Consider the following 55,785-nt stretch of genomic DNA (forward strand, 5'->3'; position numbering starts at 1 on the left):
TTGACCATGATGGTCTCGTAGCCGTCCTCGCGCATCGCGAGCGCGGCGTGAACGCAGCAGTAGTCGAACTCGATGCCCTGGCCGATGCGGTTCGGGCCACCGCCCAGCACCATGATCTTCTTCTTGTCCGTCGGGTTGGCCTCGCACTCGGCGTCGGCGCCTTCGTAGGTCGAGTACATGTACGCCGTCTGCGTGGCGAACTCGGCCGCGCAGGTGTCCACACGCTTGTAGACCGGGCGCACCTTCAGCGCGTGGCGGCGTTCGCGCACAGCGTGCTGGTGCGTGCCCAGCAACTTGGCCAGGCGCTTGTCCGAGAAGCCCTTGCTCTTGAGCAGGCGCAGCTCTGCCTCTGTGATGGACTCGATCGCCCGGCCCTTCAGCTCGCCTTCGATCTGCACGAGTTGCTCGATCTGCGCGAGGAACCACGGGTCCACCGCAGTCTCTTCATAGATCTCGTCCAGCGTCATGCCGATGCGGAAGGCGTCGGCCAAGAACAGGATGCGCTCGGGGCCGGCTTCGCCGATCTCCTGCACGATCTCTTCACGATCGGCCGAGCGCTCGGTCAGGCCGTCGATGCCGGTCTCCAGGCCGCGCAGCGCCTTCTGGAAGGATTCCTGGAAGGTTCGGCCCATGGCCATCACTTCGCCGACGGACTTCATCTGCGTCGTCAGCCGCGAGTCGGCCATCGGGAACTTTTCGAAGGCGAAGCGCGGGATCTTGGTGACGACGTAATCGATGCTGGGCTCGAACGACGCCGGCGTGATGCCGCCGGTGATGTCGTTTTTCAGCTCGTCCAGCGTGTAGCCGACTGCCAGCTTGGCGGCGATCTTGGCGATGGGGAAACCCGTTGCCTTGGAGGCCAGCGCCGAGGAGCGCGACACGCGCGGGTTCATCTCGATGACGACCATGCGGCCGTCCTTCGGGTTGATGGAGAACTGCACGTTGGAGCCGCCGGTGTCCACGCCAATCTCGCGCAGGATGGCGATGCTGGCGTTGCGCAGCAGCTGGTATTCCTTGTCCGACAGCGTCTGGCTCGGCGCCACGGTGATGGAGTCGCCGGTGTGGATGCCCATCGGGTCGAGGTTCTCGATGGAGCAGACGATGATGCAGTTGTCCGCCTTGTCGCGGACGACCTCCATCTCGTACTCCTTCCAGCCGATCAGGCTCTCTTCGATGAGCAGTTCGTTGGTCGGCGAGAGGTCCAGGCCACGCTTGCAGATGGTCTCGAACTCTTCCGGGTTGTAGGCGATGCCGCCGCCCGAGCCGCCGAGCGTGAAGCTGGGGCGGATGACCATCGGGAAACCCGCGCCACCGATCTCGGCGTGGATGCGCTTCTGCACGGCCCAGGCTTCTTCCAGCGAGTGCGCGATGCCGGACCGGGCCGAGCCCAGGCCGATCTTGGTCATCGCGTCCTTGAACTTGAGGCGGTCCTCGGCCTTCTCGATGGCATGCTCGTTGGCGCCGATCATCTCGACGTTGTACTTGGCCAGCACGCCGTGCTTGTGCAGGTCCAGCGCGCAGTTCAGCGCGGTCTGGCCGCCCATCGTCGGCAGCACCGCGTCAGGGCGCTCCTTGGCGATGATCTTCTCGACCACCTGCCAGGTGATGGGCTCGATGTAGGTGACGTCCGCCGTGTCCGGGTCCGTCATGATGGTCGCGGGGTTGCTGTTGACCAGGACGACCTTGTAGCCCTCCTCGCGCAACGCCTTGCAGGCCTGGGCGCCCGAGTAGTCGAACTCGCAGGCCTGGCCAATGATGATCGGACCCGCGCCGATGATGAGGATGGTTTTTAGGTCTGTACGTTTCGGCATGGCGGTCTGCTTAGAGAGTGGCCGTGGCCAGCTTGGCCCCGAACCCAACGAAAAGTGCGCCGACGCTGGCGTTGGCAGTGCTGGACAGCCGGCGGCGCGCGCGGAAGGCGGCTGCGAGGCGGGCACCGGCCAAGATCAGCGTCGAGAGATAGACGAAGCTGAGCACCTGGATGATGGAACCCAGGATCAGGAAGGTCAGCGCCGGATGCGGGTAGGCCGCGTCGACGAACTGGATGAAGAAGGACAGCAGGAAGGCGATGGCCTTGGGGTTCAGCAGGCTGACGACCAGGGCCTTGCGGAACGGCTGGCTCGCATCGACGACGCGGGGCGCCTCATTCGTGCTGGCCTCACCGCGCCAGGCGCGCACCGCGCCACGCAACAGCTGGATGCCGATCCAGCCCAGGTAGACCGCGCCGACCATCTTCACGACAAAGAAGATCTGCGGGCTGGCCATCAGCAGCGACGCGCCGCCAGCGGCAGCCGCAGTCATCAGCAGCGTGTCGCCAACGAACACACCGCAGGCCGCCCCATAGCCGGTACGCACGCCGCGCTGAGCAGCAACGGACAGCACGTAGATCGAGTTGGGCCCGGGCAGCAGGATGATGAAGATCGCCGCCGCGAGGAAGGTGCCGAGGTCGGTGATGCCGAACATGGGGGGCTCCTCAGGCTTTGTTCATCAAGCCAATGAAACGGTCGAACAGATAGGCGATGTCGTGCGGGCCGGGGCTGGCTTCAGGGTGGCCCTGGAAGCTGAAGGCCGGCTTGTCGATGCGGGCGATGCCCTGCAGCGTGCCATCGAACAGGCTCACGTGCGTGGCGCGCAGATTGGCCGGCAGCGTGTCGGGGTCGACCGCGAAACCGTGGTTCTGGCTGGTGATGCCGACGCGGCCGCTGTCCAGGTCCTTGACCGGGTGGTTGGCGCCGTGGTGGCCGAACTTCATCTTGAAGGTCTTGGCACCGCTGGCCAGCGCCAGGATCTGGTGGCCCAGGCAGATGCCGAAGACCGGGATGCCGGACTCGATCAGCTGCGCCGTGGCCTTGATGGCGTAGTCGCAAGGCTCCGGGTCGCCGGGTCCGTTGGACAGGAAGACGCCGTCCGGCTCCAGGTCGAACACGGCACTCGCGGGCGTCTGCGCCGGCACGACGGTGACCTTGCAGCCGCGCTCGGCCAGCATGCGCAGGATGTTGAGCTTGACGCCGAAGTCATAGGCGACGACGTGAAACTTCGGTGCGGTCTGCGTGCCGTAGCCGCTGCCAAGCTTCCACTCGGTCTGCGTCCAGGTTTCGCTTTCGGTGCGGCTGACGACCTTGGCCAGGTCGAGGCCGGACATCGACGGCGCTGCCTTGGCGGCGGCGACTGCAGTGTCGATATGGACTTGGGTCAGCGCTTCGCCGGCAGCCAACGCCAGGATGCAGCCGTTCTGGGCGCCCTTGGTGCGCAGCACGCGTGTCAGGCGGCGGGTGTCCAGGCCAGCGATGGCCACGGTACCTTCGTCGCGCAGGTACTGGTCAAGCGTGCGGCCCGAGCGGAAGTTGGAGGCGCGCAGCGGCAGGTCCTTGATGACGAGGCCGGCGGCATGCACCTTGGCGGCCTCGACGTCTTCATCGCTGACGCCGTAGCTGCCGATGTGCGGATACGTCAGCGTGACGATCTGCTTGCAGTAGCTCGGGTCGGTGAGGATTTCCTGGTAGCCGGACAGCGCGGTGTTGAACACCACTTCGCCGACCGTCTGGCCCGTTGCGCCGATGGATTGGCCTCGGAACACCGTCCCATCCGCCAGAGCCAGAATTGCTTGAGGGGGATGAAGCAGGTCGGTCAGCACAAGGGTCTCCGCAAATGGGGCGCGTGCCCAGCATCAACCCGGCCGAAGACGGGTCAATTTGAGGAAACCAACAAGGTTTTCGCCGGGCAGCAAGTGGGTTCAGGTAAACCCATCGAGTATAGCCGACTGGGGTTAGTACGGAGGCTTCGCGACCGCCTTGCGACGGCTTCGTGGCGCCTCGAAGTGCCGCTTCAGAGTGCCGAAATACCAGCCTTGGCGATCTCGGCATCCTCGCTGGACTTCACACCGCTGACGCCGACGGCGCCCACGCACTGCCCGTCAACGAGGATGGGCACGCCGCCCTCCAGCAGGCCGTGCATGCCGGGCACGCTGAGGAAGGACTGCCGCCCGCCGTTGATCATGTCCTCGTAAATCTTGGATTCGCGCCGGCCCAAGGCCGACGTGTGCGCCTTGGCCGGCGCAAACATCGCCGAGCTGGGCGCGGCGCCATCCAGGCGTTGCAGCCACAGCAGGTGGCCGCCGGCGTCGACGATGGCGATGGACACCGCCCAGCCCTTGCTGACTGCATGGGCCTCCGCTGCGGCGGCGATGCGCTTGACGTCTGCGAGTTCGAGTTGAGATTGCTGTTTCATGGTCTTGCTTTCCGGGGGATAGACCCCAATGTAGCGGCCCAGCGGGAGCCTAGAATTCCCTCGGTCCTTTTGCCTCCGGAGCATCGTCATGAACGACAGTCTGCAAACCTCTTACGGCTATGCCGGCAACGGCCTGGCTGTTGACCGGCAACGCGTACTGCGCAACACCTATTGGCTGCTCGCCCTGTCGCTGGTGCCTACGGTGCTGGGTGCCTGGATCGGCGTATCCACCGGCTTCATGGCCAAGATGGGCTTCGGCATCAGCACGCTGGTCTTCTTCATCGGCGCCTTCGGCCTGATGTTCGTCGTCGAAAAGACCAAGAACAGCAGCATGGGCGTCGCAGCCCTGCTGGGCTTCACCTTCTTCATGGGCCTGATGCTGTCGCGGCTGATTGCCCAGGTGCTGGGCTACCGCAACGGTTCCAGCTTGATCATGACGGCCTTCGGCGGCACGGCAGCGATCTTCTTCGCGATGGCCAGCCTGTCCACCATCATCAAGCGCGACCTGTCGTCCATGGGCAAATTCCTGGTCGTTGGCGCGATCGTGCTGATGGTCGCCRGCATCGCCAACATCTTCCTGCAGTCGTCGGCGCTGATGCTGACCATCCTGGTGCTGATGCTGGGCGTGTTCTCGGCCTTCCTGCTGTATGACATCAAGCGCGTCATTGACGGCGGCGAGACCAACTACATCTCCGCCACGCTGGCCATCTACCTGGACCTCTACAACGTGTTCCAGAGCCTGCTGTCGCTGCTCGGCATCTTCGGCGGCGAGCGCGACTGATTGACTCACCCCCGGAGGCGCTTTGCGCCTCCCCCTCAAGGGGGCTGAGCCCGGACAGAAACAGTCCTGAGGACTGTTTGTGCCTGGCGAAGGACAAGGCCTCAGGCCTTGGCAGCCGCCAGTGGCCCGGCAAAGCCGGTTTCACAGCAGCCGCTTGATGAAGGAGCCTGCTGACGCGGCTCCTTTTTTATTGGGCGCCCGGCTTGAAGTTCTTCAACACAAAGGGTGCGCTCACAATGATCGGCTGGCCCACCTGCCCGACGTGCGCCGACAGCATCACCGTGCCTGCAGCTTGGTTTTCTTGGACTGTGCCGTTCAGCACCACGGGCTCCAGCTTGTTGGTCAGCGTGGCCACACTGGACAGCAGGGCCGTGTAGGGCGCTGCATTCAGTTGCAGCGAGATGGGCACGCTGACCTTGGCCTTGGCGTCGTCCGTATCCAGCCGCATCCACATGAGCACCTGCAGCTTGTCGCCCTTGCGGATCTCGCCGGTGATGGGTGTGATCACGCCGTTGTCCCAGACGTTGGCGCGCTTGCCCTGCAGGTCGACGCGCAGGCAGGTCTTGCCCGAGGCCTCGCAAGCCACCTGCTGTGTGGATTGGCCCTCGCCATAGACCGACCAGGCACTGACCTTGGCCGAATTGATCAGGTGATCCAACGCGGGGTCACCGCCGCGCGCCACTTGGGGTGTCGGCGCGCCGGGCGCCGGCACGAGGGCACCCAGAATGGGTCGGACCCAGCCGTCTGCCTGCATGTCCCAGACGACGAAGTCTGAGTCGAACTGCCAATAACTCCAACCGAAGCTGCGCGCCTCGGCAGCTCGGGCGACCGCCGCAGTCCAGGCCACGCGCTGCGCCATGCCCGCCGTCTCCAGGGCACCGAACTCGCCCAGCAGAATCGGCCGGCCCGTGCGCTGCGCCCAAGCCTTCACGCGATCGAAGTCCTGCTTGAGCTTGTCCAGCTCGGCGGCCGTGCCCCAGGTCACGCCGGACAGCTTCTGGAACTGCGGCGTCCATGACGCGCCCTGGTGGGTGAACTCCATGGGCGTGTAGTAATGGAAGGTCACGACCAGGTTGCGGTCGGACTCGGGCAGCTTCAGGGTGTCGAGCTGATCCAGCGAGTTCCAGAACTTCGGCCCGACGACGACGCGGCGCTTCGGGTTGGTCTCGCGGATGATGGCCAGGTTCTCGGCCAGCATGTCGTTCCATACCGCGTCGGCCGCGCCGTTGGGCTCGTTCAGGATCTCGAACAGCACCGCGTCGGGCGCGTCCTTGTAGCGCGGGGCGATTTGGCGCCAGAAGGCCTTGAGGCGCGTCCGGCACTTGTCGATCTCCTTGGCGCAGTCGTTGAAGTTGTGCTGGTCCAGGATGACCTGCAGGCCCGCGCTCAGCGCCGCGGCTGTCATCTCGTCCAGCGTCTTCAGCCAAGCCGTCGACAAGCGGCCTTCGGCGTCCATGTGCTCGAAGGCATGCAAGTTCAGGCGCACATGGTCGAAGCCACCATCGCGGATGGCCTGCATATGGCGCAGCTGGAAGCGCGCCTTGGCCGGCTCGCTCCAGAGCGGGTCATAGCCCAGCGCGTTCACGCCGCGTTTGAGGGCCGGTTGCGGCAGGGCCAGGGTGGTTTGCGCAAGCGCGGACGATGCGAGCCCGAGGGCCAGGCAGGCAGTGCCCAGGACTCGGGGCAACAGATTTCGAATGGGCATGCTGGCTTGTCTCCTGTGGAAGTCATGACGCCGGCCGGGTGGACCCGATGCTCGGCAAAACAACTAAACAATGTTGTTTATTCATTTTGTCTACTTCGCACCGGGACCGAGTCCGGACTAACACGTAGGCCGAAAAGCAAAAAATCCCGGTCGTCGCAATGGGCGAGCCGGGATTTACTTGAGCAACGTGCGCTTCAGCGATCGAAGACTGCGATCGATTCGACGTGCGCCGTGTGCGGGAACATGTTGACCGCGCTGGCCGCCGTGCAGCGATAGCCCGCCACATTGACGAGCAAGCCGGCATCGCGCGCCAGCGTTGCCGGGTTGCAGCTGACGTAGACGATGCGCTTCGGTGCCATCCAGCCCGGCGCCAGCGACGGGTCCTGGGCGATGTCCGCCACCGCCTTGGCCAGCGCAAAGGCGCCTTCGCGCGGCGGGTCGATGAGCCAGCGGTCCGCTGCACCATCCAATGCCAGCAGTTCAGGCGTCATCTCGAACAGGTTGCGCGCAACGAAGCTCGCCTTGTGCGCCAGGCCGTTCAGCGCCGCGTTCTCGCGCGAGCGCTGCACCAGGGTCTCGCTGCCCTCGATGCCCAGCACCTCGCGCGCCTTGGTGGCCAGCGGCAGCGTGAAATTGCCCAGGCCGCAGAACCAGTCGATGACCCGGTCATCCGGCTCGACAGCCAGCAGGCGCAGCGCACGGCCGACCAGGGTGGCGTTGATGTGCGGGTTGACTTGCGTGAAGTCGGTCGGCTTGAACGGCATGGTCACGCCGAACTCGGGCAGGCGGTAGGCCAGTTGCGGCCCGCCTTCGTCGAGCAACTTGACCGTGTCCGGCCCTTTGGGCTGCAGCCACCACTGCACGCCGTGTTTGGCGGCGAACTCGCGCAGCAGCGCGATGTCGCCGTCCGGCAGCGGGTTCAGGTGGCGCAGCACCAGCGCAATGACCTCGTCGCCCATGGCCAGTTCGATCTGGGGTAGGCGGTCGCGCTCGGCCATCGCCATGATCAGCTCGCGCATCGGCATCAGCAGGTCGCTGACGACCTTGGGCACGACCTTGCAGACCTGCATGTCGGCCACATAGCGGCTCTTGCGCTCGTGAAAGCCGATCAGCACGACGCCCTTCTTCTGCACATAGCGCACCGAGAATCGCGCGCGGTAGCGATAGCCCCAGGTCGGGCCCTCGATGGGCCGCAGCAGCACCTCGGCCTTGACCTTGCCGAGATGCCAGAGCTGGTCCTCCACCACGCGCTGTTTCACCGCCACCTGGGCGCCGGCCTGCAGATGCTGCATCTTGCAGCCGCCGCAGGCGCCGGCGTGCAGGCCGAAGTGCGGACAGCCCGGCGTCACGCGCAGCGAGCTTTCCTTCTTGATTTCGGTGAGCTGGCCTTGCTCCCAGTTGTTCTTGCGGCGCGAGATCTGCGCCTTCACGATCTCACCCGGCAAGGCACCGTCGATGAAGACCACCTTGCCCTCGGCGTTGTGCGCCACGCCCTGCGCCTCAAGTTCGATACTTTCGACCTTGAGCCATTCCGTCGTCTGATTCATCCCCGGATTATCCGAGGTGCCGTCGAGGGCTCTAGAAGATCGAGTCCCGATCCACGCCGTGGCGCATCATGTTGCGCTTGAGCTTGGCCAGCGCCTCGATCTGGATCTGGCGGATGCGCTCGCGCGTCAGCTTGAGGCGGATGGCCAGCACGTCCAGCGTCTCCGGTTCGCGGTCCGACAGGCCGTAGCGGCCCGACAGCACCTCGCGCTCACGGTCGTTGAGGCTGGCCAGCCCGTGCTGCAGCAACTCCTCGACCTCGTGCGACAGGCGCAGGCCCATCGGGTCGATAGCCTGGTCGTCGGCCACCAGATCCAGCATGGACTCGCCGCCCTCGCCGTTGCGGTCCACCGGCGAATCCAGCGAACTCGGCAGCTCGGCATAGGCCAACAGCTCGGCCACCTCGTCGACCGGCCGGCCCAGCGCTTGGGCCACGTCCTCGGCACGCACGCGGCCTTCGGAGCCATTGGCGCTCTGCAGGGCCTCCAGCGCGCGGCGCGCCTTCAGCACCTGGTTGAGCTCGCGCACGATGTGCACCGGCAGCCGCACCAAGCGGGCCTGGTGCATCAGCGCGCGCTCGATGCTCTGGCGTATCCACCAGCTCGAGTAGGTGGAGAAACGGAACCCGCGCTCGGGCTCGAACTTGCCGATGGCGTGCATCAAGCCGAGATTGCCTTCCTCGATGAGATCGCTCATCGGCAGGCCACGGCCCAGGTAGTTCTTGGCGATGCTGACGACCAGGCGCAGGTTGTGCTCGATCATGGCCTGGCGCGCATCGAAATCACCCGCGCGCGCCGCAACGGCCGTGTCGAATTCCTGCTGAGGCGTCAGCAGCGGCGTGCGGCGGATGTCGCGCAGATAGGCCTGCAGCGCGTTGCCGAGCTCGACCTCGTCGCCGCCATTGCGCAGTGCCCGGCCGTCTTCTTCGCTGACGTCTGAAACCGGCTCGGCATCACCGCTGCCCCCGTTCAGCGCCGACAAGATGACAGCCGGCTCGCTGCCATTGCCACCATGTCCGTTGAGCTTGGGCGCAGCGCGTTTCATGACGTGATCGCTGGCCCGATGCATGACTGTTGGCTGGCCGGCTTCTCAGCGCGGCGGCAGCAGCTTGGCCGGATCGACAGGCTTGCCGAGCTTGCGCACTTCAAAGTGCAACTTGACGGTATCGCTCTCGGTGGAACCCATCTCGGCAATCCTCTGACCCTTGCGTACGGTTTGGTCCTGCTCGACCAGCATGGCCCGGTTGTGGGCATACGCTGTCAGGTAGGTGCTGTTGTGCTTGATGATGACCAAGTTGCCGTAGCCGCGCAACCCCGAACCAGCGTAAACAACGCGTCCATCGGCGACAGCCAGCACCGGGTCACCCGGCTTGCCTGCAAAGTCCAGACCCTTGTTGCGCTGCTCGTCGAAGCCGGCGCTGATGGATTGGGCGACCGGCCAACCCCAGGCCATGCTGTCGTCTTCCGATGCGGCCGGTGTGGACGTACTGGTGGACGAAGCCGTCGGCGCACTCGCGGCAGCGACCGGCGGCTTGGCGTCCAGCGGCCGCGACTCGACCTTGGCCGTGCTGGCGATGGGCTTGGCCGTCACGGCGCTGGGGTCGACACCTGGGGGCACGACGCGCAGCACCTGCCCCACCTCGATACGGTTGGGGTTCTCCAGGCTGTTCCATTTGGCCACGTCACGCCAGCTCTGGCCATTGTCCAGCGCGATGCGGATCAGCGCGTCACCCGGCTTGACGGTGTAGTAACCGGCTTTGCCGGCGTTCTCAGCACCCGGCAGCGGCGGCTTGGCATCGGGCGCGGAAGCCGCCGACGCGGCGGGCGCCGGCACCACCGCGGCCGTGGCGGGCTGCGGGTTGCGGTCCTCGACCGGTGCGGCACGATGCAACGACGTGCCGCAGGCGCTGAGCAGCAGCGAGGTGGTGATGGCAGTGAATAAAAGGCGCAGGCTTGAGGGCATCGTGTGGCTAGAGCACGTTGGAAGGCCGACCCGATTGTGTGGCGCGGTGCGCCGACGGCCCCGTCAGAGGACGCCGGATTTTAAGGGGACGAACAGCACGGCTTCATGCTCGTTGCGCACCCAGCGGCTGACGCCCGCCTCGACGACATGGTCGAGCACCACCAGCACCTGGCCACGGCCGCCGGCCGCCGTCGGGGCGATGAGACGCCCGCCAGGGGCGAGTTGCTCGGTCCAGGCGGCGGGAATGTCCTCGCCGCCCGCCGCAGCGATGATGCAGTCGAAAGGCCCGCTGGCTGCGTGGCCCAGGCGGCCATCGCCCCAGATGAGGCGCGGCACGCGCGGCAGCCCCACGCGCTGCAGATTGACTTTGGCCTTGTCGTGCAGACCCTGCAGGCGCTCGATGGAGGTGAGCTGTCGCGCCAGCAGCGCGATGACGGCTGCTTGGTAGCCGCAACCCGTGCCGATTTCCAGCACACGGCCCAGCGACCCGCGCTGACGCGCACCAGCGCCGGCCATCAGCAGGCCCAGCATGTGGGCGACCACCGAGGGCTTGGAAATGGTCTGGCCATGGCCGATGGGCAGGGCCGTGTCCTCATAGGCCTGGGCGGCCAGCGCGCTGTCGACGAACTCGTGGCGCGGCACGGTGGCCATCGCGGCGAGCACATGCTCGTCGAACTTCCCCTCGGCGCGCAGCCGGTCGACCATGCGCTGGCGCACGGCGCCGCTGTCCAATCCCGTACCGCTGGGGCGCGCTAGCCGGGCCGCGTCCCGCGTGGCCTGATGCAGATGGCGCTGCGGCATCAGCAGTTCACGCTGCGGTGACGTGGCCGACTTCAGGCTGGCCGGGAAGCGCTTGGGTGTAGACATTCAGAGACCGAGGCGCTGCGCCCAGGCACCGAGAGACGAATGTTCGGTCAGGTCCACCTGCAGCGGCGTGATCGACACCTGGCCGTTGGCGGTGGCGTGGAAGTCCGTGCCCTCGCCGGCGTCCCGGGCGTCCCCGGCCGGGCCGATCCAGTAGATGGTCTCGCCGCGCGGGTTGATCTGCTCGATGATGCCTTCGCTGGCATGGCGCCGGCCCAGGCGCGTGATCTTGCGCGGCAGGGTGTCGGCATCGGCCCGGTTGGGGATGTTGACGTTGAGCAGGAAGCCCTGGCTTAAGCCCCCGGCAATGACCTGCTCGACGACGCTGCGCGCCACGCGGGCCGCGGCCTCCAGTTCAACCCAGCCCTTTTCGGCCTGCGAGAAGGCGATGGACGGGATGCCGAACAGATAGCCCTCGGTGGCGGCGGCGACGGTGCCGGAATACAGCGTGTCGTCGCCCATGTTGGCGCCGTTGTTGATGCCCGAGAGCACCAGGTCGGGCCGGTAGCCGAGCAGGCCGGTCAGGGCGAGATGGACACCGTCGGATGGCGTGCCGCTGACATAGCGGAACCCGTTGGCGGCGCGGTGGACATTCAGCGGCCGGTTCAGCGTCAGCGAGTTGGACGTGCCGCTGGCGTTCTGCTCGGGGGCGATGACTTCGATCTCGCCCAGGCCTTCGCAGGCTTTTACCAGGGCAGCGAGGCCCGGTGCGAGGTAACCGTCGTCGTTGGAAATCAGGATGCGCATGGGGCCAATTGTAGGGAGAGCGTCACCTGCGAGACCGGGTGTAACCCAGCGGATTTCTATCATCATCGCTTCACCAAAGAGGAGACGACGATGAAGGCATGGCTCTGCGAGAACCCGGTGGGCGTCGAGGCGCTGCAATGGCGTGAACTGCCCGCTCCCGCTCTGCCAGCGGGCCAGATCCGCGTGAGTATCCGCGCCGCCAGCCTGAACTTTCCTGACCTGCTCATCGTGCAGAACAAGTACCAGATGAAGCCGCCCCTGCCCTTTGTGCCAGGCACGGAGTTCTCGGGCGTGGTCACCGAGGTGGGCGAAGGCGTCAAGGGCTTTGCCGTGGGCCAGCGCGTCGCGGCCTTTGGCGGCCTGGGTGGCTTTGCCACCGAGGTCTGCATCCCGGCCGTGCTGGCCATGCCGCTGCCCGAAGCTTTCAGTTTCGAGGACGCCGCGGCCTTCATCTGTACCTATGCCACGAGCCACCACGCGCTGGTGGACCGCGCAGCTCTGAAGCCCGGCGAGACCGTGCTCATCCTGGGCGCGGCTGGTGGCGTCGGCACGGCCGCCATCCAGATCGCCAAGGCCGCTGGCGCCCGCGTCATCGCCGCGGCGGGCAGCGATGCCAAATGCCAGGCCTGCAAGGCCCTTGGCGCCGACGCGACCATCAACTACGCGACGCAGAACCTGCGTGATGAATTGAAGGCCCTGACCGAAGGCAAGGGGCCCGACGTCATCTACGACCCCGTTGGCGGCGACCTGGCCGAAGCGGCCTTCCGCTCCATCGCCTGGCGCGGCCGCTACCTCGTCATCGGTTTTGCGCAGGGCCAGATTCCGGCGCTGCCGCTGAACCTGGCGCTGCTCAAGGGCGCGTCCCTGGTCGGCGTGTTCTGGGGCGAATTCGCCAAACGCGAGCCCGGGCATAACGCCACGATGCTGGGAGAGTTGGCGGCCTGGTATGCCGCGGGCAAGATCAAGCCGGTGCTGGACCGGGTGCTGCCGATGGAGGAGTTGCCTGCCGCCTTCGCGCGCATGGCGGCCCGCGAGGTGGTCGGCAAGTTAGTTCTTACCAATTCGTGAAGCCTGAACCGGGGGCTTGGACTAGGGCGATCCACCGGAGCTTCTAGGGGGCGGTGCGCTACATTCTCGACGGTCGAATCGACAGCCGCTGCCCGCCACGCGCCATGACCGTCAAAGTTCTCATCATCGAAGACAACCCCGTTGCCCGCAGTTTCCTGTGCCGCGTGGTGCGAGAGAGCTTCAGCGACGCGATGGAGCTCACCGAAGTCGGTGACCTTGAGAACGCCCGCCGCCAGGTGGCCAAGCTTTCAGGTGGCAACCCGGAGATCAGCTTCAAGCTCATCCTCGTCGACCTGGAACTGCCCGACGGCAACGGCATGGAGTTCCTGACCGAGCTGGCGGGATCTCCGGCCATCAAGATCGTCACGACGCTGTATTCGGACGACGACCACCTCTTTCCGGCCTTGCAGTGCGGTGCCGACGGCTATCTGCTGAAGGAAGACCGCTTCGAGGTGCTGGTGGAGGAGCTGCAGCGCATCGTGCGCGGCCAGCCGCCGCTGTCACCCGCCATCGCGCGCCGCCTGCTGTCTCACTTCCGCCCCGGCTCCAGTGACAGCGGCACCATGCCGCTGAACTCGGGCTTCGGCTCACTGTCGTCCTCGCACGCGGGCTTTTCCAACAGCCGCAGCGTCGCCCTGGACCCGCCGCCCGAATGGGAACGCCTGACGCCGCGCGAGAGCGAAGTGCTGACCTATCTGAGCAAGGGCTTCACGATCAAGGAGATCGCGAACCTGATGGGCATCAAGTGGTTCACCGTCAACGACCACATCAAGAGCATCTACAAGAAGCTCAACGTCTCCAGCCGCGCGGAAGCGGCGGTGCTGGCATCAAAGCAGGGCCTGGTCTAACCAGCGGTCCATCAGCCGCTTCAGGGCGGCTCGCAATCCTTCAGATTCGCGCGACATCGCGGCGCGAAGTTCATTCGGCGTGATGCCGGCCTGCGCCAGTTCGTCGATATGGCCGATCAGCCATTGCTCGAAGCGCTCGGGCGCGACCTCGGGGTGGAACTGCAGGCCCAGGGCCCGGTTGTGCGGCGCGAACGCCTGGTGAGGGCAGACGGTCGTCGCCGCCAGTGACACCATCCCGGCCGGCAACTCGAACTGATCGCCGTGCCAGTGCAACATGGGTTGATCGCCCAGCTCGACCAACGCCGTGCCCTGCCCCGCCGCCGTCATGGTCAGCGGCGCAAAGCCGATCTCCTTGACGCCCATGGGCTTCACGCGCGCGCCCAGGGCTCGGGCCATCAGCTGCGCGCCCAGGCAGATGCCGAGCAGCGGCAGGCGTGAGTCCAGTCGTTGGCGGATCAGCCCGACCTCGTCGACCAGCCAGGGGAAACGTTCCTCGTCTTCCACGCTGATCGGCCCGCCAAGCACGACGAGCAGATCGATTGCATCAAGATCAACGGCAGCGAAGTCGTCGACGCCGGCCTCGTGATAGCGGACATCGAAACCGCGTGAAAGCAGCACGGGCTCGATGAGACCGAGGTCCTCGAAGGCGAGATGGCRCAGGGCCAGGGCGGTTTTCATCTGCGCCATCATCGCCTCTCGATCAGACAGCCGAGCGCAGCTTCACGCTCGGGAAATCCACCGGCACCGCAAACGCGACGTTCACGTAGTTGGTGAACAGGTTCAGCGCCACGTGAGCCAGGATCTCGACGATCTGGCCGTCGCCAAACCCCGCCGCGCGCACGGCTGCCACATCGGCATCACCCACCTGGCCGCGCTGCTCGACGAGTTGGAGCGCGAAGCGCAGCGCCACCGCCGTCGCCGGGTCGGCCGACTCACCAGCCTGGGCCGCGTTCATCTCGGCAGGCGTCGCGCCGGCCTTGCGGCCCAGGGCGGTATGCGCGGCCAGGCAGTACTCGCAGGCATTGCGGTCGGCCACGGCGACAGCGATCTGCTCACCAAGCTTGGCCGGGATGGCCCCGCCACCAAGAGCGCCAAAGAAGGACCACATGGCCTGCAGCGCCGCAGGCGAATTCGCCGCCGCGCGGAACATGTTCGGCGTCGCGCCAAAGGCGCCATGGATCGCGTCCAGCGTCACGCGGGCTGCGGCGGGGGTGTCGGTGGCAGAGACAAGGGGAACGCGGGAGGTCATGGTGTTGCCTTTCGAGGGCAGTGGATGAAGGTCTCCACTGTCGTTGCCGGGCAGGAACGATAGGTATCATTTCATCCAACAATTCAACCCATTCGTACCGTGACTGACAGCCCGCCACTGGACCGCCTGAGCCCACTGTTCGAGCGCTTTCGCGTGCGCGCCAGCCTTTTCCACGCCGGGCCGCTGTGCGGCGTGACCCACTTCGATGCCCGGCCCGGCCGCGGTTTCCTGCATGTGATGCGCAATGGCGAGATGGAGGTGAGGCATGCCCGTGCGACCGGCCTCATCGAACGCCTGTGGGTGCGCGAACCCAGCCTGGTCTTCTACCCGCGCCCGCTGGCGCACGACTTCCACAACGCGCCGACTGAGGGCTCGGACTTCGTCTGCGCAACCCTGGACTTCGAGGCCGGCCACCCACTCGTGCAGGCGCTGCCGCCGCTGGTCGTGCTCCCGCTGGCGCAGGTGGAGGGCATTGACGCGACGCTGAAGCTGCTGTTCGGCGAATCGGAGCACGTGCGCTGTGGTCAACGCCTGCTGGCAGACCGGTTGTTCGAGGTGCTGCTGCTGCAACTGCTGCGCTGGATGCTGGACCAGCGCGACGCGGCCCTGCCCTTGGGCCTGATGCGCGGCCTGGCGGACGCGCGCCTGGCCCGGGCGCTAACGGCCCTGCATGCCCGGCCGGGCGAGGCCTGGAGCCTGGCAGCCATGGCGACCGAGGCTGGCATGTCGCGCAGCCGCTTTGCCGAGGCGTTTCGCGACGCCCTGGGCCAGACGCCCGCCGGCTATCTCGCCGACTGGCGCCTGGCCATCGTCCGCGCCGAACTGCGCGCCGGCAAGTCCTTGAAGACGCTGGCGGCCGAGCTGGGCTATGCGAATGCCTCGGCCCTGAGCCGGCTGTTCGCGCAGCGGCATGCGGGCACGTCGCCGCGGGCCTGGCTTCAGCAGCACGGGTAGTAAAGTGCCGCAGATGCATCGCGTCGGTCGCTTCGTCCTGCTCTGCCTGCTGCTCGTGCTGCTGCCCCTGCGCAGCCTGCTCGCGGCCGGCCAACTGGGCTGTGAGCCGGCACCGGTGCCCATGCAAGAGCAACACGCCGGCCATGACCACCAGAGCATGCATGGCGATGCCCACAACCACGCGGCCAAGCCCTGCAAGCTCTGCGCGCCCTGTTGCCTGGCGGCCGCGCCGCCGCCCGTGCTGACGCTGGACACGCCGCCTGCCGCACCGGCCCTGCGCGTCGCCCAGGCGCCGGCCGAGCGTTGGGCTGGCGTCGTGCCGCCACTGCCCGACCCGCCTCCCAGGGGCTGAGCTTCTCTTCTCCGCTGTTACTGCCGCTGTTCCCGCCGCTGCCAAGCGCGGCGGGCGTCTTCGCACCGCCCCGAGAGGCCCTGCATGCATCCCCTTCCCTTCGCCCGCACCTGCGGGCTCGCGCTGCTGACCGCGCTGACTGGCTGCGCCACCGCGCCCCCCGACAGCATCGCCCCCGTCTCCAGGCTGACCGAGCCACACACCGCCCAGCCACTGTCGGCCACCCTGCCCTCTGCTGACCAGATTGACGAGCGACTGCGAGAACCACTGACGGCGGATGCCGCCGTGCAGCTCGCGCTGCAGAACAATCGCGGGTTGCAGGCCCGGCTGGCACGCCTTGGTGTCACCGCTGCCGACGTCGATGCGGCCGGCCGCCTGCCCAACCCAGGCTTTCGCTTCAGCCGCCTGACGCGTGGCAGCGAGGTGGAACTGGAGCACGGCTGGCATATCGACCTTGCGCGCCTGCTGACCCTGCCGCTGGTGCGCGCCGCCGAGCAGCGCCGCCTGCAGGCTGAGCAGCAGCAGGCCGCCGCCGACACGCTGGCCCTGGCCGCCGACACGCGCCGCGCCTGGGTACGCGCCGTCGCGGCCGAGGAGGCCCTGGCCTACCGCCGCCAGGTGCGGGAAGCCGCCGAGGCCGGCGCGGAACTCGCACGCCGCATGCAGGTCGCCGGCAACTTCAATGCTTTGGCGCGGGCCCGCGAACAAGGCTTCGAGGCCGACGCCCGACTCGCCTTGGCACGCACCGAGGCCCAGCGGCTCGCCGCACGCGAACGCCTCGTACGCCTGCTGAGCCTGGAGGACGGCAGCGCACTGCGCCTGCCGGAGCGCCTGCCCGACCTACCAACCACGCCGCGAGAGCAAGCCGGCATCGAAGCGCAGGCCCTGGCCCAGCGCCTGGACGTGCAGGCGGCGCGGCTGACTCTGGAGCAATCCGCGCGGCAGCTTGATCTTGCTCGAATGACGCGCTGGGTGTCGATGCTGGAGCTGGGCACGGTACGCAATTCGTCCAACGAACAGCCCACCCAGCGCGGCTGGGAGGTGGCGCTGGAGCTGCCACTCTTCGGCCCCGGCCCCCAACCGAAGGCTGAGGCGCTGGCCCGCGAAGCCGCACATGTGGCCGCGGATACAGCCATCCAGGCCCGCTCCGAAGCCCGCGAGGCGTACGGCCTCTACCGCAGCGCTTTCGATGTCGCCCGCCAGCACCGGGACGAACTGCTGCCGCTGGCCCAGCGCGTCTCCAGCGAACAGCTGCTGCGCTACAACGCCATGCTGATCGGCGTCTTCGAGCTGCTGGCCGATGCCCGCGCCCAGGTCGCCGCCGTCAGCGCCACGCAGGAGGCGCTGCGCGATTTCTGGGTCGCCCAGGCCGACCTCGACCAGGCCCTTGTCGGTCGTGTCGCGCCAGCCCTGCCCCAGGCCGCTGCCGCCGCCCCCACCGCGGCAACCCACTGAATCCCGAGGATCCCATGCTCAATCGACGCTCCCTGCTCGCTGGCACCTCGCTGGCCGCGGTGTCCACCGTGGCGCTCGCGGCCCTGCCAGAACCCGTCATCCAGACCTCGCCCGACACGCAAGCGCCGCTGGTTCCACGCAATGGCCGCCCCTACAACCCCGTCGTCACGCTGAACGGCTGGACGGCGCCATGGCGCATGAACGCCGGCGTCAAGGAATTCCATCTCGTCGCCGAACCCGTCGTGCGCGAGATGGCGCCGGGCTTCACCGCACGCCTGTGGGGCTACAACGGCCAGAGCCCCGGCCCGACCATCGAGGTCGTCGAGGGCGACCGCGTGCGCATCTACGTGACCAACCGCCTGCCCGAGGCCACCAGCATGCACTGGCACGGCCAGCGCCTGCCCAACGGCATGGACGGTGTCACGGGCCTCACGCAGCCTCCCATCCCACCCGGCAAGACCTGGGTCTACGAGTTCATCGCCCGCCGCCCCGGCACCTTCATGTACCACCCGCATGCCGACGAGATGGTGCAGATGGCCATGGGCATGATGGGCCTGTGGATCACGCATCCCAAGGCGAAGCACCCGCAGATCGACGACGTGGACCGCGACTACGCCTTCCTGCTCAATGCCTATGACATCGAGCCCGGCAGCGCCACGCCCAAGGTCATGACCATGCTGGACTTCAACCTGTGGAGCTGGAACAGCCGCATCTTTCCGGGTATCGCGCCGCTGGTAGCGCGCCAGGGCGACCGCGTGCGCATCCGCATCGGCAACTTGACGATGACCAACCATCCCATGCACATCCATGGCCATGAGTTCGAGGTCACCGGCACCGACGGCGGCCCGGTGCCACGCACGGCGCGCTGGCCCGAAGTGACAACCGACATCGCGGTCGGCCAGATGCGCCAGATCGAGTTCATCGCCGACGAGGAAGGCGACTGGGCCTTCCACTGCCACAAGGCTCACCACACGATGAACGCGATGGGACATGACGTGCCAACCATGCTGGGTGTGGATGCGAGCGACCTGGAGGCCAAGATCCGCAAGCTGGTGCCGGGCTATATGGCCATGGGCCACAGCGGCATGCACGAGATGACGGAGATGAGCATGCCGGGGCCGGAGAACACCGCGCCCATGATGGCCGGGGACGGGCCTTTCGGATCGATAGCGATGGGTGGCATGTTCAGCGTGCTCAAGGTCAGGCGCGGACTGAAGCGGGGCGACTACAGCGACCCGGGCTGGTTCCCGCACCCCGCCGGCACGCTGGCGCGCGAAGTGGGTGACGCGCCGCCAGCGGCCACGGCGCCCGGTGCGGCTCCCCAGGATGCCCAGGTGCAGGTGCGCAAGCCCGGAGGGCACCACCAACATTGACGGCGGGCCGCATTGGCGGGTTTTTACAAGCTCTCGGCGGGGCAGATCGAGACACTGACTCCATCGATCCACCCCACCCAGGAGCCTGTCATGAGCACCACCATCCGCCCCTTCCGCATCGACATCCCGCAAGCCCAGATCGACGACCTGAAGCAGCGCCTGCGCCAGACCCGCTGGCCCCAGACCACCGTTCAGGACTGGAGCCGCGGCCAGCCCACCGGCTTCGTTCGCGAACTCGCCGAGCAATGGCTGGACGGCTACGACTGGCGCCCGCACGAAGCCGAGCTGAACCGCCATCCGCAGTTCCTGACCGAGATCGACGGCCAGACCATCCACTTCCTGCATGTGCGCTCGCCCGAGCCGCATGCGCTGCCGCTGATCCTCACGCATGGCTGGCCCAGCACGGTGGCCGAGTTCCTCGATGTGATCGGCCCCTTGAGCAACCCACGCGCCCATGGGCTGGACCCGGCGATGGCCTTTCACCTCGTCATCCCGTCTCTGCCCGGCTTTGCCTTCTCGTCGCCGCTGGCCGACCCTGGCTGGGAGGCCGCGCACACTGCCGCCGCCTGGGACACGCTGATGAAGCGCCTGGGCTACGAGCGCTATGGTGCCCAGGGGGGCGACGGCGGCGCGCTCGTCGGCCGCGAGCTGGGCATCCTGAATCCGCGGGGCTTGGTGGGCGTGCACCTGCAGCAGATCTTCGCCTTCCCGAGCGGCGCGCCGGGCGAGATGGAGAAGCTGTCCCCGTTCGAGAGGGCCGGGTTCGCCAACCTCGAGCGCTTCCAGAAGTACAACGGCTATGCCGAGATCCAGTCCAAGCGGCCGGCCACGCTGGGCTTCGGCCTGGTGGATTCGCCGGTGGCGCAGCTGGCCTGGAATGCCGAACTCTTCTTCGGCTTCGAGGGCGAGGCCGCCCAGACCATGGACCGCGAGCGCTTCCTGACCCATGTCTCGCTGTACTGGTTCACCGCCACCGGCGGTCAGGCGGCGGAGTTCTATTTCGAGAACGCCCAGACCGGCGCCGGCTACCGTGAACTGCCCAATCCGGTGCCCACGGCCGTGGCCTCCTTCCCGAACGACTTCCGCTCGGTGCGTGCCTTTGCCGAGCGCTCGCACAGCAACATCGTGCAGTGGACCGAAATGCCGCATGGCGGGCATTTCGCGGCGACGGACGCGCCCGAGCTGCTGGTGCGGGACATGCGCCGCTTCTTCGCCCAGTTGCAGTAAGTCGTCGCTACCATGCGTGCATGCCTTCTCCTCGCATGCACGTGGCGTGACGGGCCACAACCCAGGCATCCAGCGTGAAACGCGCGCGGCCGATTCGCCATCGGCCGCGCGTTTCATCACGCACATCGACCGGGTGAGCTACACGGCAGCGACGCAGGATCTGGTACGGCCCGATGGCAGCTGGGACCTCGTCTTCCGGCAGACCCGGAGCGGCCTGATGGTGCTACAGACCGGCCAGACCGACCGCGTCGTGGAACTGGGCAGCGAGGCCGGTGACAGCTATCTCAGCATCGCTTTCCGACCCGAGATCTACATGCCCGCCCGACCAGGCCAGCGCATGATGAACCAGGGCCATGTGCATGGGTTCGCGGGGCGGCGTGACTTCCTGATCGGCGACGAGCGCCTGGAACTGCCCAGCTTCGAGAACGCCGAGCAGCTCGTCATGCAACTTGCGCGGCGCGGCCTCATCGAGGTGGACCTGCTGGTGCAGCGCGCTGCTGCCGGCGGCTGGGAGCGCGTGGACGACCGCAGCCTGCAGCGCCACAGCAGCCATGTGACCGGCATGAGCCCGAAGAAGCTGCAGCAGATCCTGCGGGCAGACGCCGCCGCAGGCCTGCTGCAACAAGGTCAGCGCCCCGCCGATGTGGCGGCCGAACTGGGCTACACCGACCAGGCCCATCTCACGCATTCGCTGCGCAGGATTCTGGGGCTCACACCGGGGCAGTTGCAGCCACGCGCACCCAACCTGCCCTGATTGACGCCCCGCACAAAGCAAAAAGGCCAGTCCTGGTGGACTGGCCTTGTGCTGGAGGAGAGGGGGGGATTCGAACCCCCGAGACGTTACCGTCCGCCTGATTTCGAGTCAGGTACATTCAACCACTCTGCCACCTCTCCGAATCTGGTGCGAGCTGAGCCCAGCATTATAGCCAGGCTTTTTGAGCTCAACCTCGCAACGTGTCAGCGCCGCCCAGATAGGGCCGCAGCGCCTCAGGCACCGTGATGCTGCCATCCGCGTTCTGGTAATTCTCGAGAACCGCAACCAACGTCCGGCCGACCGCCAGGCCTGAGCCATTGAGCGTGTGTACGAACTCGTTCTTGCCCTGCGCGTTCTTGAAGCGCGCCTGCATGCGGCGGGCCTGGAAGGCGCCCATGTTCGAGCAGGAGCTGATCTCGCGGAAGGTGTTCTGCGCCGGCAGCCAGACCTCGAGGTCATAGGTCTTGGTCGAGCCAAAGCCCATGTCGCCGCTGCACAGCAGCACCGTGCGGTAGGGCAGACCGAGCTTTTGCAGCACAGCTTCGGCGTGGCCAGTCATCTCTTCCAGCGCGGCCATGCTGTTTTCAGGCAGCTCGATGCGCACCATCTCGACCTTGTCGAATTGATGCTGGCGGATCAGGCCCCGCGTGTCGCGCCCGGCCGAGCCGGCTTCCGAGCGGAAACAGGGGCTGTGCGCCGTCAGCTTGACGGGCAGGTCCTCGGGCTTGAGCACGCTCTCGCGCACGGTGTTGGTCAGCGAGATTTCCGAGGTCGAGATCAGGTACTGCTCGACCTGTTCCTCATCGCCGCCACGCAGCACCCAGAACATGTCTTCCTTGAACTTGGGCAACTGGCCGGTGCCCTCCAGGATCTCGCGGTTGACGATGTAGGGCGTGTAGCACTCGGTGTAGCCGTGCTCGGTCGTCTGCACGTCGAGCATGAACTGGGCAAGCGCGCGGTGCAGGCGAGCGGCCGGGCCCTTCAGGAAGGCGAAGCGCGATCCGGAGAGCTTGGCGCCCATCTCGAAATCCAGGCCCAGCGGGGCACCCAGGTCGACGTGGTCCTTGACCTCGAAGTCGAATGTGCGGGGCGTACCCCAGCGGCGCACTTCGACATTGCCGGCTTCGTCCACGCCCGCAGGTACGCTGGCGTCGGGCAGATTGGGCACGCCCATCAGCATCTGGTTCAGCTCGACCTGGATGGCGTCCAGGCGTTCGGCGCCGGCTTTCAGCTCGTCGGCAATGCTGCCGACTTCTGCCATCAGCGCCGAGGCATCTTCGCCCTTGCCCTTGGCCATGCCGATCTGCTTGGACAGCGCATTGCGGCGGGCCTGCAGTTCCTCGGTGCGCACCTGCACCGAGCGGCGCTCGCCTTCGAGCGACTTGAAGCGCTCCACGTCGAGGAAGGTCTGGGGGGTCTTGCGCGCGTTCAGGCGCTCGATGACAGCATCGAGGTCCTTGCGCAGCTGGGTGATGTCGAGCATGGGAATACCTTCAGGATTCGAATAGACAAGCGGCGCCAATGTGAGGCGCCGCCGGAAGCTGGAAGCACCGGCGTCAAGATCGCGAGGAACTGACCTCGGCCATGGACTTGTCGCCCAGCCCCATCGGCAACGGGAAGCGAACATGCTCCTCCACGCCCGGCAGGCTACGCACCGTGGTGGCGCCCAGCGCGCGCAGGCGGTCGATGACGGCCTGCACCAGCACGTCGGGCGCCGAGGCACCGGCGGTCAGCCCCACGCGGGCGCGGCCATCCAGCCACTCGGCCTTCAGGTCTTCGGCGGAGTCGACCATATAGCCCGGCGTGCCCAGGCGTTCGGCCAGTTCGCGCAGACGGTTGCTGTTGGAACTGGTGGGGCTGCCAACAACGATGACGACGTCCACCTGGGGCGCCAGCACCTTGACGGCGTCCTGGCGGTTCTGCGTGGCATAGCAGATGTCCTGCTGCTTGGGTTCGCGCACCTGGGGGAAGACGCGCTTCACCTCGGCCAGGATCTCGGCCGCGTCGTCCACGCTCAACGTGGTCTGCGTGACGACGGCGAGCTTGCCCTGATCACGCACCTGCACCTTGGCCACATCCTCGACCTCTTCGACAAGGAAGATGCCTTCGGACAGCTGGCCCATCGTGCCCTCGACCTCGGGATGACCCTTGTGGCCGATCATGATGAATTCATAGCCTTCGCGGTGCAGCTTGGCCACCTCGACGTGGACCTTGGTCACCAGCGGGCAGGTCGCGTCGAACACCTGGAAGCCCCGTGCGGCGGCCTCGCGGCGCACCTCCTGGCTGACGCCATGGGCGCTGAACACCAGCGTCGCGCCGGGCGGCACCTCGGCCAGGTCCTCGATGAAGATGGCGCCGCGCGACTTCAGGTCGTTGACGACGTAGGTGTTGTGGACGATCTCGTGGCGCACGTAGATCGGCGAGCCGAACTTCAACAGCGCGCGCTCGACGATCTCGATGGCGCGGTCCACGCCGGCGCAAAAGCCGCGCGGTTCGGCCAGCACCACTTCCTGGGGATGCAAAACAGCGTTCATCAAAGCACCCCGATCACTTGGACTTCAAAGCTGACCGGCTGGCCAGCAAGCGGGTGGTTGAAGTCGAACAGCAGGGCTTCGTCGCCAAGTTCGCGAACGACGCCGGCATAGCCGCCCTGCCCGTCCGGGCCGGGGAATTGCACGACGTCACCGACGTTGTAGACCTCGTCCGGGTCGCCCAGCTGCCGCAGCAGTGACAGCTTCACGCGCTGCAACAGCTCGGGGTTGCGCTCGCCGAAGGCTTCGCCGGGCTTCAGCTCGAAGCGCTCATGCGCGCCCTCGGGCAGGCCGATGAGGCGCGCCTCGATGGCGGGCGACAGCTGGCCGGCACCGAGCGACAGCGTGGCGGGCTTGTCGTCAAAGGTGTTGACGATGTCGGCGCCGTCCGGGCCCGAGAGCCGGTAATGCAAGGTCAGGAAGGACCCGGCCTGGATGGGGTTCATGCGAGAAGGGAAAAGAAAAGGGAACGCTTGGCTAGACTGCGGCCGATTTTATGTCGTTGACCCATCTGCCCCCTGAAGCCCGCCCGCGCGAGAAATTGCTTGCCCGCGGCCCGCAGGCGTTGGCGGATGCCGAACTGCTCGCCCTGCTGCTGCGCACCGGCATCCAGGGCCTGCCCGTGCTGCAACTGGCACAGAGCCTGCTGGATCGATTTGGCGGCTGGGCGGGGCTGCTGGCGGCCAGCGTGCAGGACCTCGGCAAGATCAAGGGCCTGGGCCCCGCAAAGCGTGCCGAGATCGCCGCCGTGCTGGAGATTGCACGGCGCTCGCTGAGCCAGCAACTGACCGAGAAGCCAGCGCTGAACGACGTGGACACGGTCAAGACTTATCTGCGCCTGCATCTGGGCGCGCTGGGCCACGAAGTCTTCGCAGTGCTGTTCCTCGACGCGCAGTTGCGCCTGATCGCAATGGAGACGCTGTTCCAGGGCTCGCTGACCCACACGACAGTGCATCCGCGCGAGGTCGTCAAACGTGCTCTCGCCCTGGGCGCCGGCGCTGCCATCCTCGCCCACAACCACCCCAGCGGCGTGGCCGARCCCTCGCGCGCCGATGAACTGCTGACCAAGCATCTCAGCCAGGCGCTGGCCCTGGTGGATGTGCGTGTTGTCGACCATTTCGTCGTCGGTGCGAACGAGGTCGTGTCATTTGCCGAGCGGGGGCTGCTGTGACCGTCAAGACGGTGCGCAGCCTCGCCGACCTGAAACCGCTGGCCCGCGAGTTGGCCGCGGCAAGGCTGGCAGCCGAGCTCGAACGGGAGCGTGTCGCCGCGGCCGTGCGCCTGGCGGAGCAGGAAAGGCGGGTCTTCGAGCTGACCGTCGGCCCGGTGACACCGCTGCGCAGCATGGACCGCTTCATCCACGACCTCGATCAACCGCCACCCGAGCCGCGCCAGCGCGAAGCGGACGAGCGCGCGGTGCTGCTGCAGGCCCTGTCCGACGAGATCGACGTCGACACGCTGCTGGACACCGACGAGACATTGAGCTTTCGCCGCGAAGGCATCAGCCTCGAGGCGGTGCGCAAACTGCGCCGCGGCCACTGGGCGCTGCAGGCCCAGCTCGACCTGCACGGGCTGCGCCGTGATGCGGCCCGCGAGGCCTTGGGGCTGTTCATCCACGACAGCGCGCGGCGCGGCCTGCGCTGCGTGCGCGTCGTGCATGGCAAGGGGCATGGCTCACCGGGCCGCGAGCCCGTTCTCAAGGGCCGCGTGCGGCGCTGGCTGGTGCAGAAGAACGAGGTGCTGGCCTTCGTGCAGGCGCGCGCCAGTGACGGCGGGGCGGGGGCGCTGATCGTGCTGCTCAGCGGAACGGCCTGACGCGCCGCTGACGGTGAATAACACCGGGCTGTCACGTCGCGCGGCCGACACGAGGTGCAACGCCATTGACCGACGCCGTTAGCCCGGAGTAGTCTGGGCTCAAGCCGCCATCAGCGCGACATCCGGTTTCCCAGCCCCAACGAGGAGAGCCCATGTCCCTTACCTTTTCCGATCGTGCGCCCCAGCCCAAGAGCTATCTGGGCATCGGTCTGGTTGTCGCCCTGCATCTGGCCGGGATCTACGCGCTGAGCGCCGGGCTGATCAAGTCTCCGCCCAGGGTCAAGGAAGCCACCATCCTGTTGCCACCCATCCCGGACAAGCAGCCCGAAAGGGAACCTGTGCGAGAGATCAAGAAGGCCGAACAGCCCACGCTGATCAATGTTCCCAAGCCGGACGTGTTGCCTCCACCCACATGGACAGAGGAGACACCGCATGTCGTTGTCGTCGAACAGCGGACCGGAGAACCCACGGTTTCGGCGGGCGGCTCGACAGGCACCGGCACGCCGCCAGTAACGCCCCCTGTGGTGAAACAGGACGCGGGGCTCAGAGCGGCCGGCGCCGTCTGCTCGGTCATGCCGCGCCCCGAAGTCCCCGCCGTCAACTGGAGCGGTGAAGCCGTGCTGCAAGTGGTTGCCACGGTGCGCGGCGGCCGCGTGGTCGGCAGCGATTTCCGCGTGATGCAAGGCGCCCTGGACGGCAAGACCAAGCGCTCGCTGCAACGCTCGGTGGAATCCGCCCTCTCCGGCTACCAGTGCCAGGGCGATGCGACCTTCCAGCAGGATTTCGCTTTCAGGCTGGATTAAACGTTTCTCATCCAGTCGGCCGTGCCCGCAAAGGACTCGGCCAGCCGGGCCTGCAGGGCCGGGTCCACTCCGGTCTCCTGCATGGCCTGGCCCATGCAGGCCAGCCACTCATCACGCTCGGCAATGCCGATGCGAAACGGCATGTGCCGCGCCTTCAGCCGCGGGTGGCCGAAGCGGCTGATGTAGTGGTCCGGACCGCCGAGCCAGCCACACAGGAACCAGAACAGCTTGTCGCGCGCGCTGTCCAGCGAATCGCCATGCGCCGCGCGCAGCCGCGCGTAGGCCGGCTCCAGGTCCATCAGGTCGTAGAAGCGGTCGACGAGCTCGCGCACCCGCGCCTCGCCGCCTGCCCATTCGAAGGCAGTGGTGGGAGTCGATTCAGCCAAGGAGTTTGGAGGCGAGCGCCTTGATGGCCTGGGCCGCGTCGCAGCCGGGATAGTGCTCCAGCATCAGCTGGCGCTTGAGCACAGCTTGCTTGACGGCCACGTCGGCCTTGACCTCGCCGTAGAGCTCAAGCCGGAAGCTCTGACCCGGCGTCGGGCCGACAAAGCGCTGCAGCACCTGCTGCAGTTGTCCGCAGATCAGCTTGCCCTCGCCGACACGGTTGGCCTGGTTGACGAGCAGGCCCACGTGGCGGCGGTCCTGCTGGGTGGCCAGCACCTTGATGGTGGCGTAGGCATCGGTCAGCGACGTGGGCTCGGGCGTGGCCACGACGAGGACGTCGGTGGCCAGCGAGATCGCGAACAGCACGACGTCGGAGATGCCCGCGCCGGTGTCCAGCAGCACCCAGTCGAAGCGCGGCTTGACCAGGTCGATGATGTGCAACAGCTTGTCGCGCACTTCGGGAGTCAGGCGCGAATACTCGACCATGCCCGAGCCGGCCAGCAACACGGAGAAGCCGCCCGGCGCGGGCAGGATGGCCTGCTCCAGCGTGGCCTTTTCGGTGAAGACGTCGTGCAGCGTCAGTTTGGGGTGCAGGTTCAGCACCACGTCGAGATTGGCCAGGCCCAGGTCGGCATCCAGCACCAGCACCTTCTGGCCGCGCGCGGCCAGGGCTGCAGCGAGATTGGCGGTGACGAAGGTCTTGCCGACGCCGCCCTTGCCGCTGGTGACGGCGAGGGTGCGCGCACCGCCGCGCGCCGGGCGCGGCGGCTGAGCAGGAGATGCGGCGGGAGCAGCAGGATCAGAGGTCGTGCTCATGCGGTGTCCTGTTGCGTTTCGAGATTCAGGGAGGCGAACAACATGCCCTTTTCTTCGGCGCTGACCAGGGAGTCGATCTGAGGTTCAAGGCAGGCGCGGTTGCGGCCCTCGGCCTTGGCGCGGTAGAGCTGGCGGTCGGCCCGCTCCGTCCAAAGCAACGGTGATGAGCGCACCCACTGTGGCGCGAAGGCGCCGCCCAGGCTGACGGTGACGCTGAGCATCTGGCCCGGGCCGACCTCGATGGCGAGCTCGGACACGCGCTCGCGCACGCGCTCAGCCACGGCCAAGCCCACATGCGAGGCGCAGTTGGGCAGGATGATGGCGAACTCCTCGCCGCCCACGCGGGCGACGAGATCCATGGGCCTCACGGTCTGCTCGACGGCGCAGGCCACGGCACGGATGACCTGGTCGCCGGCGCCATGGCCGTGGGTGTCGTTGACAGCCTTGAAGTGGTCGATGTCCAGCATCAGCAGCAGGGCCCCCTCACCCGAGCGCGCGACGCGGTCGACCTCGCGGGCCAGCGCCATCTCGAAGCTGCGGCGGTTGACGAGGCCGGTCAGCGCATCCCGGCTGGAGAGGTCGCACAGCGCATCCAGCACGGCCTGCAACCAGGCAGCACTCATCGGCGCCTCGTCTGGAAGCAATGCGCCGGCCTGCTGCAGCAATTGCAGGGCCTGATCCAGAACGAGCGCTTCGGCGTCGATCAGGTGGGTGGCGGGCAGGCGTTGTTCCAAAGGGTTGTGGCTGTGGGGGCGGATGGGTGGATTGTGGTTTCGGGGCAGTCTAGCAGCGGCGTCTGCGCGCCCAGGTCGTGAAACAGGCACGTTCCTGGAGGCTGTTTGCACTATGCTGGACCGGCCCAGGGGCCTTAAAAAGGCCCTGCGGTGCAGAATCGGCGCGCCACGCCAGAACTGCTGCGAGCACCAACAAATCTGAATTTCGACATGCCCGCACCCGACCTCGCCTCCGGCACGGACTCCCTCGACCACGAATTCAGCTTCAGCAAGGCCGACTTCGACCGTGTGCGTGAACTGATCTACAAGCACGCCGGCATCAGCCTGCATGACGGCAAACATGCGATGGTCTACAGCCGGCTGTCTCGGCGCCTGCGCGAGACCGGGCACAAGAGCTTTGGGAGCTATCTGCAGTGGCTGGAGGCCTCGACTGGCCCGTCCGGCGCCGCGGAATGGCAGGAGTTCGTCAACTGCCTGACGACCAACCTGACCTCCTTCTTCCGCGAGGAGCATCACTTCCACGCGCTGAAGGACGACCTCAAGCCTTTTGCAAATGGTTCGGCCGGCAAGCAGGTGCGCATCTGGTGCTGCGCCGCTTCCACCGGTGAAGAGCCCTATTCCATCCTGATGACCTGCAGCGAGGCCCTGGGGCCCAGCGCCTCGGTGCAGCTCGTGTCCAGCGATATCGACACCAACGTGCTGGCCACGGCCAAGCGCGGCGTCTACAACGCCGACGCTCGCGGCCTTGACGCGACGCGGCTGAAGACCTTTTTCATGCGCGGCACCGGCGCCAACTCCGGCAAGATCCGCGTCAAGCCTGAACTGCAGCGCTGGGTCGAGTTCCGCTCGCTGAATCTGATGGACGCGCAGTGGCAGCTGGGCGACCCCTTTCACATGGTGTTCTGCCGCAACGTGATGATCTATTTCGATGCGCCCACCCAGCGCAAGGTGCTGGAGCGCATCCACCGCGTCATGCGGCCGGGAGGGCTGCTTTTCGTCGGGCATTCGGAGAACTTCACCGAAGCCCGCGACTTGTTCAAGCTGCGCGGCAAAACCATTTACGAACGGGTCTGACCATGAGCACCCCATTCGCCTCGCCACCCACGGTCGGCCTCGGCAACCCGGTCGCGGTGGCCAAGGTCAACCACCTCAAGGCCCAGCCGCGCAAGCAGGGTGAAGCCTCGTTCTTCTTCTACGACGCGCATTTCAAGAACGCGGCCGTCAAGATCCTGCCGGGCGAGTACTTCGTCGACCAGGAAGACCTGCTCGTCATGACGACGCTGGGCTCCTGCATCGCCGCCTGCCTGTGGGACCGCGTCGCCAAGGTTGGCGGCATGAACCACTTCATGCTGCCCGAGGGCAATGGCGACTCAGGCCGCTACGGCTCGTTCGCCATGGAACTGCTCATCAACGAGATGATGAAGCGCGGTGCCAGCAAGGCACGCATGGAAGCAAAGATCTTCGGCGGCGGTGCCGTCATCTCGGGCATGAACTCGCTCAACGTCGGCGAGCGCAACACCAACTTCGTCATCGACTTCCTGAAGCTCGAGCGCATCCCCATCGTGTCCAAGGACGTGATGGACGTCTACCCCCGCAAGGTCTGCTTCCTGCCGGCCAGTGGCAAGGCGATGGTGAAGCGCCTGGCACCGACGAATAACGACGCGCTGATCCAGCAGGACAGGGCAGCCATTCAAAAGGTGCAGCCGGTCGCCAGCAGCGGCGGCTCCATCGATTTGTTCTAGGAGGCCACCGATGGCCAAGACCAAAGTCGTGGTGGTGGACGACTCAGCGCTGGTGCGCTCCATCCTCACCGAGATCATCAACCGGCAGTCCGACATGGAATGCATCGGCGCGGCCGCCGACCCGCTGGTCGCGCGCGAGATGATCCGCAACCTCAACCCCGACGTCATCACGCTGGACGTCGAGATGCCGCGCATGGATGGCCTCGATTTCCTTTCGCGGCTGATGCGGCTGCGGCCGATGCCAGTGGTGATGGTGTCCACGCTGACTGAGCGCGGTGCCGAGGTCACGCTGAAGGCGCTGGAACTGGGCGCCATCGACTTCGTCGCCAAACCCAAGATCGGCGTGGCCGACGGCATCCGCCAACTGGCCCAGGACATCACGGACAAAATCCGCATCGCCTCCAAGGCCCACATCCGCCGCGCGCCACCGCCGCCCGCACCGGGTGCAGCCGCGCCGGCCCCGGTCAAGGCCGTCACGATGGCCAGCCTCGGCAGGGCCTCGACCGAAAAGATCATCTTCATCGGCGCCTCCACCGGGGGCACCGAAGCCACCAAGGACGTGTTGATCAACCTGCCGGCCGACAGCCCGGCCGTTGTCATCACCCAGCACATGCCGCCCGGCTTCACCAAGAGCTATGCCGCGCGGCTGGACGGCCTGTGCAAGATCCGCGTCAAGGAAGCCCAGGACGGCGAGCGCATCCTGCCCGGCCACGGCTATATCGCGCCGGGCGGCATGCATCTGAGCGTGGAACGCAGCGGCGCGAACTACATCGCCCGCGTGCAGGACGGCGAACCCATCAACCGCCACAAGCCCTCGGTCGAGGCGCTGTTTCTGTCGGCTGCCAAGGTGGTCGGCCCGAACGCCATCGGCATCATGCTGACCGGCATGGGCGCGGATGGCGCCAGGGCCATGAAGGTCATGAAGGACGCTGGCGCCTACAACTACTGCCAGGACGAGGCCAGCTGCGTCGTCTTCGGCATGCCGCGCGAGGCCATCGCGGCCGGCGCGGCGGACGAGGTGCTGCCGCTGAACCAGATTGCGACCAAAGTGCTGGAGCGGCTGCGCGCCACTTCGGGCATCTCGCTCAACCGCGTCTGACGATTCATTTCAGGCGTTTTGCGGGCCGAGCGCCGGGCCGCTCCCTAGCCGGCCCGCCTTGGGCGACGTGCTTGTCGGTGAATCCGGCAAGCATCGCCGTCCCCTTGGGGGCTGAGGCCGGACACATTGCGCCCAGTGGGCGCGATGTGCCTGCCGAAGCGCTGCGGCCACTGGCCGCAGCGCGGTCCCGGCCAAGGTAATCCTTGGACGAGGGGCTTCAACGTTTACCAGCACTGGCGGGCGCATCGGCCTTGGCCAGCAGCATCGGACGGTGACGCGCGACGACCACAGGATCGGCCGGGAAGACCGGCTTGAAACCGTCCAGCGACTTCGGGGCGGTCGGCACCCAGGCCGTCTGCACGGGCCGTTCGGCCTTGCCGGTCACGACGACGCGGTTGGAGCGCTCCGCGGCCGCTTCCTTCAATTCGGCATTCGAATCCGTGAACGCCCGGGCGCCGGTCGTGGCGAGCACGAGGACAGCGGCAAATGAGGCAAAAGCAATCCAGCGGGGCAGAGTGATCATGGCGGGTCTCCTTCAAGTGCTGGTTATGCTATGCATCCAGAGCCTCGCCACGAAGCGCTTATTTCTTCACTGATTGGTTGGATTGGCTTACCAGATGGCCTCACTCGACCGTTTTCCCCTTCATTACCTGGCTGCCTTTCGTGCCGCGGCCCAGACCGAGAACCTGCGCGCCGCGGCCGAGAGCCTGCACCTGACGCACAGCGCGGTCAGCCAGCAGATCCGCGGCCTGGAGGCCCAGCTCGGCTTTGAGCTGTTCACTCGCCAGGGCCGGCGGCTGACGCTGAACCCGGCTGGGCAGGCGCTGCAGCGCGGCGTGACACAGGTGTTCGCTGCCTTGCAGGCGGGCCTGCTGGCGGCGGCGCAAGCGCATGGGAGCGCCGCGCAGACGCTGCGAGTGACCGCCCTGCCCTCGTTCGCCCAGCGTTGGCTGCTGCCCCGCCTGCCGCGCTGGCAAGCCCTGCAGCCCTGCATCACGCTGGACCTGCATTCATCCCAGCAGGTGGTGGACCTGGAACGCGAGGGATTTCACATCGGCCTGCGCATCGGCCGTGGCGGCTGGCCCGGGCTGATCTGCGAGCCACTCTTTCACTCGCCGCACATCGTCGTTGCCGCGCCGCTGCTCGCGCAGCGCCTGGTGGATGCAACGCCGGAACTCTTGACGCAGCAGCCGCTGATGGGCGACGCGGACCTGTGGCGCCAATGGTTTGCCGAGGTCGGCCACTCCGGCACGGTGCCAACGCCTGTGGCCACCTTCAACGACGCCGCGATGTTGGGACAGGCGGCTGAGCAAGGCATGGGCGTGGCCCTGACCCGCGAACTGTTCGCCGCCGACGCGCTGCTGGACGGGCGGCTCGTGCGGCTGTCGACTCACGCCGTCGACGATGACGCCACGCGTGACTACCAGGTCGTCTACCCCGAGGCCCTGCGCGACGACCCGGCCGTACGTATCTTCTGCGACTGGCTGCATGCCGAGGTCGCGGCGCTGCAGCAGCGACTCAAAGAAACAGCTGCTGCAGATCGCTGAGGAAGTCGAAGCCGCGCTCGGTCGGCTGGATACGAGCCGCATCACTGGTCAGCAAGCCACGGCCACGGGCCACCTCCAAGCCTTTCGCAATCGCYGACACAGGCAGCCCGGTGCGCTCGAGGAACTGCGTGAGCGTGACGCCTTCCTTGAGCCGCAGCGCGTTCAGCATGAATTCGAAGGGCAGGTCCTTGCGCGCCACCTCGTGCTCGTTGCTGACCTTGTTCGCCTGCGCCATGAAGGCCGCCGGCTCGCGCCAGCGCACCTGGCGCAGCACGCGGTTGGGGAAGCTCAGCTTGCTGTGGGCACCGGCACCGATGCCGAGGTAGTCACCGAACTGCCAATAGTTCAGGTTGTGCAGGCAGCGGTGGCCGTCGCGGGCATAGGCCGAGACCTCGTAACGCGACAGCCCCGTGGTGCCGGTACGCGCCGTGATCAGGTCCAGCATGTCGCTGGCCAAGTCAGGGTCGGGCAGGCCGGCCGGCGTGCGCGTCGCGAACACCGTGTTGGGTTCGATGGTCAGGTGGTAGATGGACAGGTGCGGTGGCTTGAAGCTCAGCGCAGCGTCCAGCTCACGCGACAGGTCGTCCAGCGACTGCCCGGGCAACGCATACATCAGGTCGAGGTTGAAGGTCTCGAACGCCGCAGCCGCCTCGGTGAGCGCCTCGCGTGCCTGGCTCGCGCTGTGCACGCGGCCGAGCGTCTTCAGCTGCGCGTCATCGAAGCTCTGTACGCCCACTGACAGGCGCGTGACGCCAGCCTGGCGAAAGCCCTTGAAGCGCTCGCGCTCGAAGGTGCCGGGGTTGGCCTCCAGCGTGATCTCGCAGCCCGGCTCCAGCGGCAGGCGTGCACGGATGTCCGAGATGAGCTGCGCGATCTGCTCGGGGTTGAACAGGCTGGGCGTGCCGCCGCCGATGAAGATGCTGATGACAGGCCGGCCCCAGATCAGCGGCAGCGCCGCTTCGAGGTCGGTGCGCAGCGCGGCGAGATAGGCCTCGGCCGTGTCGACCGCCAACGCGCCATCCTTGACCTCATGCGAGTTGAAGTCGCAGTAGGGGCATTTGCGCAAGCACCAGGGCAGATGAACGTAGAGGGCAAGCGGGGGCAGCGCGGGCAACTGCAGCGTACCCGGCCGCATCAGATGGACGATCTCAGCCAAGCCGCCAGACCTCGCGGAATTGCTGGATCAGATGAACAGCAGCCAGCGCCCGATGGCTGTGCTGGTTCTTGACCGCAGCGCCCAGGCTGGCCACGGTCTGGCCGAGCTCGGGGATGTGCATCAGCGGGTCGTAGCCAAAGCCGCCCTCGCCGCTCGGCGCCTTCAGGATCTCGCCGCTCCAGCGGCCCATGGCGATCAGTGGCTCGGGGTCGTCGGCGCTGCGCACCGCCACCAGGGCGCAGACAAAGCGCGCCCGGCGATCCTCGATGCCGGCCATCTCGCGCAGCAACCGTTCATTGTTGGCTGCGTCGCTTTTCTCGCCGCCGGCATCCAGCGCGTAACGTGCCGAACGCACGCCGGGCGCGCCGCCGAGAGCGTCAACGCTCAAGCCTGAATCGTCGGCCAGCGCTGGCAGGCCGCTGAGCTTGGCGGCGTGGCGGGCTTTGGTCAGCGCGTTCTCGGCAAAGGTTTCAAAGGGCTCCTCGGCCTCCGGGATGCCCAGGCTGCCCTGGTTCACCAGTTCGATACCGAGCGGCGCGAACAACGCCTGCAGCTCGACGAGCTTCTTCGCGTTGTTGGAGGCAAGAACCAGCTTCACTTCAGCGCGGCTTGTTGGACCTCGATCAGCTCGCGGATGCCCTTGTCGGCCAGGTCGAGCAGCGCATTCATCTCGTCACGCGTGAACACCACGCCCTCGGCCGTGCCCTGCAGCTCGACAAAGCCACCCGAGCCCGTCATGACGACGTTCATGTCGGTGTCGCAGGCCACGTCCTCGATGTATTCAAGGTCCAGCAGCGGCACGCCGTCGACGATGCCGACCGAGATGGCGGCCACCGTGTCCTTGATCGGCGAGCGCGACAGCTTGCTGTCGGCCAGCAGCCTGTTGACGGCGTCCTGGGCCGCGACGAAGGCGCCGGTGATGGCCGCCGTGCGCGTGCCGCCGTCGGCCTGCAGCACGTCGCAGTCCAGCGTGATCGTGCGCTCGCCGAGGGCGCTCAGGTCAAACACCGCGCGCAGTGAGCGGCCGATGAGTCGCTGGATCTCCTGCGTGCGGCCGCTCTGCTTGCCGCGGGCGGCCTCGCGGTCGCCGCGGGTGTGGGTGGCGCGCGGCAGCATGCCGTACTCGGCCGTCACCCAGCCTTCACCCGAGCCGCGCTTGTGCGGCGGTACGCGCTCCTCGACCGAGGCCGTGCACAGCACGCGGGTGCCACCGAACTCGATCAGCACCGAGCCCTCGGCATGCACGGTGAAACCGCGGGTGATGCGCACCGGGCGCAATTGATTGGCGGCGCGGCCTGCGCTGCGCGTGAAGGTCTTGGTCATGGGGAAAGAAGAGTTAGCGGCGATTGGCGCCGCGGCCCGATTGGCGGATGACTTCGTTGATCTCGCGTATCGAACGCTCGATCTCCTCGTCGTCCATGCCGGCGACAAGGTCGGCGTCCAGGGCGCCCTGGATGGTGGACGCAAAGCCGGAATTGCCGAGATTCTGCGTGGTCTCGCCGCTGGGCTCGCCCTCGCCTTCCCATTCGACGGCCAGCACGGTGACGTTGTCACTGCGCGCACCGCCGCGGCGCAAGGCCTGCTCGACCAGTTCGGGTACAGCTTCGGTAATGGCCTGGTCAGCCATGTGCTGAACGATCTCGCCGTCCTCCACGCTGCCCCACAGGCCGTCGGAGCACAGCAGGATGCGGTCCGAGGCCTCCATGATGAGCGGCCCCTGGCAGTCCACCATGGGCTTGCCGGGGCTGCCCAGGCAGGTGAAGAGCACGTTGCGATTGAAAGGCTCGCCGCCGCGGGACACGCGGCCCAGGGCTTCCTGCAACTCGGAATAGGAATGGTCGCGGGTGCGGGCAATCAGCTTGCCGGCGCGCACGAGATACAGGCGCGAATCGCCGCAATGCGCCCACCAGGCCTGGTTGCCCTGCAGGATGCAGGCGACGACCGTCGTGCGCGGCGTGTCGTGCAGGCCCTTGCTCTCGGCATAGCGCAGCAGCTGCTGATGGGCAATGACGATGGTTTCCTGCAGGAAGCGCTGTGGGTCTTCGATGACCGGGCGGGCGTCCTGCTGGAACAGCGCGGCCAACGTCTGCAGCGCGATCTGGGCCGCGACTTCACCTTCCGGGTGGCCGCCCATGCCGTCAGCCAGCGCGAACAGTCCCGCCTCCCGCGTGAAGCAATAGCCCATGCGGTCTTCGTTGGTCTCACGGCCACCGCGACGGCTGACCTGGAAGACATTGAATCGCATCAGGCTTTCGCTCCGGACTTCAGGTTTTCAAGCTGGAGTTTGAGGCGTTCACTGAAGCTGAGCTTGGTGTAGCGCCTTTCGGTCTCACGAGCGAGTTCCTTCTGCAGCGCGAACACGCTCTGCGGGCGCGACAGTGCGTCCAGCGACATGCACCACTCGGTCACTTCGAGCAGGTTGTCGGAATAGACATTGCGCAGGCGCGACAGGCTTAAAGACAGGCGGTCCTTCTCCAGGCGCTGCGGCGCGTCATTGGGCGGGTAGCCCTGCATGCAGGCATAGATGCACGCGCCGATGGCGTAGATGTCGGTCCAGGGGCCCAAGCTACCGTCGCGGCGGTACATCTCGGGCGCCGCAAAGCCCGGCGTGTACATCGGGCGGATGAAGTTGCCTTCCTTGCTCAGCACTTCGCGCGCGGCGCCGAAGTCCAGCAGCACGGCCTTGTTGTCATTGGTGATGAAGATATTGGCCGGCTTGATGTCCAGGTGCAGCATCTTGTGCTGATGGACGATGCGCAGGCCGCGCAGGATCTCGTCGAAGAGGCTGCGGATGGTTGACTCGCGGAAGACCTTGTCGCGCTTCATATCGCGCGCGGTCACGATGAAGTCCTGCAGGGTGTCGCCCTGCAGGTAGTTCATGACCATGTAGACGGTTTCGTTCTCGCGCAGGAAGTTCAGCACCGAGACGACGCTGGGGTGCGAGATCTGCGCGAGCGAACGGCCCTCTTCGAAGAAGCTCTTCAGGCCGAGTCGGTATAGCGGTTGCTTCTCGGGCTTGACGCGAGGGGTCAGTTCGCCGGGCGAACGTTCGGCCAGCGACGAGGGCAGATATTCCTTCAATGCGACCAGATGGTGGTCGGGATCCTCGGCGAGATACACCACGCCGAAACCGCCCGCCGCCAGCCGCTTGATGATCTGATAGCCCCCAACCACCGTGCCTGCGGGCAAGGGCGCCGGCTTCGGCTTGGACATAATCGCGTTTTGTCTGTTTTGCGAGATGCGAAATGCCAGTCTACAGCATGACCGGGTACGCCAATTCCCTGGCGCAACCCCCTAAAGCCGAGGACGGCAGCAGTTCAGCGCAAGCGTCGGTCAGCGTCGAATTGCGGTCGGTCAACGGCCGGTTCCTGGACCTGTCCATGCGCATGCCCGAGGAGATGCGCGGCCTTGAACCCCAGTTGCGCGAGTTGATCGCGGCACGTTTCAAGCGCGGCAAGATCGAGTTGCGCATCAACACCCAGCGCGACGCCGATGGCGCCTGGCCGCAACCCCAGCCCGAGCAGCTCAACCGTCTCGCCAGCCTGGAAGCCAAGGTACTCACCTGGCTGCCGCAGGCGGCGCCGCTGTCTGTCCATGAGGCCTTGAACTGGTGCAAGAGCGGCGCGGCGGCACCAGCCCAGTTGGACGCTACGACACTCGAGGCCGCGCAGGTCTGCGTGCAGGGCCTGGCCGAGGCCCGCGAACGCGAGGGCGAGAAGCTGGTGGCCATTCTGAACGAACGCATCGCGCGGCTGCGTGTGCTGGCGGACGAGGCCGAGCCGCTGCTGCCCGCCGTCGTGGCTCGCCAGCAGCAGCGCTTCCTGGAGCGTTGGCAGGAGGCGCTGGCCGCCACCGGCGCTGGCAGCAGCGTGCCGCAGGAAGCTTTGCAGGAGCGCGCGCTGAACGAGGCCGCAGCCTTTGCCATCCGCATCGACGTCGCCGAGGAACTCGGGCGGCTGCGGGCGCACCTCGAAGAGCTGACCCGCCTGTTGAAAAAGGGCGGCGAGCTCGGCAAACGCCTGGATTTTCTGATTCAGGAATTACATCGCGAAGCGAATACTTTGGGCTCCAAATCCGCCGCGCTGGAATTGACGAATATTTCCGTCGAAATGAAAGTCGCCATTGAGCAGATGCGCGAACAGGTGCAGAACATCGAATAGGTTTTGGGCAGGTCATTCAGGCGGCCATCCGCACCTCGGACTGCGCCACGCCAACGGGCCAACGCGCCAGGCTCGGCCGGGACGGCTGGAACAGCTCCACCCACGCCAGATCCTGGGGTTCGAGCGAGCCGACGTCGAGGGCGACGTCCAGCACCGCCTGGGCATCAATCGGGAGCAGGTCGAGGTCTTCTGCGCCTTGCCCCCAAAGCGGCGGCGTGACGAGCAGCGCTTCGTCGAGCAGGCCCAACAGGCCCTGGCAGACCGGATGGGCGCCGAAATACAGCAAGCCTGCGCCGCCAGCCGCCGCAGCAAGGCGGCGCGGCACGCGGTGGGTGCAGCGCAGCAGGAAGGCAGCGGCACCCGCCTCGGCATCCCTGACCGCGCGGAAGGCGCGGTCGTCGATGCGCAGATAAGTGGCCGCCTGGGCGAGGTCGCGGCACAACAGCATGACGGGTTGGCGCTCGTCCACCACGCGCAGCAACCGGGCTGCGGCCGCCTTGTCGTCGAGCCGGCAGGCCATCAGATACCCGGCCGCCGTCGGCAGGGCGGCGATCGCGCCGGCGCGCAGCCTGTCCGCAGTCGCCTGGAGCAGGCGCGCCTGCGGGTTGTCAGGATGGACCTCGTGGCGAAGAAAGCGGCGCATCGTGGGACCTCGTGATGTCACATGGACACGCCACGACGATAAGAAAAGCCATCCGACGCCCGCGTCGGACAAGCCGCTGTGGCGCTGCCGGAGGTCAAGACTTGACGACGCACGGGGTTGTCGGGCACTCGCAATCGGGCCTGCATTGCCAAATAGGGCAGCCATCGCCGCTCCGTGCAGGCGGCGCCGGGCGGCGTCCGAGCTAAAGTTCGCACCCATCACCCACCGGGCGGCGCGAGAAATCCGCAGGGCTGACAGGCACTTAGCCTTCAGCCCCAAGCCGGCCCGGCACGCCAAGCCCACTTCTCCATGGAATATCCCGGCAATCTTTTCGTCGTCGCCGCACCGAGCGGCGCGGGCAAATCCAGCCTTGTGAAGGCGCTGCTGGAGCTGGATGCCAAGCTGGCCGTCTCCATCTCCCACACCTCGCGCGCGCCGCGCGGCCAGGAACAGCATGGCCGCGAATACTGGTTCATCACGCCCGAGGAATTCCGCGCGATGGCCGAACGCGGTGATTTCTTTGAATGGGCCGAGGTCCACGGCAACCTCTACGGCACTTCACGTGCCGCCATCGAGGCGCGCATGCAGCATGGCGACGACGTCGTGCTCGAGATCGATTTCCAGGGTGCGCTGCAGATCAAGCAGCTCTTCCCCTATGCCGTGCTGATTTTCATCCTGCCGCCGAGCTGGGACGAATTGCAGTCACGCCTGAACCGCCGTGGCGACACCGAACCCGAGGTCATCGCCAAGCGCATGGCCAATGCGCGCCTCGAGGTGGCGCAGGCGCAGAACTTCGATTTTGTCGTCGTGAATGCGGTGTTCGACACCGCCGTTTTCGACCTCAAATCCATCGTCCACGCGCAGCGGCTAAAATACCTGGCTCAGCGGCGCAACCGCTCTGCCGTCTTTCAGGCGCTCGATCTGCCCTGATCCGCTTTTCTCCAAGGAACACCATGGCCCGCATCACCGTCGAAGACTGCCTGATCAAGATCCCGAACCGCTTCCAGCTGGTGCTGGCCGCCACCTATCGCGCCCGCATGCTGAGCCAGGGCCACAGCCCGCGCATCGAGAGCAAGAACAAGCCCGGCGTGACCGCCCTGCGTGAAATTGCCGCCGGCGAAGTCGGCATCGAGATGCTGCGCAAGGTTCCGGTCTAAGCACCGTCCCCTGCTGCCACACGGGCGCCCTCGGGCGCCCGTTTGCATTTCGGAGTTTGGGCCGAGCGCCGGGCCGTTCCCAAGCCGGCCCGCCATGGCGATGTGCTTGTGGCTCAACGCTACAAGCATCGCCGTCCCCGCGAGGGGCCGGCCAGGTATTCCCTGGACGAGGGGCCAACAGTTTTCATCGGCTAAATTCGGGACCATATGGCCCAACGCTCCCTCACCGCCTGGTTCACGCTGCCTGGATTGCGCCAGGCGGCGCCGCCCACGCAGGCGGAAGCTGCTTCCTTTGATGCCCTCGCTCCCAAGCTCGGCTACCTGAGCAAGGCCGAGGTCAAGCGCGTGCGTGAGGCCTACAAGTTCGCCGACGAGGCCCACCTGGGCCAGAAGCGGGCCACCGGCGAGCCCTACATCACCCACCCGATCGCCGTCGCCGGCATCTGTGCCGAATGGCGACTCGATGCCCAGGCGCTGATGGCGGCGCTGATGCATGACGTGGTCGAAGACTGCGGCGTTTCCAAGGCCGAGCTGATCGAGAAGTTCGACGCCACGACGGCCGATCTGGTCGACGGCCTGACCAAGCTGGACAAGCTGCAGTTCTCCACCAAGGAGGAGTCGCAGGCCGAGTCCTTCCGCAAGATGCTGCTGGCCATGGCGCGCGACCTGCGCGTCATCCTCATCAAGCTGGCCGACCGCCTGCACAACATGCGCACCATGGGCGCGATGGCGCCGCACAAGGCCCGCCGCATCGCGCGCGAGACCTTCGACATCTATGCGCCCATCGCCCACCGCCTGGGCCTGAACCAGACCTTCCGCGAGCTGCAGGACCTGTCCTTCCAGTATTTCCACCCCTGGCGCTATGCGGCGCTCAGCAAGGCCGTGGGCAAGGCGCGCGGCAACCGGCGCGACCTGGTGTCGCGCATCGAGGGCGAGATCCGCGCCGCCTTCGCCAAGGCCAGCCTGCGCGTGGAGGTGCAGGGGCGCGAGAAGACCGTCCACTCCATCTACAAGAAGATGCGCGAAAAGGGCGGCCTGTCCTTCGCCCAGGTCAGTGACATCTTCGGCTTTCGCATCCTGACCGAGGAGCCGCTGCAGTGCTACACGGCCCTGGGCGTGCTGCACCAGCTCTACAAGCCGCAAGCCGGGCGTTTCAAGGACTACATCGCCACGCCCAAGGACAACGGCTACCAGTCCCTGCACACCACGCTGATGGGGCCGCTGGCCACGCCGCTGGAGTTCCAGCTGCGCACCGAGGGCATGCACCAGATCGCCGAGCAGGGCGTGGCGGCGCACTGGATCTACAAGAGCCGCGGCAAACAGGCGTCGGCGCTGGTCGCCCAGCAGGCCAATGCGCGCTGGCTGCAAAGCCTCATCGACATCCAGGATGAAACGCGCGACGCCAACGAGTTCCTCGAGCACGTCAAGATCGACCTCTTCCCGGACGCGATCTACGTCTTCACGCCCAAGTCCAAGATCATGGCGTTACCGAAGGGCGCGACGCCGGTGGACTTCGCCTACGCCATCCACTCCGACGTCGGCGACCATTGCGTCGCGGCCCAGGTCAATGGCGAGGCCGTGCCGCTGCGCGCCGAGCTGCGCAGCGGCGACATCGTCGAGATCATCACCGCCCCGGGCGCCAGCCCCAACCCGGCCTGGCTGAGCTTCGTGCGCACCGGCCGGGCCCGCTCCAAGATCCGCCACTACCTGAAGGACCTGGAGCAGGAAGAGTCGCGCGAGCTGGGCGAGAAGATGCTGGCCCAGGCGATGCGCGTGGAAGGCCTCGGCCTGCCCAGCCTGGAGCTGGACGACCCGGCTGCGCCGATCTGGCATGAACTGGCCGGCTGGGCCGGTAGTGCAAACACCGAGCAGCTCCTCGTCGACATTGGCGCGGGCCGCAAGATCGCCACCATCATTGCCAAGAAGCTGGCCCGCCTGATGGCCGAGCAGGGGCAAAAGCCCGATGCGCTGGCGCTGACGCTGGGCCGCTTCGCCGAGGCACCGTCCAACCAGGGCAGCGTGACCATCGACGGCAACGAGGGCGCTTCCGTGCAGCTGGCCAGCTGCTGCCGCCCCATCCCCGGCGACGAGGTACGTGGCTACCTCGGGCGCGGCGAAGGACTTATCGTGCACACCTGCGAATGCGCCATCGGCCGCCGCCTCTTCCAGCGCGACAGCGAGCACTGGATCCAGGTCGAATGGGCCGAGGAGCTGGGCCGCAGCTTCGAGGCCGGCATCGCGCTGCTGATGGCCAACGGCAAGGGCGTGCTCGCCCAGGTGGCCCAGGCGGTGGCCCAGGCCGAGGCCGACATCACCCACATCTCGATGAGCGACGAGGCGCAATTGCGCGAAACGGCCGAGATGACGCTGCTCATCGCCGTACGCGACCGTCTGCACCTGGCCGACGTGCTGCGCGTGCTGCGCCGCACCGCGCCMGTGCAGCGGGTCTGGCGCGTCAAGCCGTAGGAAACGCGCCGAGGGCGTTGCGGCCAATCACGGCCGTGACTGTTTCTATTCGCTTCCTCGGGTTAACCAGTGTTTCTGGGCCCGGTATTTCTTTTCGAGATAGCAAACGAGACAAAACGAATTTCTCCCCGTTACAGCGGCTGCTTAAGGTCGCGCCGCGGCCCGGGAAGGAGGTGAAAAGCCCCTCTCGTCCGGCCCGCAGCGACCGACCCACAACAAGCCCGGGACCCCACCGGAGCGCGGAGAAGACACGTGAACAAGTTCAGCAAGCCTGCGGTGGCAACCGCCGTTTCCATGGCCCTGGCCCTGATGGCCCAGCAATCCGCCCTCGCCCAGCAAAGCGGCGACGGCGCCAAGCCCGAAGACGCCAAGCCGGCCGCGCGCAAGCCAGGCGCCCCGGTGCAGGAACTTGAAACCGTGCTGGTGGTCGGCACGCGCCAGTCGCAGCAGTCCAGCATCAACCGCAAGAAGCACGCGGCCACGGCCCAGGACTCCATCGTGGCCGAGGACGTTGGCGCCTTTCCTGACCGCAACATCGGCGAGGCCATCTCGCGCATCGCCGGCGTGGCGCTGGACCGCGGCGACTTCGGCGAGGGCGTCAACGTGTCCATCCGCGGCAACGGCCCCGAGCTGACCCGCGTCGAAATGGACGGCATGGCCGTGCGTTCGGGCGCCGGCACCGACCTGCTGGGCGGTGGCGACGGCCGCGGCACCGAGTTCCGCGAGCTGTCTTCCGACCTCATCAAGAGCGTCGACGTCATCAAGGGCTCCACGGCCGCGATGACGGAAGGTTCGCTCGGCGGCGGCATCATCATCACGACCCGCACCGGCCTGGACTTCGACAAGCCCTTCTACTCGTTCCGCGCCGCCGTCACGCAGAGCGACCTGAACAAGCAGAACACGCCCAACTTCAACCTGGTGCTGGCCGACAAGTTCCTGGACAAGCGCTTGGGGGTAATCGTCAACCTGAACAAGTCGCGCTACAAGAGCGAGCAGCATGGCGTCACGCAGGGCGGCAGCAACAACCAGCAGGGCCTGGTGCGCCTGGGCGACTTCGACGGCTCGCCCGAGAAGACCTTCACCTTCAACCCGGCGACGGCCAACGGCGACAGCATCAACACGCCGATGCAGATCTCGCCGCTGATCGCCGGCGGGAACTTCAACGCCTCCACGCCGCTGGAGCTGTTGACCAAGTCAGCCGCAGCGCAGACCAAGGCCGACTGCTTCACCACCTTCCCCAATCTGACGACGGCCCAGACCAACCTCATGGTCGCCGCTGGCCGCACTGCCGCCTACACGCAGCGCCAGAACGAGCAGATCACCTGCCTGAACCAGTGGAATGACTACTCGCCCTCGCAGACGGCGGGCTTTCGCTACAACTTCAAGAGCCAGGACGACAAGCGCACCGGCGGCGACGTGCGGCTGGACTTCAAGGTCAACGACCAGCTGACCGTCTACAGCAAGCTGAGCCTGAACAAGCGCCATGTCGACGACATCGTCGGCTTCCTCGGCGTGGGCAGCAACACGGCCTTCAACCAGACGACCCCGGCGACCCCTGTTCCCACCTTCCTCGACAACACGACCACCAACGTCCGCACACTGAACCCGGCATCCAGCGCCTACGCCTCCCTGCTGCCCAACTCGTACTCCTTCCGCGCCAACAATGCGCCGCTGGTGCTCGGCACGACGACCAACGTGCTGCCAGGCTACACGGTCGATTCCTCGCATCACCTGACGAGCTATTCGACCAACAACGGCTCCTTTGGCACGGACACCATCTTCAGCAGCATCGACACCGATTCGAAGACGCTGATCCTGGGCGGCGAATACAAGAGCGACCGCCTCAGCGTGCAGGCGATGGGCGGCTCGACCAAGTCCACCGCGATGCGCTATGACCGCCGCGCCTCCGTCAGCTATGTGTACGGCATCGGCAACTTCGCGCTGCAGCCCAATGGCATCTGGTCGTTCACGCTGCCCAATGGCAACAACAACGAGCAACTCAACTTCCCACTCTATTCCACGCTGAACCCGGCCGCGCCATTGGCCGCCTTCCCGGCCTCGGCGACCAACCCGGTCTCCGTGCCGGCCTACACGGCCGCCCAGCGCGCGCAGTACACCAACAACACGCAGTTGCTGGTCATCCGCTCCTTCGACACCGAGAGCACCGAAAAGACCGGCAAGGTCGACCTGGCCTACAACCTGGTCGACAAGGTGCCCTTCCTGACCTCGCTGAAGGGCGGCCTCAACTACCGAGACACCGGCGGCACCACCTGGAGCGGCGCTGGCGGCACGATCAAGGACCCGGTCGGCACCTTCGGCACGGCCGGCTTCGTGCCGGGCGTGTACATGCCCGGCGTCAACACGCGCTGGAACGTCATCGGCTGCGAGAACACCGCCGGCTCCGTGGCCGCGAACGGCCAGCCCTGCGCCTACGGCTACATCCCCAACAACCAGCTCAACAACGGCACCGGCAACGTGGTGGCGGGCACCAACACGTTCACCAAGGCGCAGTACGAAGAACTGATCCGCCAGACGCTGACCATGGCCCCGGCCGGCCAGTTCTACGGCGGCTCCAAGGACCGCCCGGCGACGCTGATCGACGGCTGGAACCAGCTCGACGTCGACAAGATGTTCCAGCTTGCCGGCATCCCGGTGCGTCTGGACTGCTTCCGCACCTGCACGGCCAGCGACGGCAAGGTCTACGACATGCCGATGACCAAGTTCACCGAGAAGTCCAAGGCCGCCTATCTGATGACGGACTTCGAGATCGACCGCGTGCCGTTCACGAACTGGGCCCTGCCCTTCGGTATGGAACTGGCAGGCAACTTCGGCGTGCGCGTGGTGCAGACCGACGTGACCGGCACCGGCTACCTGACCTTCCGCTCGGTGCGCAAAACCGCCGCTTTCGATATCAACAACCCGACGGCCCCCGCCGGCTTCGTGTCGAACACCTTCTCGCAGAACGCATCGGTCGAGGCCAAGTCGACCGACGTGATGCCCTCGCTGAACCTGGTGCTGTGGCCCGTCGTCGACAAAGTCGCGCTGCGCTACTCCCTCGGCAAGACGATCGCCCGCCCGCCGGTGTCCAAGCTGCTGCCCTCGGGCGGCACCAACGTCGTCTGCTCCAACAGCCAGATCGTGGAGGAGTCAGCCGATCCGGACGACAGCGCCCCCGACCAGGGCTGCTCGGGCACGCTCGGCAACCCGGCGCTGAAGCCGCAGACCAACGTCAACCAGAACCTGTCGCTGGAGTGGTATGCCAATCGCGACACCAGCGTGTCGGTCGGCGTCTTCCGCCAGAAGGGCCTGATCGGAGCGCCCACCATCGGCGTCTTCCGCAACAACAACAAGGTGTTCGCCACCAGCAATGCGGTCGACCCGATCACCGGCACCCCGCTGAAGGACATCGACTTCTCGTTCGCCCAGTGGGACAACGCCCCGGCGTCGACCCGCCGCGGCCTGGAGCTTGGCGTGAGGACCGCCTTCACCTTCCTGCCGTCCATCCTGCGCTACACCGGCGTGGACGCCAATTACAGCCGCGTGCGTTCGACCCAGGGCGCGCCGACGCTGGACCTCATCAGCGGCGAAATCCTGCCGGTCGTCAACGAGCCGAAGTATTCGTGGAATGCCTCGCTGTGGTACGACGACGGCGGCTTCCAGGCCCGCGTGGCGATGCAGGTGGTGGCCGCGCGCTATTTCGTGTTCACGCCGAACACCGGAACCAGCGTGGGCGTTAACAACTTCCCGTCCATCGGCACCAGCTTCCGCGGCGCACCGACGAGCTACAACCCGGGCGCCCCCATCTTCGGCAGCCGCACCGCCTTCATTGACGCCAAGGTCTCCTATCGGTTCAAGAACGGCCTGGAGCTGTTCGCGGACGTCCGCAACCTCACCGGGGAGCGCACGCAGACCACGACGGGCGGCTATCAAGACTATGCCGACGGCATTCCCAGCATCTATGGCGATGGCTACAACGGCCGCCGCTACATGGTGGGCATGACGCTGCGCAGCCCGCGCTGAAATGAAACCCCTCGCCCAGTCTTGCCCCGCTGAACGCGGGCAAGCCCGGTCGGTCCCCCGGGGGGACGGCGATGCTCGCGGCATCGAGCCGCGAGCACATCGCCATGGCGGGCCGGCTTGGGAGCGGCCCGTCGCTCGGCCCGAATACCTGGGGCTCGTCGGCGTGGCGCTGTGCCTCGCGCTGGCCTGCCCGGCCAGCCAGGCGCAGTTGGCCGCCGCCAGTGCGCCTGCCGGGGCGCCCAACACGCTGGACGCCGTCAAGGTGACAGGCCAGCGCGACAAGAGCGTCGATCCGTCCATGATCGACGCCGCCAAGAACAAGGTGCTGTCACGCGAATACGCGCGGTCCTGCGCCTTCATGAGCAGCTACTCGGCTGCCGACGACCCCGTCACGCTGGCCTATATGCGTGACTTCAAGCTGTCGGACAGCCCGTCCAACGAGGCCGAGCGCTTCAGCGACCTCAGCCCCGAAGGCAATGCCAAGACCGCCAGCGCTGGCAGCTCGCTGGAACCCGCCGTCGACACGGCGCCAGACTTGATGGCGCCCTCCACTGGGTGCGGTCCCGGCGACCGCCGCGCCGCCGCCGGCCGCAACTGGATCGCCCGCAAGGACAAGTCGCTCACCCAGGCCTTCGAGGCTTACGAAGCGGGCAACTACACCGAGGCCCGCGCCAGGTTTGAAGAGGGCTGGAAGAAGCTGGGCTATGAAGAAGCGGCCATGATGCTGGGCCGCATCCACCTGATGGGCCTGGGCACGCCGCGCAGCACACCCAAGGCCATCGAGTGGCTGCACGAAGTGGTCGACGCGTCCTACAACCCGGCCGCGGACCGCCTGAAGTTCGATCCCCAGAAGCCCGACAACATCAACACCCGCGTCGAGGCTTCGCTGCTGCTGGCGCGCATCTACCTCACCGGCCAGGGCACCAAGCGAGACCCGGTGCAGGCCTACAAGTGGTGGAGCAAGGCGCTGGACTACGGCTTCGAGCCCGCCGGCACGCTGCTGGCCCAGGCCCACCTCAGCGGCATCGGCACCAAGCCCGACGCCAAGCCCGCGCTGGCCTACCTGCAGGCCGCCGGCGAGGCAGGTGACGTGACCGCCCTGTACATGTTGGGACAGCTGTACCACCACCAACTGCCCGGCCAGCCCGACGGCGTGCCGCTGGACCTGCAGCGCGCCGGTGCCTACTTCGCCGCCGCCGCTAAGGCTGGCCACCTGGAGGGCACCTACGCCGCCGCCCGCATGATGGACCTCGGCGAAGGCCTGCCGGCACCCGCGCCCGAACGCGCGGTCGTGCTCTACAAGGACGCCGCGCTGAAGGGCAACGCCGACGCGCAGAACGCGCTGGCCACCTACTTCTATCGCGGTGAGGTGGTGCCGCAGAACTTCGCCACAGCCCGCCAGTTCTTCCAGGCCGCCGCCCAGCGCCGCCAGCCGGATGCGATGTTCAACCTTGCCGTCATGCTGGCGCAGGGCCAGGGCGGCGACAAGGACATGGCTGCCGCCTACGCCTGGTGCAGCCTCAGCAAATCCATGGGCCACGAGCAGGCCGCCGTGGCCCTGCCCAGCATCGCCGCGCGGTTGAGTCCGGACGAAAAGGCTCGCGCCGACGCGATGCTGAAACCGCCGGCGAAGAAATCCTGATCAGCCGCCTGCCGGCGCCGGATAGACGACCTCGACGACCTCGATCTTCTCGACGCCCACCGGCGTCACGAGATTGAGTTCGTCGCCAACGCGTGCCTTCAGCAGCGTGCGCGCGATGGGCGAGATCCAGCTGACCTCGCCGGCCAGGCTGTCGGACTCGTCGATGCCCTTGATCGTGATCGTCTTCTCCTCGCCCTTGGTGTTGGCATAGGTCACCGTCGCGCCGAAGAAGATCTGTTCGCTGCCGTAATGGACGCTCGGATCGGCGACCTCGGCGATGTCCAGCCGCTTGGTCAGGAAGCGCAGCCGCCGGTCGATTTCGCGCAGCCGCTTCTTGCCATAGAGGTAGTCGCCGTTCTCCGAGCGGTCGCCGTTCTTTGCCGCCCAGGACACCACCTCCACGACGCGCGGCCGCTCCACGTCCAGCAACTCCATGAACTCAGCACGCAGCCGCGCATAACCAGCCGGCGTCAGGTAGTTGCGCGTGCCAGCCGGGAGCGCCGGCAGCGAGGGGCCGTCGCCATCGTCATCGTCGGCCGTGTCGGATTCCTTGGTGAAGGCCTTGTTCATGACAACATTGTCCGATGCAAGCCCCTCCCTCCGCCGGCCCGCTGGCCGGCCTGCGCGTCATTGAAATGGCCGGCATCGGCCCCTGCCCGCTGACCGGCATGCTGCTGGCCGACCATGGCGCCGACGTCCTGGTCATCGAGCGCCCTGGTGGCCGAGTGCTGGATACCGGCACGGGTCTGGATCGGGGCAAACGACGCACCTGCCTGGACTTGAAAACAACGGACGGCCTGGCCGAGGCGCGTGCGCTGATCGAAGGCGCGGATGCGCTGATCGAAGGCTTTCGTCCCGGCGTCATGGAGCGCCTGGGCCTCGGGCCTGAGGTCTTCCAGACCAGCCACCCGCGCCTCGTCTACGGCCGCCTCACGGGCTGGGGCCAGACAGGGCCGCTGGCCCAGGCCGCCGGCCATGACATCAACTACGTCGCTGTGACGGGCGTACTGTCCGCGGCCACGCGTGCAGGCGTCGCTCCGAGCATCCCGGCCACACTGATCGGCGACATGGGCGGCGGCGCGATGTTCCTGGCCTTCGGCTTGATGGCCGCGCTGTGGGAGGCTCAGCGCAGCGGCCGGGGCCAAGTGGTGGATGCGGCCATGGTGGATGGCGTGGGCCTGCTGTCCAGCCTGCTGCATTCGCTGCGCGCCGCAGGCCGCTGGAGCGACAAGCCCAAACAGAACTTCTTCCTGCACAGCTCGCCCTTCTACGACTGCTTCGAATGCGCCGACGGGCGCTTCGTGTCGATCGGCGCGCTGGAGCCGCAGTTCTATGCCGAGTTGCTGCAGCGCCTGAGGCTGGATGACGTCGATCCCGCCGCCCAACAGGATCGCAGCCAGTGGCCAGCGCTGCGCGAGCGCGTGGCTTCGCGCCTGCGCGAGAAGACGCGTGATGAATGGTCTGCCCAGTTGGAGGGCAGCAACGTCTGCTTCGCGCCGGTGCTGACCCTGGCCGAAGCGCCGCTGCATCCGCATGCCCTGGCGCGCGGCAGCTTCACGCAGACCGAGAGCGGCCATTGGCAACCAGCCGCTGCACCACGCTTTTCGCGCAGCCGCTGATTCGGCGCCACAAAGAAAAACACCCCAGAGGCTTGAACCTCTGAGGTGTTTCCATTTCTTCTTGTTTTGGTGCGGCTGGCAGGATTCGAACCCACGACCCCTTGGTTCGTAGCCAAGTACTCTATCCAACTGAGCTACAGCCGCTGAAGCCTCACAGTATAGCCAGATTTTCAGGGGCCCGACAAGACTTTGGCGCTTTTTTAGAAATAGTTTGGGCAGCCGCCATCAGGGCAGGCGCGCGGCGGCTTCGAAGCAGCGCGCGCGGCGATTTTCGTCGCCTTCCTGCTCGGCCAGCGCCGCCAGTGCCAGCCAGCTGCGACGGCGGGCCGGGCTGGGCATCGTCACGTCGTCGGCTGCCGTCTCAAGCATCAGTCGCGCCTTGCCCCAGAGCTGGCGCTCCGCAAGAGCATGGCCCAGCGCATAGGCCAGAGCGCGCTCGCGTGGGAAACGCGACTGCGCTGACTCGAGGCGCTGCAGCCAGTCAGGCCCGCAGCCAGCCAGCACCGGCACGAGAGCATTGGCAAGCGCCGCACGGTCGTCAGACTGCAATTCGGCCAGATCATCGAAGAATGGCCGCAGCCAGCCGCGACCGTCGTCCGGCGCACCGAGTTGGCCGGCGCATTGCGCGGCACGCGCGGCGACGAGGGGATCACGGCGATCGGCCGGATCGAGCTGTTGCCAGATCGAGCGCAGCTGGTCGACATCACGCGCGCCGTCCAGCGCTTCGAAGGCCAGCGACCGCAACAGTCCCTGGGCCGCGACCTTGGAGAAGGCCTGATGCTTGGCGAGCAGGCGCGCGGTGCGCAGCGCATCCAGCGGCTGGCGAGCCAGGCGCGACGCCTGCAGCCGCAGGCGCAGGGCCTGGGTGCGGCGCGCGACACCGGGGGCCAGTTCGCCGAGCACGCTCAGTGCGCGGGTGGCGTCGCGGTCGTCCAGGGCCCATTCGGCGGCGAGCAGCCGAGCGCCGTCTTCCTGTGCGCGTGCGCCACTGGTGCGATGCGCCAGGTCGAGGGCGCGCGCGAGCTGTTCGTCGCGATGGCGGCGATCCTGCAAGCGGTGGGCACTGGCCGCGGCGAGCAAGTGGGCCAGGGCCATGAAGGACTGGTCGGCCGCCAGTTCGGGCGTGGCGGACTGGATGTTGAGGGCCTTCTGCGCCGCTTTCTGGGCGCGGCTGAAGCGGGCGCCGAAGAGCTCGACCAGAGCCTCGCGCAGGGCGAGCTGGGCACTGCGCTCACGCTGCGCCAGCCGCCACTCGCGGGCGCGCTTGGGCAGGGTCGTCAGCGCCTCGATGGCCTGGATGGCCGTGACGAGGGCGAAGCAGCTGGCGACCAGCAGCAGCAGGAAGAGATTGAGCGAGATGTCGACCCGCCAACCGGCCCAGTAGAAGCTGGCAAGACCATCGTTGCTGCCCAGGGTCAGTGCCGCGACGACGGCGACGACGAAGAGCAGGACCAGCCAGATGACGAGACGCATGATCAGCGTCCTTTCATCGACCGGCCGCGGCGGCGGTCAGCGCAGCCAGCGTGTCATCCGGCCGCGGCACGCTGACCTGGCGCGCCTGGCCTGACACCTGGCGCAGCAGCTCGGCCACGCTGGCCACCTTGCGCGAACGGGTGTCGAAGTAGCGGTTCAGCATTTCCTGGCTGTCACGAAGGTCGGACTGAGCGGTGTCGAACTGGCGGCTCAGCAGCGCCAGGCGGGCGTTCAGCAGGCGCAGCTTCAGGTTCTCGCGCAGGAAAAAGCTCTGATCGGGCGAGACCAGTGCCGCCTCGGGATGGTCGATGCGGGTCACGCGCAGCAGCGTGCGGGCTTCGCCCCAGACCACACCGGTCCAGCTGGAGAGTTGCTGCGTGGCCTGCCACCACCACAACGAGACCTTGCCGTCCGCCGCTGCGGCGGCCTGCTCGCGTTGCAGCTTCAGTGCACGCTCGCGCTCCTTGGCGGCATCGCCGTTGCGCTCGTCGCGCTGCTTGGGCGCGGCCTCGTTGCCCGAGACCAGCGGCAGTTCGTCGGCCATGCGCACGACTTCGTCGAGCTTGATGGTCAGCGTGGACACGTCGACGACGGCAACCGCCTTGACGCGGTCCAGGTCGCGCGCGACGGCGCGGCGTATGCCTTCCATGCGCGGTTGCTTGTAGCGCAGCAGGCGCTCGTCGGCCTGCTTGAGCGTGGCCACCAGGGGTTCGGCGCTGCCGGTGATCTGCGTCTGCTGAAGGGCCACGCGGATGGCAGCCTCGATGTCGCCGACGACGTTCTCGTCCCGCGAACGGGACATGGACTGGATCAGCTCCTCCAACTGGCCGCGCTGCAGGGCGACCTCGGCCAGACGGGCGTCCAGCAGCGAGACCTTGGCGGCCGTGTCGCGCACCAGCTCAGCGGATTGCTTGGCAGCCAGCCGCGCCTCGGTGGCCTGCGCCTGGCTGGCCTCCTGGCGGCGCACCAGCTCCTGCTCAAGCGACTGCTGGCGCGACAGGCTCTGCCAGGCCAGCACGACGCAAAGCAGCACGGCGGCGCCCAGCAGGGCCAGCAGCCAGGGCAGCCAGACCGGCAGCGCGGGGGCGAAAGGGGACGGTGGCGGCGCGGCGGGCTCGGCCGCGGCGACAGCAGGGGGATTCAGCGCAGGCTCACTCACAGTGCGATGGATTCTGTCAGAGGCCTTTCAGGGCCTGAGTCACCGCTTCAGGGGCCGGTCGCGCCAAAACCACAGGATCGAAGCCGGCCGCCCGGGCAGCTTCGGCAATGCGGGCATGGGTGGCGATGGCGCGCTGCTGGTTCATGTCCATGCCTTGCAGGTGGCCGACGGCCTCGGCACTGCTGAACAGCCATACAAAGGCTGTGGGCTCTGCGCGAATGGCGTCCAGCAATGCCTGCTCGGCCATTTCGAAGCGGGGGCCGGCACGGTGATAGGTCGTCACGGTTTCGACGCGCGCGCCAGCGGCCGTCAGTTGCTCGGCCAGCCATTCGCGTCCGCCATCGCCGCGCAGCAGCAGCACCCGGGCGCCGGCCCAGGCACGACGGGGTGACAGTTGTTGCCAGAGGTGTTCGGAGTCCAGGCTGGCTGAGTCCGCTGCGGGCTGGACGATCTGGCCCGCGGGCACGCCGCGTTCGATCAACGCCTGGGCGCTGCCCGGCCCGACGCAGGCGGCCAGCGTGTGGCCTGGCCACGGGCGGTCGGCGTGGCGGAAGAACTGCTCGACGGCATTGGGACTGACGAAGACGGCCAGGTCCATATCGGGCAGGCTGGCCCAGGCCGCGACGACCGCTGCCGGATCGCGGGCCGGCAGGATCTCGATGAGGGGCAGCGCCACCGCCTCGACGCCGAGTTCGGCCAGGCGCGCCAGCCAGGCCGCGCACTGCGGCCGTGGGCGCGTGACGATGAGGGTCGTCATCCAGGCAGGTAGGAGCCGGCGCCCAGTTCGCGCAGGCGTGCAGCGGCCTGCTGGCCCAGGGCCCGGGCCGCATCGGCCGCCACCACGTCACCCGTGACGCTGGTACGCAGCAGCGGCGAGGTGTGGGCCTCGGCATGGCCCAGGGCGGCGTCCAGGCACAGCGTCGCGCCCTGCCAGCGGGCGTGGGCCGCCAGCGGCAGGCTGCAGCTGCCGCCGAGCGCACGCGACACGGCGCGCTCGGCCTCGCAGGCCAACAGCGTCGGCTGATGGATGAGTTTGGCCAGGGCTTCGGCCAAGGCACCGTCATCGGCGCGGATCTCCAGGCCCAGCGCGCCCTGCCCGGCGCACGGCAGCATCTGATCGACCTCGAAGAAGCCACGCACGCGCTGGGCCAGACCCAGGCGCTTGAGGCCGGCCGCCGCCAGCACGATGGCTTGGTAGCCGCCCTCGTCGAGCTTGCGCAGCCGCGTATCGAGATTGCCACGCAGCGGCTCGACGCGCAGGTCGGGCCGCAGGCTGAGCAGCTGGGTCACGCGGCGCAGGCTGGAGCTGCCCACCACCGCGCCCTCGGGCAGTTCGGCCAGCGAGGCGTAGTCGTTGGAAACGAAAGCATCGCGCGGGTCTTCGCGCTCCAGCACGGCCGCAAGAACGAAGCCCTCGGGCAGCTCCATCGGCACGTCCTTCAGCGAATGCACGGCGAGCTGGGCGCGGCCTTCGGCCAGCGCCGTCTCCAGCTCCTTCACGAACAGGCCCTTGCCGCCGATCTTGGACAGCGTGCGGTCCAGGATCTGGTCGCCGCGGGTCGTCATGCCCAGCAGCGTGGCGGTGATGCCGAGCTCGGCGGCGAGACGGGCCTGCACATGCTCGGCCTGCCACAGCGCCAGGCGGCTTTCGCGCGTGGCGATGGTGATGGAAGTCGTCATGGCCTCGATTATCGAGGCCGTGGGGTCACGTCTTCCGGGCCGAGCGCCGGGCCGCTCCCAAGCCGGCCCGACTGAGGCCACCTGCGGCTCAATGCTGCAGGTGGCCTCGTCCCCTCGGGGGACCGACCAGGCCCGCCCGCGTTCAGCGGCGCGAGACAGGGCGAGGGGCCTCAGGCCATGCGGCTCTTGAAGAAGGCGTTGATGGTGAGGCGGCCCATGCCGGTCTGGTAGCCGGCCTTGGCAGCGAGCCAGTTGATGTCGCCGGTATGGAAGATGCTGCCGCTGTAGAAGATGGCACGGTTCCACTTGGCCGGCACCCGGCCGATGACCTCGAAGTAACGGTTGCTCTCGGTCATGTAGCCAGGCGCGATGCCGTACTTGTCGCTGAAGGCGCTGCCGTTCAGCGTGTTGGAGTCGCGCATGAACTGGCGCGTCTCGGCGTCGGACATCAGCGAACGGAAGAACACGGTGCCCCCCAGTTGCTCGTCCTTGAACAGGTAGTGCACGGATGCCGAGATCACCTCGCCCGGCCCGATGGCGGAGTCGTCGCGGTGGCAGATGCGCTGGCGCGGGTCCAGCGTCGTGGCGTCCTGGGTGACACGCGAGAAGCGGCCGAACATGCCCAGCCCCGGGCCGGCACCCAGCCGGGGGCGCAGGTGCTGTTCGAAATAGCCCCCCAGTGCGCCGGCGATGCCGTCCGGCAGTGCCAGCTGCGGGCCGGGATAGGGATGGCCCGCGGGCGCCTCGAACTGGCCGGCCTGGGCCTGGGCGAGCGCCAGGAGGGCCTCGGGGTCTTGCGCGAAGTCGTCGACCACGTAGACCGTCGCGCCGTTGGACAGCTGCACCGTCTCCAGACGAGCGTTGGGGTTGATGCGCAGCTCGGGGCCGACGACAGGCTTGTTCGTGACCAGGTCGAGCTTGGGTGCGGGGCAGAAGCCGTCGATGAACTGCTGGTGCTTGGGCAACTTCATCAGCGTGCGCGCCACGTCCTTGCGGATGTCGCCGAGGAACTCCGCGAGGTTGCGGTTGTCCATGTTGCGCGTGATGGGGTGGTGGCTGGCAGGCGTGATGCCCTGCCCCATCATGACCTGCACCCAGGAGTTCTCGGCGAACAGCTCGCCCTGGTTCAGCATGATGCGGGCGGTGTCGCGGAAATGCTGGATGCGGTGCTTGAGCAGCGGCGGCACATCCATCTCGCGGCAGTCACGCCAGAAGGCCGAGTCCGTGCGGTTGTTGACGTGGTAGTGCAGGATGATGAAGTCGCGCACGACCTCGATCGCCTCCTGCGTCTGCCGGTTGTACTCGTCGATATCGCTCTGGCGCACGCCGTCGGTCGGGAACAGCTCGATCAGCCGGGTCAGGCCCTTCTGGATCAGGTGGATGCTGGTGGATTCAATCGGCTCCAGGAAGCCGCTGGCCAGGCCGATGGCGACGCAGTTCTTCTTCCAGACTTGCTCGCGCTGGCCGGGCGTGAACTTGATGACACGCGGCTGGCGCAGCACCTCGCCCTCGATGTTGGCGAGCAGCGCCGCTTTCGCGTCGTCGTCGCTGATGTGCTTGCTGCTGAACACGACGCCGTTGCCGACCCGGTGCTGCAGCGGGATGCGCCACTGCCAGCCCCAGGGGTGGGCGATGGCGCGGGTGTAGGGCACGGGCTCGCCGACCAGCGTGGTCTGCACAGCCAGCGCGCTGTCGCAGGGCAGCCAGTGCGACCAGCTCTCGTAGGGCACGCCCAGCGTCTCGCCGATGAGCAATGCGCGCATGCCGGTGCAGTCGATGAAGAAGTCGCCTTCGACCAGCGCGCCGCCATCGAGTTGCAGGCCGGTGATGTCGCCGCTGGCAGCATCGGTGTGGACCTTGGCGATCTTGCCTTCGATGCGCTGCACGCCCAGCGCTTCGGAGAAGCGGCGCAGGTACTGGCCGTAGAGCGTCGCGTCGAAGTGATAGGCGTAGTTGATGCCGTTGTCGGGCAGCGTCGCGAAGCGGTTGTCCAGCCCGGCGCGCAGCTCCAGGCAGTAGTCGCCGTAG

54 protein-coding genes and 2 tRNA genes (2 of these 56 cut by a window edge) are annotated in these 55,785 nt (G+C 67.1%); 23 read left to right on the forward strand and 33 right to left on the reverse strand.

Features of this window, described 5'->3' with window-relative positions:
- The 4 genes from carB to ACXJLH_RS18565 form a co-directional block, all read right to left on the reverse strand.
- Window positions 1-1,811, reverse strand: partial view of a carbamoyl-phosphate synthase large subunit gene (carB, locus tag ACXJLH_RS18550; protein ID WP_457445682.1) — the 5' portion only. The gene continues 1,468 nt to the left of window position 1, outside the view; 1,811 of the gene's 3,279 nt are visible here — the first part of the coding sequence; the start codon lies at window positions 1,809-1,811; its stop codon lies beyond the left edge, outside the window.
- Between the two features lie 10 nt (window positions 1,812-1,821).
- Complete coding sequence (gene leuE / locus ACXJLH_RS18555; RefSeq protein WP_457445683.1) at window positions 1,822-2,463, reverse strand: leucine efflux protein LeuE; 642 nt, start codon at window positions 2,461-2,463, stop codon at window positions 1,822-1,824.
- A 10-nt stretch (window positions 2,464-2,473) separates the two neighbouring features.
- Window positions 2,474-3,634 carry a glutamine-hydrolyzing carbamoyl-phosphate synthase small subunit gene (gene carA, locus ACXJLH_RS18560; RefSeq protein ID WP_457445684.1) on the reverse strand — a complete coding sequence of 387 codons (1,161 nt, stop codon included), beginning with the start codon at window positions 3,632-3,634 and terminating at the stop codon, window positions 2,474-2,476.
- Window positions 3,635-3,825: 191 nt separating this feature from the next.
- Window positions 3,826-4,227, reverse strand: coding sequence for a GlcG/HbpS family heme-binding protein (locus tag ACXJLH_RS18565; RefSeq protein ID WP_056195433.1), 402 nt, complete (start codon window positions 4,225-4,227; stop codon window positions 3,826-3,828).
- A gap of 88 nt (window positions 4,228-4,315) precedes the next feature.
- On the opposite strand from ACXJLH_RS18565, the gene ACXJLH_RS18570 reads away from it, so the two are divergent.
- Window positions 4,316-5,008, forward strand: a complete 693-nt coding sequence (locus ACXJLH_RS18570) for a Bax inhibitor-1/YccA family protein (RefSeq protein ID WP_457445685.1) — start codon at window positions 4,316-4,318, stop codon at window positions 5,006-5,008.
- A 187-nt stretch (window positions 5,009-5,195) separates the two neighbouring features.
- Here the strand turns inward: ACXJLH_RS18570 and ACXJLH_RS18575 are convergent, their stop codons facing one another.
- The 6 genes from ACXJLH_RS18575 to surE all read right to left on the reverse strand — a co-directional run bounded on the left by ACXJLH_RS18575 (window position 5,196) and on the right by surE (window position 11,831).
- On the reverse strand, window positions 5,196-6,713 hold the full coding sequence (locus ACXJLH_RS18575; protein ID WP_457445686.1) for a glycoside hydrolase family 5 protein: 1,518 nt from the start codon (window positions 6,711-6,713) through the stop codon (window positions 5,196-5,198).
- Window positions 6,714-6,907: 194 nt separating this feature from the next.
- On the reverse strand, window positions 6,908-8,260 hold the full coding sequence (gene rlmD / locus ACXJLH_RS18580) for a 23S rRNA (uracil(1939)-C(5))-methyltransferase RlmD (RefSeq protein WP_457324658.1): 1,353 nt from the start codon (window positions 8,258-8,260) through the stop codon (window positions 6,908-6,910).
- A gap of 31 nt (window positions 8,261-8,291) precedes the next feature.
- Window positions 8,292-9,302, reverse strand: coding sequence for an RNA polymerase sigma factor RpoS (gene rpoS, locus ACXJLH_RS18585; RefSeq protein WP_082532550.1), 1,011 nt, complete (start codon window positions 9,300-9,302; stop codon window positions 8,292-8,294).
- 45 nt (window positions 9,303-9,347) lie between these two features.
- Window positions 9,348-10,220: a peptidoglycan DD-metalloendopeptidase family protein gene (locus ACXJLH_RS18590; protein WP_457356222.1), complete on the reverse strand. Its 873-nt coding sequence runs from the start codon at window positions 10,218-10,220 to the stop codon at window positions 9,348-9,350.
- 63 nt (window positions 10,221-10,283) lie between these two features.
- The gene (locus ACXJLH_RS18595) at window positions 10,284-11,087 is read right to left on the reverse strand and encodes a protein-L-isoaspartate(D-aspartate) O-methyltransferase (RefSeq protein WP_457445687.1); all 804 of its coding nucleotides are present in this window, start codon (window positions 11,085-11,087) and stop codon (window positions 10,284-10,286) included.
- Window positions 11,088-11,831, reverse strand: a complete 744-nt coding sequence (gene surE / locus ACXJLH_RS18600; protein WP_056195417.1) for a 5'/3'-nucleotidase SurE — start codon at window positions 11,829-11,831, stop codon at window positions 11,088-11,090. It lies immediately after the preceding gene.
- 90 nt (window positions 11,832-11,921) lie between these two features.
- Here surE and ACXJLH_RS18605 point away from each other — a divergent pair, with 90 nt between their 5' ends.
- The gene (locus ACXJLH_RS18605) at window positions 11,922-12,899 is read left to right on the forward strand and encodes an NADPH:quinone oxidoreductase family protein (protein ID WP_457445688.1); all 978 of its coding nucleotides are present in this window, start codon (window positions 11,922-11,924) and stop codon (window positions 12,897-12,899) included.
- A gap of 104 nt (window positions 12,900-13,003) precedes the next feature.
- Window positions 13,004-13,747, forward strand: a complete 744-nt coding sequence (locus tag ACXJLH_RS18610; RefSeq protein WP_056195409.1) for a LuxR C-terminal-related transcriptional regulator — start codon at window positions 13,004-13,006, stop codon at window positions 13,745-13,747.
- On the opposite strand, the gene ACXJLH_RS18615 is transcribed toward ACXJLH_RS18610, so the two are convergent.
- Entirely contained in the window at window positions 13,727-14,425 is a 699-nt protein-coding gene (locus ACXJLH_RS18615) for a glutamine amidotransferase (protein WP_457445689.1), read from the reverse strand. The genes ACXJLH_RS18610 and ACXJLH_RS18615 overlap by 21 nt on opposite strands.
- 22 nt (window positions 14,426-14,447) lie before the next feature.
- The gene (locus ACXJLH_RS18620) at window positions 14,448-14,996 is read right to left on the reverse strand and encodes a carboxymuconolactone decarboxylase family protein (protein WP_457445690.1); all 549 of its coding nucleotides are present in this window, start codon (window positions 14,994-14,996) and stop codon (window positions 14,448-14,450) included.
- Window positions 14,997-15,095: 99 nt separating this feature from the next.
- Here ACXJLH_RS18620 and ACXJLH_RS18625 point away from each other — a divergent pair, with 99 nt between their 5' ends.
- The 6 genes from ACXJLH_RS18625 (at window position 15,096) to ACXJLH_RS18650 (ending at window position 21,111) form a co-directional block, all read left to right on the forward strand.
- Entirely contained in the window at window positions 15,096-15,950 is an 855-nt protein-coding gene (locus ACXJLH_RS18625; protein ID WP_457445691.1) for a cupin domain-containing protein, read from the forward strand.
- 13 nt (window positions 15,951-15,963) lie between these two features.
- Window positions 15,964-16,302, forward strand: coding sequence for a hypothetical protein (locus tag ACXJLH_RS18630; protein ID WP_457323274.1), 339 nt, complete (start codon window positions 15,964-15,966; stop codon window positions 16,300-16,302).
- An 84-nt stretch (window positions 16,303-16,386) separates the two neighbouring features.
- Window positions 16,387-17,757 (forward strand): TolC family protein, encoded by a 1,371-nt coding sequence (locus tag ACXJLH_RS18635; RefSeq protein WP_457445692.1) that lies wholly within the window; start codon window positions 16,387-16,389, stop codon window positions 17,755-17,757.
- A 14-nt stretch (window positions 17,758-17,771) separates the two neighbouring features.
- Window positions 17,772-19,130 (forward strand): multicopper oxidase family protein, encoded by a 1,359-nt coding sequence (locus tag ACXJLH_RS18640; protein ID WP_056195396.1) that lies wholly within the window; start codon window positions 17,772-17,774, stop codon window positions 19,128-19,130.
- A gap of 90 nt (window positions 19,131-19,220) precedes the next feature.
- On the forward strand, window positions 19,221-20,357 hold the full coding sequence (locus ACXJLH_RS18645) for an epoxide hydrolase family protein (protein ID WP_457445693.1): 1,137 nt from the start codon (window positions 19,221-19,223) through the stop codon (window positions 20,355-20,357).
- Between the two features lie 16 nt (window positions 20,358-20,373).
- A complete protein-coding gene (locus ACXJLH_RS18650; protein WP_457445694.1) occupies window positions 20,374-21,111 on the forward strand; it encodes a helix-turn-helix domain-containing protein in 738 nt (245 codons plus the stop codon).
- Window positions 21,112-21,163: 52 nt separating this feature from the next.
- On the opposite strand, the gene ACXJLH_RS18655 is transcribed toward ACXJLH_RS18650, so the two are convergent.
- The 4 genes from ACXJLH_RS18655 to ACXJLH_RS18670 all read right to left on the reverse strand — a co-directional run bounded on the left by ACXJLH_RS18655 (window position 21,164) and on the right by ACXJLH_RS18670 (window position 24,088).
- Window positions 21,164-21,251: transfer RNA gene (locus ACXJLH_RS18655), tRNA-Ser, on the reverse strand.
- A 47-nt stretch (window positions 21,252-21,298) separates the two neighbouring features.
- A complete protein-coding gene (gene serS / locus ACXJLH_RS18660) occupies window positions 21,299-22,594 on the reverse strand; it encodes a serine--tRNA ligase (RefSeq protein WP_056195388.1) in 1,296 nt (431 codons plus the stop codon).
- Between the two features lie 73 nt (window positions 22,595-22,667).
- Window positions 22,668-23,645: a 4-hydroxy-3-methylbut-2-enyl diphosphate reductase gene (ispH, locus tag ACXJLH_RS18665; protein WP_457394007.1), complete on the reverse strand. Its 978-nt coding sequence runs from the start codon at window positions 23,643-23,645 to the stop codon at window positions 22,668-22,670.
- On the reverse strand, window positions 23,645-24,088 hold the full coding sequence (locus tag ACXJLH_RS18670; RefSeq protein WP_056195383.1) for an FKBP-type peptidyl-prolyl cis-trans isomerase: 444 nt from the start codon (window positions 24,086-24,088) through the stop codon (window positions 23,645-23,647). Before ACXJLH_RS18670 ends, ispH begins: the two co-directional genes overlap by 1 nt.
- A gap of 50 nt (window positions 24,089-24,138) precedes the next feature.
- Between ACXJLH_RS18670 and radC the strand changes: the two genes are divergently transcribed.
- From radC to ACXJLH_RS18685, 3 genes are all read left to right on the forward strand, one after another.
- Window positions 24,139-24,813 (forward strand): RadC family protein, encoded by a 675-nt coding sequence (radC, locus tag ACXJLH_RS18675; protein ID WP_457445695.1) that lies wholly within the window; start codon window positions 24,139-24,141, stop codon window positions 24,811-24,813.
- Window positions 24,810-25,457 (forward strand): Smr/MutS family protein, encoded by a 648-nt coding sequence (locus ACXJLH_RS18680; protein ID WP_457445696.1) that lies wholly within the window; start codon window positions 24,810-24,812, stop codon window positions 25,455-25,457. The genes radC and ACXJLH_RS18680 overlap by 4 nt, the downstream gene beginning before the upstream one ends.
- A gap of 152 nt (window positions 25,458-25,609) precedes the next feature.
- Window positions 25,610-26,260, forward strand: a complete 651-nt coding sequence (locus tag ACXJLH_RS18685; RefSeq protein WP_056195376.1) for a hypothetical protein — start codon at window positions 25,610-25,612, stop codon at window positions 26,258-26,260.
- Here ACXJLH_RS18685 and ACXJLH_RS18690 read toward each other — a convergent pair.
- Genes ACXJLH_RS18690 through ACXJLH_RS18700 form a run of 3 tightly spaced genes read right to left on the reverse strand, consistent with a single transcriptional unit; the run spans window position 26,257 to window position 28,194 of the window.
- Window positions 26,257-26,646: a group II truncated hemoglobin gene (locus tag ACXJLH_RS18690; RefSeq protein ID WP_457394002.1), complete on the reverse strand. Its 390-nt coding sequence runs from the start codon at window positions 26,644-26,646 to the stop codon at window positions 26,257-26,259. The genes ACXJLH_RS18685 and ACXJLH_RS18690 overlap by 4 nt on opposite strands.
- On the reverse strand, window positions 26,639-27,460 hold the full coding sequence (locus tag ACXJLH_RS18695; RefSeq protein ID WP_056195368.1) for a MinD/ParA family protein: 822 nt from the start codon (window positions 27,458-27,460) through the stop codon (window positions 26,639-26,641). The genes ACXJLH_RS18690 and ACXJLH_RS18695 overlap by 8 nt, the downstream gene beginning before the upstream one ends.
- Complete coding sequence (locus ACXJLH_RS18700) at window positions 27,457-28,194, reverse strand: GGDEF domain-containing protein (protein WP_056195365.1); 738 nt, start codon at window positions 28,192-28,194, stop codon at window positions 27,457-27,459. The genes ACXJLH_RS18695 and ACXJLH_RS18700 overlap by 4 nt, the downstream gene beginning before the upstream one ends.
- Before the next feature lie 210 nt (window positions 28,195-28,404).
- Between ACXJLH_RS18700 and ACXJLH_RS18705 the strand changes: the two genes are divergently transcribed.
- From ACXJLH_RS18705 to ACXJLH_RS18715, 3 genes are read left to right on the forward strand one after another with little or no spacing between them, the layout of a single operon-like run.
- Window positions 28,405-29,268: a CheR family methyltransferase gene (locus ACXJLH_RS18705; RefSeq protein WP_457445697.1), complete on the forward strand. Its 864-nt coding sequence runs from the start codon at window positions 28,405-28,407 to the stop codon at window positions 29,266-29,268.
- Between the two features lie 2 nt (window positions 29,269-29,270).
- Window positions 29,271-29,936: a chemoreceptor glutamine deamidase CheD gene (gene cheD / locus ACXJLH_RS18710; protein WP_056195359.1), complete on the forward strand. Its 666-nt coding sequence runs from the start codon at window positions 29,271-29,273 to the stop codon at window positions 29,934-29,936.
- A gap of 10 nt (window positions 29,937-29,946) precedes the next feature.
- The gene (locus ACXJLH_RS18715; protein ID WP_056195356.1) at window positions 29,947-31,035 is read left to right on the forward strand and encodes a protein-glutamate methylesterase/protein-glutamine glutaminase; all 1,089 of its coding nucleotides are present in this window, start codon (window positions 29,947-29,949) and stop codon (window positions 31,033-31,035) included.
- Between the two features lie 217 nt (window positions 31,036-31,252).
- Here the strand turns inward: ACXJLH_RS18715 and ACXJLH_RS18720 are convergent, their stop codons facing one another.
- Window positions 31,253-31,558 (reverse strand): hypothetical protein, encoded by a 306-nt coding sequence (locus tag ACXJLH_RS18720; protein ID WP_457445698.1) that lies wholly within the window; start codon window positions 31,556-31,558, stop codon window positions 31,253-31,255.
- Between the two features lie 94 nt (window positions 31,559-31,652).
- Here ACXJLH_RS18720 and ACXJLH_RS18725 point away from each other — a divergent pair, with 94 nt between their 5' ends.
- On the forward strand, window positions 31,653-32,582 hold the full coding sequence (locus tag ACXJLH_RS18725) for a LysR substrate-binding domain-containing protein (RefSeq protein WP_056195351.1): 930 nt from the start codon (window positions 31,653-31,655) through the stop codon (window positions 32,580-32,582).
- On the opposite strand, the gene hemW is transcribed toward ACXJLH_RS18725, so the two are convergent.
- The 5 genes from hemW to ACXJLH_RS18750 are packed head-to-tail and all read right to left on the reverse strand — an operon-like array spanning window position 32,554 to window position 36,951.
- A complete protein-coding gene (gene hemW, locus ACXJLH_RS18730) occupies window positions 32,554-33,717 on the reverse strand; it encodes a radical SAM family heme chaperone HemW (protein ID WP_457445783.1) in 1,164 nt (387 codons plus the stop codon). The two genes, ACXJLH_RS18725 and hemW, sit on opposite strands and share 29 nt — an antisense overlap.
- Window positions 33,718-33,730: 13 nt before the next feature.
- Window positions 33,731-34,336: an RdgB/HAM1 family non-canonical purine NTP pyrophosphatase gene (gene rdgB / locus ACXJLH_RS18735; RefSeq protein WP_457324706.1), complete on the reverse strand. Its 606-nt coding sequence runs from the start codon at window positions 34,334-34,336 to the stop codon at window positions 33,731-33,733.
- Entirely contained in the window at window positions 34,333-35,061 is a 729-nt protein-coding gene (rph, locus tag ACXJLH_RS18740; RefSeq protein ID WP_457445699.1) for a ribonuclease PH, read from the reverse strand. The genes rdgB and rph overlap by 4 nt, the downstream gene beginning before the upstream one ends.
- A gap of 13 nt (window positions 35,062-35,074) precedes the next feature.
- Window positions 35,075-35,983: a PP2C family protein-serine/threonine phosphatase gene (locus ACXJLH_RS18745; protein ID WP_056195341.1), complete on the reverse strand. Its 909-nt coding sequence runs from the start codon at window positions 35,981-35,983 to the stop codon at window positions 35,075-35,077.
- Entirely contained in the window at window positions 35,983-36,951 is a 969-nt protein-coding gene (locus ACXJLH_RS18750) for a serine/threonine protein kinase (protein WP_056195338.1), read from the reverse strand. Before ACXJLH_RS18750 ends, ACXJLH_RS18745 begins: the two co-directional genes overlap by 1 nt.
- Before the next feature lie 32 nt (window positions 36,952-36,983).
- Between ACXJLH_RS18750 and ACXJLH_RS18755 the strand changes: the two genes are divergently transcribed.
- On the forward strand, window positions 36,984-37,898 hold the full coding sequence (locus ACXJLH_RS18755) for a YicC/YloC family endoribonuclease (RefSeq protein WP_457445700.1): 915 nt from the start codon (window positions 36,984-36,986) through the stop codon (window positions 37,896-37,898).
- Between the two features lie 16 nt (window positions 37,899-37,914).
- Here the strand turns inward: ACXJLH_RS18755 and ACXJLH_RS18760 are convergent, their stop codons facing one another.
- A complete protein-coding gene (locus tag ACXJLH_RS18760; protein ID WP_056195332.1) occupies window positions 37,915-38,541 on the reverse strand; it encodes a Sua5/YciO/YrdC/YwlC family protein in 627 nt (208 codons plus the stop codon).
- Window positions 38,542-38,850: 309 nt separating this feature from the next.
- On the opposite strand from ACXJLH_RS18760, the gene gmk reads away from it, so the two are divergent.
- The 5 genes from gmk to ACXJLH_RS18785 all read left to right on the forward strand — a co-directional run bounded on the left by gmk (window position 38,851) and on the right by ACXJLH_RS18785 (window position 47,826).
- Window positions 38,851-39,471, forward strand: coding sequence for a guanylate kinase (gmk, locus tag ACXJLH_RS18765; RefSeq protein WP_056195329.1), 621 nt, complete (start codon window positions 38,851-38,853; stop codon window positions 39,469-39,471).
- 23 nt (window positions 39,472-39,494) lie between these two features.
- Complete coding sequence (rpoZ, locus tag ACXJLH_RS18770; protein WP_056195325.1) at window positions 39,495-39,698, forward strand: DNA-directed RNA polymerase subunit omega; 204 nt, start codon at window positions 39,495-39,497, stop codon at window positions 39,696-39,698.
- Window positions 39,699-39,905: 207 nt separating this feature from the next.
- Complete coding sequence (locus tag ACXJLH_RS18775) at window positions 39,906-42,164, forward strand: RelA/SpoT family protein (protein WP_457445701.1); 2,259 nt, start codon at window positions 39,906-39,908, stop codon at window positions 42,162-42,164.
- Window positions 42,165-42,416: 252 nt separating this feature from the next.
- The gene (locus ACXJLH_RS18780) at window positions 42,417-46,184 is read left to right on the forward strand and encodes a TonB-dependent receptor (RefSeq protein ID WP_457445702.1); all 3,768 of its coding nucleotides are present in this window, start codon (window positions 42,417-42,419) and stop codon (window positions 46,182-46,184) included.
- 163 nt (window positions 46,185-46,347) lie between these two features.
- A complete protein-coding gene (locus tag ACXJLH_RS18785) occupies window positions 46,348-47,826 on the forward strand; it encodes a tetratricopeptide repeat protein (protein WP_457445703.1) in 1,479 nt (492 codons plus the stop codon).
- On the opposite strand, the gene greB is transcribed toward ACXJLH_RS18785, so the two are convergent.
- On the reverse strand, window positions 47,827-48,396 hold the full coding sequence (gene greB, locus ACXJLH_RS18790) for a transcription elongation factor GreB (RefSeq protein WP_457445704.1): 570 nt from the start codon (window positions 48,394-48,396) through the stop codon (window positions 47,827-47,829).
- 14 nt (window positions 48,397-48,410) lie between these two features.
- Here greB and ACXJLH_RS18795 point away from each other — a divergent pair, with 14 nt between their 5' ends.
- Window positions 48,411-49,445 carry a CaiB/BaiF CoA transferase family protein gene (locus ACXJLH_RS18795; protein ID WP_457445705.1) on the forward strand — a complete coding sequence of 345 codons (1,035 nt, stop codon included), beginning with the start codon at window positions 48,411-48,413 and terminating at the stop codon, window positions 49,443-49,445.
- Between the two features lie 67 nt (window positions 49,446-49,512).
- Here the strand turns inward: ACXJLH_RS18795 and ACXJLH_RS18800 are convergent.
- The 6 genes from ACXJLH_RS18800 to ACXJLH_RS18825 form a co-directional block, all read right to left on the reverse strand.
- Window positions 49,513-49,589, reverse strand: a tRNA-Arg gene (locus ACXJLH_RS18800).
- Window positions 49,590-49,670: 81 nt separating this feature from the next.
- Window positions 49,671-50,918, reverse strand: coding sequence for a heme biosynthesis HemY N-terminal domain-containing protein (locus tag ACXJLH_RS18805; protein WP_457355869.1), 1,248 nt, complete (start codon window positions 50,916-50,918; stop codon window positions 49,671-49,673).
- Between the two features lie 13 nt (window positions 50,919-50,931).
- Window positions 50,932-52,077: a uroporphyrinogen-III C-methyltransferase gene (locus tag ACXJLH_RS18810; RefSeq protein WP_235531915.1), complete on the reverse strand. Its 1,146-nt coding sequence runs from the start codon at window positions 52,075-52,077 to the stop codon at window positions 50,932-50,934.
- 16 nt (window positions 52,078-52,093) lie between these two features.
- The gene (locus tag ACXJLH_RS18815; protein ID WP_457445706.1) at window positions 52,094-52,834 is read right to left on the reverse strand and encodes a uroporphyrinogen-III synthase; all 741 of its coding nucleotides are present in this window, start codon (window positions 52,832-52,834) and stop codon (window positions 52,094-52,096) included.
- The gene (gene hemC / locus ACXJLH_RS18820; RefSeq protein ID WP_457445707.1) at window positions 52,831-53,757 is read right to left on the reverse strand and encodes a hydroxymethylbilane synthase; all 927 of its coding nucleotides are present in this window, start codon (window positions 53,755-53,757) and stop codon (window positions 52,831-52,833) included. The genes ACXJLH_RS18815 and hemC overlap by 4 nt, the downstream gene beginning before the upstream one ends.
- Before the next feature lie 170 nt (window positions 53,758-53,927).
- Window positions 53,928-55,785 carry the 3' portion of a DUF6445 family protein gene (locus ACXJLH_RS18825; RefSeq protein ID WP_457445708.1) on the reverse strand. 398 nt of this gene lie beyond the right edge of the window, so the window shows 1,858 of its 2,256 coding nt (coding positions 399-2,256); the start codon falls outside the window, past its right edge; it ends in the stop codon at window positions 53,928-53,930.

The sequence above is a fragment of the Roseateles sp. P5_E4 genome (assembly GCF_054049255.1).

Excerpts from the sequence above, each read along its gene's own strand:
- leuE (WP_457445683.1), bottom strand. The coding sequence starts at position 2,463 with ATGTTCGGCATCACCGACCTCGGCACCTTCCTCGCGGCGGCGATCTTC.
- ACXJLH_RS18565 (WP_056195433.1), bottom strand. The coding sequence starts at position 4,227 with ATGAAACAGCAATCTCAACTCGAACTCGCAGACGTCAAGCGCATCGCC.
- ACXJLH_RS18575 (WP_457445686.1), bottom strand. The coding sequence starts at position 6,713 with ATGCCCATTCGAAATCTGTTGCCCCGAGTCCTGGGCACTGCCTGCCTG.
- rlmD (WP_457324658.1), bottom strand. The coding sequence starts at position 8,260 with ATGAATCAGACGACGGAATGGCTCAAGGTCGAAAGTATCGAACTTGAG.
- rpoS (WP_082532550.1), bottom strand. The coding sequence starts at position 9,302 with ATGAAACGCGCTGCGCCCAAGCTCAACGGACATGGTGGCAATGGCAGC.
- ACXJLH_RS18590 (WP_457356222.1), bottom strand. The coding sequence starts at position 10,220 with ATGCCCTCAAGCCTGCGCCTTTTATTCACTGCCATCACCACCTCGCTG.
- ACXJLH_RS18595 (WP_457445687.1), bottom strand. The coding sequence starts at position 11,087 with ATGTCTACACCCAAGCGCTTCCCGGCCAGCCTGAAGTCGGCCACGTCA.
- surE (WP_056195417.1), bottom strand. The coding sequence starts at position 11,831 with ATGCGCATCCTGATTTCCAACGACGACGGTTACCTCGCACCGGGCCTC.
- ACXJLH_RS18605 (WP_457445688.1), top strand. The coding sequence starts at position 11,922 with ATGAAGGCATGGCTCTGCGAGAACCCGGTGGGCGTCGAGGCGCTGCAA.
- ACXJLH_RS18610 (WP_056195409.1), top strand. The coding sequence starts at position 13,004 with ATGACCGTCAAAGTTCTCATCATCGAAGACAACCCCGTTGCCCGCAGT.
- ACXJLH_RS18620 (WP_457445690.1), bottom strand. The coding sequence starts at position 14,996 with ATGACCTCCCGCGTTCCCCTTGTCTCTGCCACCGACACCCCCGCCGCA.
- ACXJLH_RS18630 (WP_457323274.1), top strand. The coding sequence starts at position 15,964 with ATGCATCGCGTCGGTCGCTTCGTCCTGCTCTGCCTGCTGCTCGTGCTG.
- ACXJLH_RS18635 (WP_457445692.1), top strand. The coding sequence starts at position 16,387 with ATGCATCCCCTTCCCTTCGCCCGCACCTGCGGGCTCGCGCTGCTGACC.
- ACXJLH_RS18640 (WP_056195396.1), top strand. The coding sequence starts at position 17,772 with ATGCTCAATCGACGCTCCCTGCTCGCTGGCACCTCGCTGGCCGCGGTG.
- ACXJLH_RS18645 (WP_457445693.1), top strand. The coding sequence starts at position 19,221 with ATGAGCACCACCATCCGCCCCTTCCGCATCGACATCCCGCAAGCCCAG.
- serS (WP_056195388.1), bottom strand. The coding sequence starts at position 22,594 with ATGCTCGACATCACCCAGCTGCGCAAGGACCTCGATGCTGTCATCGAG.
- ispH (WP_457394007.1), bottom strand. The coding sequence starts at position 23,645 with ATGAACGCTGTTTTGCATCCCCAGGAAGTGGTGCTGGCCGAACCGCGC.
- ACXJLH_RS18670 (WP_056195383.1), bottom strand. The coding sequence starts at position 24,088 with ATGAACCCCATCCAGGCCGGGTCCTTCCTGACCTTGCATTACCGGCTC.
- ACXJLH_RS18685 (WP_056195376.1), top strand. The coding sequence starts at position 25,610 with ATGTCCCTTACCTTTTCCGATCGTGCGCCCCAGCCCAAGAGCTATCTG.
- ACXJLH_RS18695 (WP_056195368.1), bottom strand. The coding sequence starts at position 27,460 with ATGAGCACGACCTCTGATCCTGCTGCTCCCGCCGCATCTCCTGCTCAG.
- ACXJLH_RS18705 (WP_457445697.1), top strand. The coding sequence starts at position 28,405 with ATGCCCGCACCCGACCTCGCCTCCGGCACGGACTCCCTCGACCACGAA.
- cheD (WP_056195359.1), top strand. The coding sequence starts at position 29,271 with ATGAGCACCCCATTCGCCTCGCCACCCACGGTCGGCCTCGGCAACCCG.
- ACXJLH_RS18715 (WP_056195356.1), top strand. The coding sequence starts at position 29,947 with ATGGCCAAGACCAAAGTCGTGGTGGTGGACGACTCAGCGCTGGTGCGC.
- ACXJLH_RS18720 (WP_457445698.1), bottom strand. The coding sequence starts at position 31,558 with ATGATCACTCTGCCCCGCTGGATTGCTTTTGCCTCATTTGCCGCTGTC.
- ACXJLH_RS18725 (WP_056195351.1), top strand. The coding sequence starts at position 31,653 with ATGGCCTCACTCGACCGTTTTCCCCTTCATTACCTGGCTGCCTTTCGT.
- rph (WP_457445699.1), bottom strand. The coding sequence starts at position 35,061 with ATGACCAAGACCTTCACGCGCAGCGCAGGCCGCGCCGCCAATCAATTG.
- ACXJLH_RS18745 (WP_056195341.1), bottom strand. The coding sequence starts at position 35,983 with ATGCGATTCAATGTCTTCCAGGTCAGCCGTCGCGGTGGCCGTGAGACC.
- ACXJLH_RS18750 (WP_056195338.1), bottom strand. The coding sequence starts at position 36,951 with ATGTCCAAGCCGAAGCCGGCGCCCTTGCCCGCAGGCACGGTGGTTGGG.
- ACXJLH_RS18755 (WP_457445700.1), top strand. The coding sequence starts at position 36,984 with ATGCCAGTCTACAGCATGACCGGGTACGCCAATTCCCTGGCGCAACCC.
- ACXJLH_RS18760 (WP_056195332.1), bottom strand. The coding sequence starts at position 38,541 with ATGCGCCGCTTTCTTCGCCACGAGGTCCATCCTGACAACCCGCAGGCG.
- gmk (WP_056195329.1), top strand. The coding sequence starts at position 38,851 with ATGGAATATCCCGGCAATCTTTTCGTCGTCGCCGCACCGAGCGGCGCG.
- rpoZ (WP_056195325.1), top strand. The coding sequence starts at position 39,495 with ATGGCCCGCATCACCGTCGAAGACTGCCTGATCAAGATCCCGAACCGC.
- greB (WP_457445704.1), bottom strand. The coding sequence starts at position 48,396 with ATGAACAAGGCCTTCACCAAGGAATCCGACACGGCCGACGATGACGAT.
- ACXJLH_RS18795 (WP_457445705.1), top strand. The coding sequence starts at position 48,411 with ATGCAAGCCCCTCCCTCCGCCGGCCCGCTGGCCGGCCTGCGCGTCATT.
- ACXJLH_RS18805 (WP_457355869.1), bottom strand. The coding sequence starts at position 50,918 with ATGCGTCTCGTCATCTGGCTGGTCCTGCTCTTCGTCGTCGCCGTCGTC.
- ACXJLH_RS18815 (WP_457445706.1), bottom strand. The coding sequence starts at position 52,834 with ATGACGACCCTCATCGTCACGCGCCCACGGCCGCAGTGCGCGGCCTGG.
- hemC (WP_457445707.1), bottom strand. The coding sequence starts at position 53,757 with ATGACGACTTCCATCACCATCGCCACGCGCGAAAGCCGCCTGGCGCTG.